Source organism: Candidatus Eisenbacteria bacterium (assembly GCA_020847735.1).
Classification (GTDB): domain Bacteria; phylum Eisenbacteria; class RBG-16-71-46; order RBG-16-71-46; family RBG-16-71-46; genus CAIXRL01.
The window spans coordinates 1-55,627 of the sequence record JADLBL010000001.1 but is presented as its reverse complement, the minus strand read 5'-3'; the positions used below and the strand labels follow the sequence as shown (position 1 = coordinate 55,627).

The window sequence follows — 55,627 nt, the reverse complement described above, 5'->3', positions numbered from 1 at the left end:
CCGGTTCGCGGTCCGCGACCTCGAGCGTCTGCACGCCGATCGAGCCCGTCGAGCCGAGCACCGCCACGTCGCGGACTGCCGCTGCGGGTCCGCCGTTCATGGCACGCGGAAGACGACCACGCGCAGGTACCAGTAGACGAGCGGAGCGCCGAAGTAGAGGCTGTCGAAACGGTCGAGAATGCCGCCGTGGCCGGGGATGAAGTCCGAGGAATCACCGCTCAGCGAATCGCGCTTGAGCAGCGACTCGACGAGATCCCCGACCTGGCCGCAGATCCCGACGAGCGCGCCGACGGCGAGCGCGTCCACGGTGCCGAGCCAGGCGATGCCCGAGGCGCCGTGCATGAAGGTCCGCGAGCCGATCAGCGACGCGGCGAGCGCGAAGACGAATCCGCCGGCCGAGCCCTCGAGCGACTTTCTCGGGGAGATCGCGCCCCACGGGCGGGTGCGACCGAGCCAGCGCCCGACGAGGTAGGCGCCGGTGTCGCAGCTCCAGGTGACGAGAAACGCGAACAGCACGAGCTTCGCGCCATCGCCGTAGTCGAGTCCGGCCCGCCACGGCAGCTCGCGCAGCAGCACGAAGTGCGCCGACAGCCAGCCCACGTAGAGGACGCCGAACACGGTGACCGCCATGCCCTCGACGATGCCGCGTCGCTCCGGGTGGCGCAGCGCGACCGCGAGCAGCAGCAGCAGGACCGCGGTCGCGAGGAAGGCCACGTTCGGCGTGTGCGGGCGATAGACGATCGCCAGCAGCCCCAGCGCGGACGCGAAGCCGAGAAGTGCTTTCGGCCGCAGGCCCTTGGCGCGCATCATCGCGTAGAACTCGTTCAGGCCGATGGCCACCTGCAGCATCACGAAGCCCAGGAAGACGAGGCCGCCGGCGGTCGCGAGCAGGATGAGCAGCGGCACGAACAGCACGCCGCTCGCGACCCGCAGCCGCAGCGACCACGCCGCGGACTTGGCGGGACCGTTCGTCCCCGCCGGGGTTCCGCGCTCGGTCAGCGGCCGGGTCATCGGGGCGCCGGCATCCGCTTCAGTCCGTCCTTCCGAATCGGCGATCGCGGGTCTGGTACTCCGCGACCGCCTCGAACAGGTGACGGCGGCGAAAGTCCGGCCACAACGTCTCGGTGATCCAGAGCTCGGTGTAGGCCAGCTGCCAGAGCAGGAAATTGGAGATGCGCATCTCCCCGCTCGTGCGAATGAGCAGGTCCGGATCGGGCAGGCCGGCCGTGTACAGGTAGCTTCCGAACAGCTCCGCGTCCACTTTCGCCGGTTCGAGGCGATGCGACCGCGCGTCGGCGAGCAGCCGCCGGACGCCGTCCACGATTTCCGCGCGTCCACTGTAGGACAGCGCCAGGTTCAGGAGCATGCCGGTGTTGCTCGCCAGGTGCTCCTGCGTGCGGGCGATCTCCTCCCGGACCGGCGCCGGCAGATCGTGGACGCGGCCGATGACCTGCAGGCGGACGTTGCGCTCGCGCAGCTCGCGACGCTCCGCCTTGAGCGTCTGGCGCAGGATCGTCATCAGCGCGGCGACCTCGCGCGGCGGGCGCTGCCAGTTCTCGACCGAGAACGTGTACAGCGTCAGCACCTCGATGCCGAGGGCCGCGCAACCCCGCACCACTTCGCGCACCGATTCGCGGCCGGCGCGGTGGCCCATCAACCGGGGAACGCCCCGCGCCCTGGCCCAGCGGCCGTTGCCGTCCATGATGATGGCGACGTGCCGCGGCAGGTTGCCGCGATCCATCAACTCCTGCGCGGTGGGCGTACGGTTCGGCAAGCGGGCTCCGCGTCCGGTGCGAGGGACTTCCCCGGGCCGCCGACGCGGTCCGGAGGGCGCCTAGACCTCCATGACCTCTGCGGTCTTCTTCCTGAGCAGCTCGTCGATCAGCCCGACGTAGCGATCCGTCAGCTTCTGCCCATCCGCCTGCAGGTGCTTCGAGTCGTCGCCCGGCAGTTCGCCCTCCTTCTCGGCGTCCTTGATGAGCTTGAGCGCCTCGTGCCGCACCTGGCGAACGTGGACCCGTCCCTCCTCGGCGAACTTCGAGATCAGCTTGACCAGGTCCTTGCGGCGCTCCTCGGTCAGCGTCGGGATCGGGATGCGGATCACCTGGCCGTCGTCCGCCGGGTGGAGTCCGAGGTTCGCCTCGTTGATGCCGTGCGTGATGGCCTTGATGAGGCTCTTGTCGAAGGGCTGCACCATCAGCAGCCTCGGCTCGGGCGCGGTCACGGACCCGACCTGGAGCAATGGCATCGAGGTCCCGTAGGCCACGACCTTGACGGTGTCCAGCAGCGCGGGGCTGGCCTTGCCGGTGCGCACGCCGACGAACTCGTGGCGCACCGACTCCAGCGCCTTCTTCATCCGCTCTTCCGCCTCGACGAGAATCTTGTGTGACATGACGCTCACTCCCCCACCCGGGTGCCGACCGCCTCGCCCCGCACCAGCCGGACCAGATTGCCGCTCTGGCCGACATTGAAGACCACGAGCGGCAGCCGGTTGTCCATGCACAGCGAGATCGCGGTCGAATCCATGACCTTCAATCCGCGATTCAGAATATCCATGTAGCCGATGCTCGCAAACAGGCTCGCGGACGGGTCCTGCATCGGATCGCCCGAGTAGATCCCGTCCACCTTCGTGCCCTTGAGGATGACGTCCGCCCCGACCTCGATCGCGCGCAGCACCGCCGCGGTGTCGGTCGTGAAGTACGGGTTGCCCGTGCCGGCCCCGAACAGGACGATGCGCCCCTTCTCGAGGTGGCGCACGGCGCGCCGGCGGATGTACGGCTCGCAGATCTGGTCCATGCGGATCGCCGACATCACCCGCGTGTACTGCCCGCGCTTCTCGAGCGCGTGCTGGAGCGCCAGGCAGTTGATGACCGTCGCCAGCATCCCCATCTGATCCGCGCCCACCCGGTCCATGCCCCGCGTGCTGCCGGCGAGACCGCGGAAGATGTTGCCGCCCCCGATCACCACGCCGACCTGCACGTCCATCGCGCGCACGTCGCGGATCTCGTCCGCGAGCGCCGCGAGCACCTCGTCCGAGATGCCGTGCCCGGCCTCGCCGGCGAGCAGCTCGCCGCTCAGCTTGAGGAGGATCCGCTGGTAGCGGACGGCCAAGGCTACTCCGCGCCCAGGCGGAAGCGGGCGAAACGGCGGACGACGACGTTCTCGCCCGTCCTGGCCGACGTCTCCTTCACCAGGTCGCCGACCGACTTCTTGTCGTCCTTGATGAACGGCTGCTCGAGCAGGCAGACCTCGGAGTAGAACCGGTCGAGCTTGCCGACCAGGATCTTCTCGATGATGTTCGCCGGCTTGCCCTCGTTCGCGAGCTGCGCGGCGAAGATCTCCTTCTCCTTCTCGACGCGCCCGGCCGGCACTTCCTCGCGCCGGACGTAGTCCGCGTTCGCGGCGGCCACCTGCATCGCCAGGTCCCTGCACAGGCGCAGGAAGTCGTCGGTGCGCGCCACGAAGTCCGTTTCGCAGTTCACTTCGACGAGCACGCCGATGCGCGCGTCGTGCACGTAGGCCTCGATCCGGCCCTGCGAGGCGGCGCGGCCCGAACGCGTCTCGGCCCGGGCGATGCCGGACTTGCGGAGCACCTCCACCGCCTTGTCCAGGTCCCCCGACGTCTCGGTGAGCGCCTTCTTGCATTCCATCATGCCCGCGCCGGTCTTCTCGCGCAGCGTCCTGACCAGTTCCGCCGTGATCGTCATCGAACTCCCCTGTGTTGGAACGCCCGTCCGCGCGCAGCCGCGCGGACGGGCGCGTGGATCCTGTGGAGCACTCGCCGGAGGGCGGCTACGCCCGCGCGGGCGTGGCCACGCTCTCGGTTTCGCCGGCGTCGCCGCCGTACGAAACGGTCTCCTGGTCGGCTCCCTCGAGCGCCATGGAGCGCGCTTCGGCGATCGTGTCGGCGACGAATCCGGTGAACAGCTTGATGGCCCGCAGCGCGTCGTCGTTGCCCGGAATCGGGTAGTGGATCAGCGTCGGGTCGCAGTTCGTGTCCACCACGCCCACGATCGGGATCCCGAGGCGGTTCGCCTCGGCCACCGCGATCTTCTCCTTCTTCGTGTCCACGATGAACACGAGCGACGGCAGGCCCGGCATCTCCTTGATGCCGGCGAACGCGAACTGGAGCCGCTCGCGCTCGCGGGTCAGGCGGGACACTTCCTTCTTCGCGAGCTTCTCGAACGTGCCGTCCGCCGCCATCGCGTCGAGGTCCTTCAGGCGCTTGATGCTCGTGCGGATGGTCTTGAAGTTCGTCAGCATGCCGCCGAGCCAGCGCTCGGTGACGTGGAACTGCCCCGAGCGCTCGGCATCCTCGACGACCATCTGCTTGGCCTGCTTCTTCGTGCCGACGAACAGCACGTGGCCGCCGCCGCGGATGACCTTCTGGATCGCGACGCGCGCGTCCTGGATGCACTTGAGCGTCTTCTGCAGATCGATGATGTAGATGCCGTTCCGCTCCATGAAGATGAACTTCTTCATCTGCGGATTCCATCGCCGCGTCTGATGCCCGAAGTGGACTCCCGCTTCGAGCAGGTCCTTCATCATGATTCCGGCCACCGTGACCTCCTGTGGGGTTTCGCCTCCGCCCCTCGAAATCGGTCGCGCCTTCCCGCCGCTCGCGACGTGCGCGAAGCACCGTGCGGGACCCCGGCGCGTTCGTCGGGGCGTGTGGATTTGGGTCGTGGACTAGCGCTTGCTGAACTGGAACCGCTTGCGGGCGCCCGGCTGGCCGTACTTCTTGCGTTCCTTCATGCGCGAATCGCGCGTCAGGAACCCGTCCCTTCCGAGCTGAGCCTTGAGCGCTTCGTCGCGGCGCACGAGCGCGCGCGCGATCGCCATGCGGATCGCGCCGGCCTGGCCGGTGAGCCCGCCGCCCATCACCCGCGCCGCCACGTCGTACTTGTCGGCCGTGTTCGTCGCCGTGAGCGGAGACAGGGCGATGAGCACGAGCGAGTCGCGCGTCAGGTAGGCCCGCACCTCGCGCCCGTTCACCGTCACCTTGCCCGTGCCCGCGACCAGGCGGACGCGCGCGACCGCTTCCTTCCGCCGGCCCGTCAGGGGCTTGTTCGTCGTTGCCGTCGTCATGCCGCCCCCTAGGCCTCGAGATTCCACGTTTCGGGTTGCTGCGCCGTGTGCGGATGCTCGGCGCCGCCGTACACCTTGAGCTTCTTCACCATCGCGTCGCCGAGCTTCGTCTTGGGCATCATGCCCCGCACGGCCTTCTGCACGACGCGTTCCGGGTGCTTCGCCAGCAGCTCGGTGAGCCGCGTGAACGTGGCGCCGCCCGGATAAAGCGTGTGGTGGAAGTACTTCTTCTTCTCCGGCTTGGTGCCGGTCAGCCGAACCTTGGCCGCGTTGATCACGATGACGTGGTCGCCCGCGTCGACGTGCGGCGTGTAGATCGGCTTGTGCTTGCCCTTGAGCACCATCGCCACCTGCGCTGCCAGTCGGCCGAGCGTCTTGCCCTCGGCGTCCACGAGCAGCCAGCGGCGCTGGATGTCGGCTTCCCGGGCGGAATAGGTCTTCATCCATCCTCCGAATTCCATCTGAGGCGGCCCCGCCGAGCGCGGCACTTTGTCGCCCGAACGGCCCCCCCGGCGCGGGATTGTCCCCGCGTGCGTGACCAAGAAACGCCGGAAACTAGCAGCGCGTCATTCGGGCTGTCAAGAATCGGGCCCGCCGTCCGGCCCGCCGCGACGGGCTCCGCCGGCGACCGCGCGAGGCCTCAGGCGAACTCGGCCAGCAGCAGCCGCAACCGGGCGAGCGGCAGCCCCACCACGGTGCCGTACTCGCCCTCGATGCGGCGCACGAACTGCCCGGCCAGACCCTGGATGCCGTAGGCGCCCGCCTTGTCGAGCGACTCTCCGCTGCGCAGGTAGCGTTCGATCTCCTCGGCGGACAGCTTCTGCAGGTGGACGAGCGTGCACTCGGCCCCGGTGCGCTGCTCGCCGCCACCCACGACCGCGATGCCCGTCCAGACCTCGTGCCGGCGCCCGTGCAGGCGCTCGATCATCGCCCGGGCCTCCTCGCGGTCCGCGGGCTTGCCGAGGCGCTGTCCGCGCAGCACCACGACGGTGTCGGCCCCGATCACCACCGCTTCCGGCCGCTTCGCCGCCACCCGCCTGGCCTTGTCGAGCGCCAGCGCCCGCACGCCGTGCCGCGGTTCGGCGCGCCCGGGCCAGGCCCGGTCCGGGCCGGGGTCCGTGACGGTGAACTCCGCTCCCGCCTGGCGAAGCAGCGCCACGCGGCGCGGCGAGGCGGAGGCCAGCACGAGCGGCGAGCGTCCGCGCCAGAACAGCCCCGCGCCCGCCTTCATTTCGCGTCCGCGCCGGCGGGCGATTCGACCAGCAGCGTCACGGGCCCGTCGTTCACCAGCTCGACCTGCATGTGGGCGCGGAACACGCCGCGCTCCACCCGCACTCCGGCGGACTCGAGCGAGGCGCAGAAGCGCTCGACCAGCGGCGCGGCCTGTTCGGGCCGCGCCGCCGCGAGAAAATCCGGGCGCCGCCCCCTTCGCGTGTCCCCGTAGAGCGTGAACTGCGGAACCACCAGAACCGCGCCGCCGGCCTCGCGGACGTCGAGGTTCATGCGTCCTTCGCCGTCGGCGAACACCCGCAGCCTGGCCACGCGGCCCGCCAGCCAGTCCGCCTGCCCGTCGCGGTCGGCGTGCGTCGCGCCGAGCAGCACCAGCAACCCGCGCCCGATGCGGCCGCTCTCGTCCTGAGCGACGGTCACCCGCGCGTGCGTGACGCGCTGCACCAGCGCCCTCACGAGCGGCCGCCCGCGGCGCGACCACCCGGCCCGCCGAGCAGTCGCTGGCGCCGGTCGACGCGCGTCACGCCGGGCAGGCGCCGGATGGCCGACATGACCTCGTGCAGCCTGGCCAGATTGGGAACTTCGACCACGAACACGCCCCGCACCATCCGGTGCTCGGCCTGCATGCCGGCCGTGCGGATGTTGACGCCGACCGCCGAGATGGCCTTGGCGATGTCGGCCAGCAAGGAAGGGCGGTCGCTGCCCGAGACGACGAGCCGGACCGGGAACAGGTCGCCCGGGCGCGCGTTCCAGTCCACGGCGACGCGGCGCTCGGCGGCGACGCGGTTGCCGAACGTGTTCGGACAGTCCTGCCGGTGCAGCGAGACCCCGCGCCCGATGGTGACGATGCCGATCACCGGATCCCCCGGCACCGGCTGGCAGCAGCGCGCGAAGTTCACCATCAGGTTGTCGATGCCCTCGATGCGGACGCCGCCCGCCGGCTTGCGCCCGATGCCGAGCGCCTCGAGCGGGCCCTTGGCGAGCTTCTCGGCGAAGCCCTCCTTCTCGGGCTGCAGGCGGCGCGTGACCTGCGCGAGCGAAACCTGCCCTTCCCCGAGGCGCGCGTAGAGCGTCTCCATGTCGGCGCAGTCGAGCTCGCGGGCGATCGCCTCGAGCGGCGCCTCCTCGGGCTTGAGACGCAGCCTTCGAAGCTCGCGCTCAAGCATCTCGCGGCCCAGCGCGAGGCTGTCCTCGATGCGCCGCTGGCGGAGCCAGTGGCGGATCTTCGAGCGGGCCTGCGCGGTGCGCGCGATCTTGAGCCAGTCGTCGTGCGGCTTCGCCTGCGGCGAGGTGATGATCTCGACGGTGTCGCCGTTGCGCAGCTCGTAGCGCAGCGGCACCAGTTCGCCGTTCACGCGCGCGCCGGCCGTGTGCTGCCCGACCTCGGTGTGCACGAGGAACGCGAAGTCGAGCGGGGTCGCGCCCTTGGCCAGGCGCTTGAGCTCGCGCCGCGGCGTGTAGACGAACACCTCCTCCTGGTGCAGCGAAGTCCGGAGGAAGTCCATGTAGTCGTCGTCCTCGGACTCGCGCTGCCAGCCCGCCAGCTGGGTCACGAACCCGCCGAGCCGCTCGTCGATCTCCTCGTCCACCCGCCCGCCCTGCTTGTAGATGTAGTGCGCGGCGACGCCGGTCTCGGCCGTGCGGTGCATGTCCCAGGTGCGGATCTGGACCTCGACCATCTCGCCGTTCTCGGTGAGCACGGTCGTGTGCAGCGACTGGTACATGTTGCTCTTCGGGGTCGCGATGTAGTCCTTGAAGCGCTCCGCGACGGGGCTGAACTGGTCGTGAACCACGCCCAGCGCCCGATAGCAGTCGTTGCGCGTGTGCGTGATGATGCGGATCCCGAACAGGTCGTAGATCTCCTCGAGCGAGCGGCCCGCGCGCATCTTGGTGTAGATCGAGTAGAAGTGCTTCGGCCGCCCGTTCACCTCCGCCTTGATTCCGGAAGCGCGCAGCGTCTCGCGCAGGCTTTCCATGAGCCGGTCGAGGAACTCCTCGCGCTGCTTGCGGCGGGCCTGGATACGGGAGGCGAGGTCCTTGTAGACCTCGGGCTCGAGGACCTTGAGGCTGAGGTCCTCGAGTTCGCGCTTGATGCTCGCCATGCCGAGGCGGTGCGCGAGCGGCGCGTAGATGTCGCGCGTCTCCTCGGCGATCCGCCGCGCCTTGTCGGCGCGCAGGAACTCGATGGTGCGCATGTTGTGCAGACGGTCCGCGAGCTTGATGAAGACGACCCGCAGGTCGCGCGACATGGACAGCAGCATCTTGCGGAAGTTCTCCGCCTGCACCTCCTCGCGCTGGTCGAAGTGCATCGCCGACAGCTTGGTCACGCCCTCGACCAGCGCCGCGACCTCCCTGCCCCAGTGCTTCTCGAGGTCGGCGGTGGTGATCGCCGTGTCCTCGACCACGTCGTGCAGCAGCGAGGCGCACACGAGCGTCGTGTCCATGCGCGTCTCGAGCAGGTCGAGCAGGATTCGCGAGACCTCGACCAGGTGCGCCATGTACGGCTCGCCGGACGTGCGCTTCTGATCCCCGTGCGCCATGGCCGCGAAGTCGAAGCACGCTCCGACGCGGTCGCGGTCCACCCGCGGCGCCCGCTCGGCCAGCGCGCTCATCAGGGCCGCTCGCAGCTCGGGATGCGGATGACCGCCGTTCATGCCGGTTCGAACGCGGTCAGGGGAGCCGCAGGCCCTTGAGCTTGAGCTGGATGCGGGACTCGCCGTTCCATTCGTTCTGCGTCGGCACGAACGCGAGGTCCGCGCGGCGGGCCGCGCGCAGCGCCGCCGCGCGATCTCCCATGCCGAACCCGATCGCGTCCAGCTCGCCGAAGCCGTCGCTGGCCCGGAGCCGCACGTGCTTGCCGCCGCCCACGACGCTCACGTCGCGCACCTGCGCGTCCGACAGGCGGAACACCGGTTCCGGGTTGTCCAGGCCGTGCGGGGCCATGCGCTCGAGCCAGCGCACCAGGTTCGCGTCGCACTCGGCGATGCGGAGGTCGCTGTCCACGACGAGCCGCGGCGCCGCGGCGTCGCCGGGCTGGCGCACCCTCACCAGCGCCTCGAAGCGCTCGCGCAGCTCCGGAAGCCGGTCGCGGTGCACCGTGACGCCGGCCGCGAACGCGTGCCCGCCGTGCGCGAGCAGCAGGTCGCCGCAGCCGTCGAGCAACTCGGTCAGGTCGAGGCCCGGCACGCTGCGGCCCGAGCCTTTGCCGCGTTCGCCATCCAGGGCGACGAGCAGCGCCGGGCGGCCGTAGCGCTCGGCGAGGCGCGAGGCGACGATGCCGATGACGCCCGGGTGCCAGGAGTCCGACCACAGCACGATCGAGCGGCAGTCGCTCGGCAACTCGGCCTGCACCCGCCGTTCGGCCTCCTCGAGGGCCGCGCTGTCCTTTGCGCGCCGCTTGAGATTGTCGTCCTCGAGCGCCTCGGCGCACGCCTCCGCTTCCTGCGGCTCGCGCGCGAGCAGCAGCCGCAGGCCCTGCTCGGCGTTGCCCATGCGCCCGGCCGCGTTGATGCGCGGCGCCAGCACGAACGCCACCTGCGTGCTCGTGATGTGCCGGCCGGCCAGTCCCGCCCGCTCGATCAGCGCGCGCAGCCCCAGCCGCTGGTTGCGGTTCAGGCGGTCGAGCCCGGCGTGCGCGAGCACGCGGTTTTCCCCGACCAGCGGGACGACGTCCGCGATCGTGCCCAGCGCGACCACGTCGAGGTCCGCGCTCGCGCGGTCGAGCCCGCCGCGCCCCTGCAGCAGCCGCTCCACGAGCTTGAAGGTCACACCGACTCCCGCGAGCGACTTGAACGGGTAGCCGCAGCCCGGCCTCAGCGGGTTGACGATCGCGTGCGCGGCCGGCAGCTCGTTCGCGGGGGGATGGTGATCGGTGACGACGCAGTCGATCCCCAGCGTGCCCGCGTGCTCGACCGCGCGGCATGCCGTGATGCCGCAGTCCACCGTCACGACGAGCGAGCAGCCGCGCCGCCGCGCTTCGTCGATCGCCTCGTGGGTGAGGCCGTAGCCGTCGCGAACGCGGTCGGGAATCCGGTACGACGAGCGGGCGCCGAGCTCGAGCAGCGTGCGATGGAGCAGGAACGTCGAGGTGATCCCGTCCACGTCGTAATCACCCTGAATCAGGATGAGCTCGTCGTTCGCGATCGCCTCGAGGATCCGCACCGCCGCGCGGTCCAGGTCGAGCATCTCCAGCGGATCGTGCAGGTTCTCGAGCGCCGGCTCGAGGAAGTGGCGCGCGCGGTCCACGTCCACGAACCCGCGGTTGACCAGCGCGTGCGCGACCGGCAGCGGCGCCGACAGGCCGCGGGCGAGCGCCGCCGCGGCATCGGCCGAGCGGCGCGGATGGTCCACCCACTGGGGGGGCGAGACGGCGGAAGGCGGCATCGGGATCCCGGGAGGCGTGTGGAAGGAAAATCGTTCACGCCACTCTAGTCGCAGCCCGTTCGCGGCGGCAAGCACCGCGACAACGAAGCGGCGCGCCCGCCCGGCGACGATGCTTCATCGTCGCTTCGCGTGCGCGCCGTTCAAGGCCGAGCCTCCCGTAAGCCGAATTCTGTCGGATTGCTCCGTGGTGATCATTTGACTGGGGTGGCCGTTGCCGGACCACCTCGATGCGACCGACCCCGGGGTGATGACGAGGCGGGACACACCTCTCCCCCTCTATGCGGTCTTGCTCCAGGCGGGGTTTGCCGAGCCGACGACGTCGCCGCCGTCGCTGGTGAGCTCTTACCTCACCGTTTCACCCTTGCCCGCAGCGGCGGCACCCGAAGGCGCGCCGCCCGTTGGCGGTCTGCTCTCTGTTGCACTTTCCGTGGGCTCTCGCCCCCTGGGAGTTACCCAGCGCCCTGCCCTGTGGAGTTCGGACTTTCCTCACCACCCGACCTCCGCCACCGCCGTAGCGGCCGCTTCGGTGCGCGCGGCGCGATCACCTGGAAGACTCGGACCTATCCCTCCCTTCTGCGATCCAGCGCTTCGTTGACGAGGCCGTCGGCCCGCCCGTTGTCCTCCCGGGCGACCGAGGACCAGCTCACCTTCGCGATCTTCGCGGCCGCCTGCCGCGCCTCGGCGTGCAGGGGACGCAGACCCTCGTTCTTCACCTTGTATTGCCCCGTCATCTGCCGGATGACGAGTTCGGAATCCATGACCACCGCGAGCGGCGAGGCTTGATGGGCGATCGCCGCCCGCAACCCGGCGATGAGGGCGCGGTACTCGGCGACGTTGTTGGTGGCGAGTCCGATGTACTCGCCGCGCGCCTCGACCTCGTGGCCCTCGGAATTGCAGAGCACGAAGCCGTAGGCCGCCGGTCCGGGATTGCCCCGCGAGCCGCCGTCGCATCTCAGCGTCCAGCCGCTTCGCGAGGGAGCGTTCACGGCGCGACGGTAGCGGAGCGGCGGCGGGGGCTCAAGCGCCGGGGGGCTCGAGCCAGCCCGCGCGCTCGAACGCGCGCCACGCGTCCTGCTCGCCGAGGCCGATGAGCTGGCTGGCCTGCCCGGGATCGAAGGTCAGGACCGAGCCCGGCAGGGGGCGCAGCGGTTCGATCACGACGATGCGCGCCGGTCTGCCGTCGCGCGACCAGCCTTCGGGCAGGTCGCGCAGTTCGGTCTGCATGTCGCGCCAGTTCGCCAGCTCGACGAGGCGGCCCGCGAGCGCGAACAGGTCGCCGGTCGGCGGCGCGGAACCCGGCGCCTGGCTGGGGGTCATCAGCACCACGATCACCGCGTCGGCGTCGCTCGCGATCGCGACGTGCAGCGGCTGGTTCGAGAAGCCGCCGGCGTCCACGAAGTCGCGACCGTCGATCCGCTCGGGCTCGAACACGCCGGGTATCGCCGACGAGGCGACCGCCGCGCGCACGACCTCGTCGGGGGTCCGCATGGGAATGACCTCGCCGATCGCGAGATCCACCCGGCGGACGAACGCCTCCGAAGGGTGGGGCCAGTTGATGAAGTGGGTGATCCGGCCGCTGTCCACCGCGAGCGCGCCGATCGCCAGCGCCGTCTCGCCGTTCACCAGCCTTCGTGCGTCCCCTTCGTTCACGAGTCGCTGGATCACCCGTCGTCGGGCGGCGCCGCTCCACAGTCCGCGTCCGCCGGTTTCGGGCATCAGGCCGAACGCCAGGCGCCGCGTCCAGCGCCCGGTGCGGCCCGCGCCGCCCGCCAGCCACAGGAACGCCAGCCCGACGAGCACCACCGCGCTGAAGCGGTGGGGCCAGGGCCAGCCCATGATCCAGACCACCACGTGCGCGAACATCACCCCCAGCAGCACGCGTCCGAGCATCACGCGCTGGCGCGCGGGATCGCTCGTGGCGGCGCCCCGGACCAACCACGACTCGATCTGTCGCGCCGACAGCAGCAACGCCAGGCAGGCGACCGCGGCCACCGCCCAGCCCGCCAGGTCGAGCTTCGTGGACAGCAGGTCCACGTGACCGCTGGCCTTCTTCCAGATCCAGTAGGAGCCCGACAGCTCGCGGGAGCCGACGAACGTGAGCAGCACTTCGAGCAGCGCCAGCGCCAGCCCCAGCGAACCGGCCGCGCGCAGCGCCAGCGTCAGCCAGTGAAGACCGACGTTCGCGCCCCGCAGGCGCAGCCACAGCCGCTCGAGCGGGGCGGTTTCGCGGCCGAGCGCGATCCAGCAGACCGCGTTCATCGCTCCCACCGAGACGCCGGCGACGACCGACGGCACGACCTTCAGCGCCTCGATCACCTTGAGCACGCCGACCTCGTAGGCGCCGAGCGCGCCGCCGCCCGAGAGCACGACCGCGATGCGTCGGAACGGCAGGTTCGCGGCGAGACGCGGCGACGACACGGCTCAGGTTCCCGAGGATTCCGGCGGCAGCATCATCAGACGCCCGCAGCCGTCGCACACCAGCAGCCGCTCCCGCTTACGGGCGTCCTGCTGGGCGTGCGGCGTCAGGTTGCGCGCGCAGCCGCCGCAGGCCCCGGTCGTGATCGCGACCACGGCGCGCCCCCCTCGCGAGGCGCGCAGTCTCTCGTAGCGCGTGCGCGTGGCCGGCTCGAGCGGCCGGCCGGCCTGCTCGCGGCGCGCGTCGAGTTCGGCCAGCCGCTCCGCCAGGCGCGCGTCCTCGGCGGCCAGCCGCGCCAGCTGCTCGCCCGCTTCGCGCTGCGCCTTCTCGAGCAGGCGTTCGAGCGCCGGCTTCTCGAGCGTCAGCCGCTCCTCGGACTCGAGGAGTTCGAGCACCTCCGTTTCGAGGTCGCTCCGCCTGCCCGACACTCCCGCGATCTCGTGATTCACCGCCTCGAACTGCTTCTGATCGGTCACGGCGTCGAGCTGCGAGCGAAACTTCTTCTCCTGCGTCTCGAACGCCGCGATGTCCCGCTCGAGCGCCCGCCGCCGGGCGAGCAGTTCCCCGGCCCGCGCGGTGTTCGCGTCGAGCTTGCGGCGCTCCGCGGCGATCCGGGCCTCCTGCACGCGGCGCAACTCCGGGAGCTTCGCGCGCTCGGCTCCGAGCCGCACGGCCTCCTCGTCGAGGAGATGCAGCGCCCAGTGGTGGAGGAGTTCGTCGGTCACGGTGGCGTTCCGGAAGCCATCGATGGTGGGCGAAGAGGGACTTGAACCCCCGACCCCCTGGTTGTGATCCAGGTGCTCTGCCAGCTGAGCTATTCGCCCATCGATTCGGCCTGCAGGGTGTGGGCCCACCTGGATTCGAACCAGGGTCTTGCCGGTTATGAGCCGGCGGCTCTGGACCGCTGAGCTATGGGCCCAGCGCGCTCTGCCCAGCACCTGCGACGAAAGCCGGGCGTTTGTACACCGGGGCGGTGGGTCGGTCAAGCGCTGCGGCATCCACCGTGCGCCCGCCACGGCGACCGGGGTGAAGCCTGTTTCCAGCGCTTGCGGACCCAGGACGGGAACCGGATGCTGCGCGCGTTCCCCCGAGGTCCACGAGGAGCCCGATGCCCGCAGCCCGCCGGTTCCTGCCGCTCGCCCTCGCCGGTGTGTCCGCGGCGGGACTGCTCGCGTGCGGCGCGTGCGGCCGTTCGCCGAGCGCGCCGCTGCGGCACGTCGCGCTGCGCCGGACGGTGACGATCGAGGTGCGCGACAGCCTCGGCCTCCCCGTCCCCGGCGCCGCATTGTGGCTGACGTCGCAGTTCGATTCGGCGGGCCTCGTGACCGTTCTGCAAGGCGACACTGACGATCAGGGCCGACTCCGGCGCGTGCTGGCCGAAGGCGGCTGGATCGCATGGACCGGCGGCGGCGGCGGCGCGGCGGGCGGGAGCTTCGTCGTCCCGGGAGGCTCGCGCGAGCCGGCCGAGACCCTGCTCGTCCGGCTCGAGCGCCGGGTATCGGCGCGCGCGAGCGGCGTCGCGCTGCTGGCGAACCGCCCGGACCACCGCGGCATTCTCGTCAGCTGTCTGGCGGCGCAACCCGGCGCCGTGACCGACTCGGCCGGCGCGTACACGCTGCTGGACCTGCCGCCGGGACGCTGGAGTGTCACCTGCTCCATGACCGGCTGGAAGTCGGGCATCGCCGAGGTCGTCGTGCCCGCGCCCGGCGCGAGCGTCGTCGTGCCGGCGGTGACGCTGTTCTCCGACCCCTGACCGCCGGCGCCCGGGAACGCGAGCGCGGCGCCGGGATCGCTCCCCGCGCCGCGTGCCGCGACACGACGCGCGCCGCTACAGCAGCTCGGTGTAGGCCTTGAGCCGCCGGCTGCGGGTGGGATGCCGCAGCTTGCGCAGCGCCTTCGCCTCGATCTGCCGGATGCGCTCGCGCGTGACGTTGAAGAACGCGCCGACCTCCTCGAGCGTGCGCTGCGCGCCGTCGTCCGTCAGGCCGAAGCGCAGGCGGATGACCTTGGCTTCGCGCGGTGTCAGCGTCTTGAGGACCTCGCTCACCTCGTCGCGCAGCATCGCGCTCGCCGCCGAGTGGGCCGGGCTCACGACGCTCGTGTCCTCGATGAAGTCGCCGAGGTTGCTGTCGTCGTCCTCGCCGATCGGACGGTCGAGCGAGATGGGCTCCTGGGCCGCCTTGATGATGGCCTTGACCTTGTCCACCGGCAGCTCGAGACGCTCCGCGATCTCCTCGGGGGTGGGCTCCCGGCCCAGCTCCTGGACGAGCCGGCGCGAGACGCGCACGACGCGGTTGATGTGCTCGATCATGTGCACCGGCACGCGAATCGTGCGCGCCTGGTCGGCGATCGCCCGGGTGATCGCCTGGCGGATCCACCACGTCGCGTAGGTCGAGAACTTGTACCCCTTCGTGTAGTCGAACTTGTCCACCGCGCGCATCAGGCCCGAGTTGCCCTCCTGGATCAGGTCCAGGAACTCGAGGCCGCGGTTCGTGTAGCGCTTGGCGATCGAGATCACGAGGCGCACGTTCGCCTCGATCATCTCCTTCTTCGCCTGGGCCGTCGCGCGTTCGCCGTCGCGGATCTGGCGCGAGATGTCGAGCAGGTGCTCGCGCGACATCAGCGCTTCGTCCTCGAGCGCCTTGATGTTCCTGCGCACCAGCTTGAGCTCGTTCTGGAACTCGGCGATCTGGGCGGGCTGCAGGTTCGAGTCGCGCTTGACCGCGCGCAGCTCCTTCGGCCCCTTCTTGAGCCGCCGGGCGTAGGTATTCATGTCCTCGAGCCCGTGACCGAAGCGCTTCTCGAGCTCCTCGACGCGCTCGTCGAACTGGGTGGCGCGCTCGGTCAGCGCCTTCACCGGCGCCGCGAGTCCCTCGACCATGCGCGAGTTCATGGACAGCTTGTGGATCTCCTGCTGCAGCTCGGCCTCGACCTTCGCGAACGTCCCGCGGTAGTTCGAGCGCTGCCGGTCGGTCATCCGCTCGTCCTGGCGCGCGAGGTTGTCGTTGTAGCGCTTCTGCAGGACGAACACCCGCTCGAGGATCTTCACGGCGCGGGCGCGTTCCTTGTTCAACGCCTGCTCGGTCGCCGCCGCTTCGTCCACCTTGATGAAGTCCTCGATCTTGAGCTGGCCTTCCTTGAGCCGCTTGGCGAGCTTGCGGATCTCGGTCAGGCTCGGCTCGGCGCGGAACAGGGCCGACACCACCTGGCGTTCGCCGGCCTCGATGCGGCGCGCGATCTCGACCTCGCCCTCGCGGGTCAGCAGCGGCACGCGGCCCATCTCACGCAGGTACATCCGCACGGGATCGTCGTAGCGGACCGGCTGCGGCGCGGTCGCCTTGGTCGAAGGCGAAGGCTTCTTGTCCTCGAGCTTGCGCAGCTTCTTGGCGCGCTCGTGGGCCTCTTCCTCGCTCGCGAAGACCTCGATGTGCATCTGGTTGAGCATGGAGTGGATCTCCTCCATCTGCTCGACCTGCTTCTCGGGGTCGAGGTCGTCGTCGAGCAGCCAGACGATCTGGTCCTCGGTGACGTACCCCTGCCGCAACGCGAGCGACTTGATCTCGTCGAGGCGCTTGCGCTGAACGGCCTTTTCCTTTTCCTTGATCAGCTTCCGGTTCACCGTCGCAGCCGGCATGTGTTCCGCACTCCTATTGCTTGAGCTCCCTGATCTGCTGGGCAATTCGATGGACGTCCTCGAGCAACCGCACCTGCTCCCCGCCCTGCGCCTTCGCCAGGGCCGACTGCATCCGGCGCCGCTCCCGTTCGAGCGCGCGCACCTTCACCGCACGAACCGCTCCTTCGGCCTCCGCGCCCCAGTCGAACTCCGCCGGCGCCGCCGCCAGCAGTTCGCGCGCGAGTTCGCCCGCGTCACCCTCCAGGGACGCGACGTCCTCGTCCCGCCAGATCGCGGTCGCCAGCGCGCGCGCCGAAGGGTCCGCGAACTCCTCCGCCGACAGCAGTTCACGCGCCCACTCGCGATGCGACCCGGCGTGCAGGAGCGCCTGCAAGGCCTTCCTTTCGAGATCGTGTTCGGTCCTGCGCTGCGCCCGGACCGCCGAGGCGATCGGGGCGTCGCTCGACTGCCCGCTCCGCGCGAGCTGCGCGGCGCGCGCGAGCACGCCTTCGGAAAGCCCGAAGACCTGGCTCGCCCTTTCCACCAGCAACCGGAATCGAATGGTGTCCTGAATGCCCACGAGCAGCCGAACGACCAGCTGCAGCGCCCGCTCGCGGGGATCTCCCCCGCCGCCGCGCCGCAGGATGTGCCGCTGGACGAACTCGATCGCATCGTAGGCGGAATCGCGCACTCTACACCAACCCGCCTCCCCTTCGCGACGCACCAGCGTGTCCGGGTCGTCGCCCGCGGGGAGGTCCACCACCGCCACATCGAGCCCCTCGGCCAGCAGCACCCCCAGCGAACGAAGCATGGCGTCCTGGCCGGCCGAGTCTCCGTCGTAGGTGAGGGCCACGCCGCGAGCCAGCCGGCGAAGCTGCCGGGCATGGTCCGGCGTGAGCGCGGTCCCCGACGTGGCGACGGTATTTCGGATGCCGGATTGATGCATGGCGATGGCGTCGAAGTAGCCTTCGACCACGACGATTTCTCCGTCGGGCTTCACCTGCTTTCGGGCTTGGTCAAGTCCGAACAGGAACTGGCCCTTGTGGTAGACGGCCGACTCGGGTGAGTTGAGGTACTTCGGCTGCTCCTCTCCCATGGTCCGGGCGCCGAAGCCGATCACGGCGCCCCCAGGGGAGATCAGCGGAACCATCAGCCGGTTCCGGAACCAGTCGTACAGCGACCGTGCCCCTTCCCGGCGCCCGGCCAGACGGGCCTCGAGCAGGACCTCGTCCGGGAAGCGGCCCTTGAGCCGGGACACGAGGTTTTCCCATCCCGCGGGAGCGAACCCGAGCCGGAACTCCCGTTGCAGATCGCGCGAGATGCCGCGGCGCTCCAGGTAGGCGCGCGCCGGAGCGCCGCCGGAGGGATCGCCGAGCCAGGCCTCGTAGGCGCTCGCGGCGCTGTCGAGCGCTTCCAGAAGCGGGGCCCGCCGGCCCCGCTCGCCCACACGCCGTTCGGGCACCGGGATGCCGGCGCGCCGGCTCAGGAGTTCGACCGCCTCCAGGAAGCCGACCTTCTCGGTCTCCTGGACGAAGCGGAACACGTCGCCGCCCGCCTTGCAGCTGAAGCAGTGGTAGAACTGCCGCTCGGCATTGACCGAGAACGAGGGTGACTTCTCCTGGTGAAACGGGCACAGGCCCATCCAGTTCCGCCCGACGCGCCGCAGCGGAAGGGCCTGGCCGACGATCTCGACGATGTCGCTGGCCGCACGGACCCGCTCGACCCAGTCGTCACCCATGCGCCCACCGCCACTCACCTGAGCCTCGCCACGGTGACACCCCGGCCGCCTTCGCGTCCCTCGCCCATGCGCTGCGATTCGACCTGCGGATGGCTCTTCAGGTGACGCTCGACGGCCGCGCGCAGGACGCCCCGGCCGATGCCGTGGATGATGCGCAGCTCGTGAAAGCTCGCGAGCGCGGCCCGGTCCAGCGCCTGGTCCACCTCGCGCAGCGCGTCGTCGGGCTCCATGCCGCGCAGGTCCACCTCCAGCCGGGGGACTTCCGGAGCCGAATCGTACGAGGCACCGGCGGGGCGCGTCGGCGCCGCGTGTTCCGCCGACGGGGCGAGCAGTTTCGAGACGTGCGACTGAATGCTCCAGCTGCCGCGCCGCAGCGTCAGCCGGCCGTCGGCGTCCGGAAGGCTTTCGATCTCGGCTTCGATCCCGAGGTCGGCGACGCGCACGCGTTTTCCGACGGCGATCTCGCCCGCCGGCGCGCCCGCCGGAGGCGCGGCCGCCGGCGCGACGCGGCTCGCCAGCTCGGCCGTCTCGCGCTCGATCGCCTCGAGCCGGCCGCGCGCCTCCTGCGCCGCGACCGCCGACTTCTCGGCCCTGCGCGCTTCGCGCTGCAGGTCCTGCCACAGCTCGCGCGCGCGGGCGAGCAACGCCTCGCTCTCGCCGGTCAGCCGGCGGCGCATGCCGGCCAGCTCGCGGCGGGCGTCCTCGGCCGCGCGGCGGTGCGCGGCCGCGGCGTCGTCCGCCTCGCGCCGGGCGGTCGCGAGCGCGGCCCGCTCCTCGCCCGTGGCGACGAGCGCGTCGCCGAGCTCCGAGAGCAGTCGTTCGAGCGCGCGCGACTCGTCGGAGGTGAGCGCCGCGGCGCGCTCGAGCACCGCGGGTTCGAACCCGAGGCGCGCCGCCACCGCCAGCGCGTGACTCGCACCGGGCACGCCGGCCCGGAAGCGGTAGCGGGGCGTCAGCGTGGCGAGGTCGAACTCGAGCGAGCCGTTGACGACGCCCGCCACTTCGCCCGCCACGCGCTTCAGGCTTCCCAGGTGGGTCGTCAGCACGCCCCACGCCCCGCGCGCCGCGAAGTGTTCGACCAGCGCGCGACCGAGCGCGGCGCCCTCCTCCGGATCCGTGCCCGCGCCGAGTTCGTCCGCGAGCAGCAGGCTGCGGGGCCCCGCGACTTCGGCCATCCGCCGCAGCCGGCGAAGGTGCGCCGCGAACGTGGACAGTCCCTGGTCCACGGACTGTCCGTCGCCCAGGTCCACGATCAGATGGTCCATCGGCGGCACCCGGCTCCCCTCCTCCGCCGGCACGGGCAGCGCGGCGTGGGCCATCGCCACCGCAAGGCCGACGGTCTTGAGAAGGACCGTCTTGCCGCCCATGTTCGGCCCGCTCACCAGCAGCAGCCGGCCCGGTGGTTCCAGCACGAGGTCGAGGGGGACGACGTCGTCGCGCCGCTCGCCCATGGCCAGCAGGGGGTGCCGGGCGCGCACCAGTCGAAGGCTTCCTTCCGCGACCGGGACGACCGTCGCGCCGAACTCTCCCGCCCAGCGGGCGCGGGCCCGCAGTGCGTCGAGGTCGGCGAGCACGGCTTCGGTCTCGAGCAGCGCGTCGCCCGCGCCGGCCACCGCGCCGGCCAGTTCGCGGAGGATGCGCAGCGCCTCCTCCTGCGCGGTCGCGCGCAGCTCGAGCAGGTGATTGTTGCCGTCGCAGGCCTCGAGCGGCTCGACGAACAGCGACTGCCCGCTGTTCGAGGTGTCGTGCACGATGCCGCGCCGGCGCGCGAAGCCGGCCGCCGGGATGCAGGCCACGAATCGGTCCGCGAAACGGGTGACGTAGCTGCCCTCGCCGAAACCGGCGGCCCAGCGCTCCAGCTGCGCGTGCAGCCGGCGTTCGCCGTCCAGCACTCCCGCGCGGGCGCGCCGGAGGGCGGGCGAAGCTTCGTCGCGAACCGTGCCGTCGGGCGCGAGCGAGCGCGCCAGTTCGACGCGCAGCGGCTCAAGCTCCGGCAGTCGATCGGCGAGGTCGGACAGCTCGCGGAACCGCTCGCGAAGCCCCGCGTCCTGCCAGGCCTCGCGCGTCTCGCGCGCGGCGGCGAGCCAGCCCTCAATCGTCACCATCGCGGCGCCGTCCAGGTCCACCCGGGATTCCGGATCGAGCCAGGTCGTGACGGAGCCGCGCCCGACCGCGCACCAGGCGCCGGGCTCGCGCGTCCGCCGCAGCGCTTCATCGAGCCGCCGCGCCTCGCGGGCGAGCACCCCCCGATCGTCCGGCGGGCTCCAGGCGAGGAGCGCGCCGCGCGCGCGATCGCATTCGGCGCGCTGCGCGATCGCCGCGCAGACGCGTTCGAACTCGAGACGTATCAGCGATTCGCGATCCACTCCGTCCTGCACTTTGCGCCGCCGCTCGAGCGCAGCGGGCGGCGGGTCCCCGCGCCCGGGCCATGCCCGCGCGCGTTCAGCGCGCCGGCTTCGCCTCCGCCGGCGGCCTGCGTCCGCCCAGGCGGCCGTCCGCCGCGGCGAACCTTCCGTGAAGCCATGCGCCGCCGGGCAGGCGTGAAGCGGAACTCGTCACCGCCAGCCCGGCTCGCACCATCGGCCGCGCGTACGCCGCGCGCCCGGCGACGCCCGCCGTGGCGGCGAACAGCGATGGCTGAAGCAGGAGCAGGATCACCACCGCGGCGATCGCCACTCCCATCGCGGCCCCGATGAGACCGCCGCTCAGCCGGTCGAGCCAGCCGAAGGGTCCCTCGTGCGCCGCTTTCGCGATCGTGTCTCCCCACCACTGGAAGACCGCCGCGACGGCGAGGCCCGCGAGACCGGCGACGAGCCAGCGCAGGACGAAATAAAGGGCCACCGGATGCGCCCCGGACCAGTGGTGGCCGATCCATCCCCCCACCAGCACTCCGGCCCACACGCCGAAGCCCATCCCGAGAAAAGCGAAAACCTGCGCGATGGTGCCGCGCAGGAGTCCGCGAACCGCGAGAACTCCCAGCTGGAGGATCAACAGCCAGTCCAGCCAGGTCATTCCGTTCAGGTCGTTCAGTGCGCCTAGTTCTCCTGAGCCCTGCGCGCCGTGTTCTTCCGCTTGGCGGCGTTCAGCTTGCGCTTGCGTCGCTCGCTGGGCTTCTCGAAGTGCTGATGCCGACGCAGGTCGGCCATGATGCCGGCCTTCTCACACTTCTTCTTGAACCGACGCAGGGCGCTCTCGAAGGACTCGCCTTCCTTCACCCTGATTCCAGGCAATAACTTCCCCCCTCTCGCGTCTGACGATCTTCCTTTGCGGAGAGAAAGAGAGATGTGGGTGGGCCGTGTGGCCCGACGCAGGAACTGGCACGAAACGCGGAGCGGAGTCTATGGCCGTGTCCCGAGGGGCGTCAAGGTCCCGCGACCTCGAGGAGCGCCGGGAGGGCGGCCGCGACCACGGCCGCCATCGCCACGGCCGCGGTCTCGGTCCTGAGCCTCGAAGCCGCCAGTCGCGTCGGCACGAACCCCTTGTCCACCAACTGTTTGATTTCCCCGGCCGAGAATCCGCTCGAGGGGCCGATGGCCGCCGCGACCCGCAGCAGGCCGGTCGACGGAGGCGCCGCGAAACGGGAGCCTGCGACGTCCGCGAGGTAGGCGGCATCCAGCACGCCGGCTGCGGCCATCGTCTCGTCGAGTCGGGCGGGCGGTGCGATCACCAGCCGGTAGGCGGACCGGGACTGGCGCAGGGCCGCGGTCGCGAGTCGCTCCCATCGTTCCGTCCGTCGCGTGAGGCGCTCCCAGCCGCCGCGTTCGCCGTCCACGGGCCGCAGGGTCGCCACGCCCAGTTCGGCGAGCTTCTCGACCAGCCAGTCGGCGCGATCGCCCTCCGGCGCGCCGCACCACACTTCGAGCCGGCCCCGGCGCTCGACCTGCCGCAGCGCGCTCCGCTCGACACGCAGCTCGGGGTCCAGGGTGACGACCCGCAGCTCGGCGAGCGTGCCCTCGCCGTCGCTCGCCGTCACGCGCTCGCCGGCGCGCACGCGCACCACGCGGCGCAGGTAGTGCGCCTCGTCGCCGGCGATCCCGAACTCGCCACCCGCCGCGCGCAGACCCGGCAGGTGCACGAACGACGGAGCGCCGTCAGCTTCCGAACGCATCCCGCACCCGCTCGAACAGCGAGCGGGCCGCCCGCGGCGGCTTGAGTCCCTCGCTGCGGCGCAGCTCTTCGAGCAGCTTCTTCTCCGCGGCGGCGAGCCGCGAAGGCACCCAGACGCGCAACCGCACCTGCAGGTCCCCGCGGCCGCCGCGCAGCCCGGGAAGCCCCTTGCCGCGCACGCGCACCACCTGCCCGCTGGCGGTGCCGGCGCTCACGTCGAGCGCGTGCACGCCGCCGCCCAGCAGCGGGACCTCGATCCTTCCGCCGAGCGCGAGGGTCGGGAAGCCGACGGGCATCTCGAGCAGCAGGTCGCTGTCGTGGCGCGCGAAGACGTCGTGCTCCTTCTCCTCGATCAGCACGACCAGGTCGCCCGCCGGGCCCCCGCGCAGGCCGGCGTCGCCGAGTCCGCGCAGCGGGATGTAGTTCCCGTTCGCGACCCCGGCCGGGACCTTGACCGAGACCGTCTCGGTCTCGCTCACCCGGCCCTCCCCGCCGCACGCGCGGCAGGGTTCGCTGACGATGCTGCCCTCGCCGTGACAACGCGGGCAGGCCGAGACGTTCACGAACTGGCCGAACACGGTCTGCTGCACGCGCCGGACCTGCCCGCGGCCGTGGCATTGCGAGCACTGCTTCTCGCCCTTGCCGCCCCGGCCCGCGCAGGTCCCGCACTTCTTGAGGTGCTTGACGCGAATCTTCTTCTCGACGCCCTCGGCGATCTCCTCGAGCGTCAGCGGCAATCGCACCTGCAGGTCGTCGCCGCGGCTCTGGCCGTGAGCGCCCGGCCGCCCGCCGCCGAAGAGGTCCTCGAGACCGCCCTCGCCGGCACCGAAGTCGCGCATGAACGCCCGCAGCGCGTCCGCAAGGTCGAAACCGCTGAACTCGGCGCCCATGCCCGGAGCGCCACCCGCGCCTCCGGCCGCCGCGTGGCCGAACTGATCGTAGCGCGCCCGCTTCTGCGCATCGCGCAGCACCTCGTACGCCTCGGTCGCCTCCTTGAACTTCGCCTCGGCGTCCTTGTCGCCCGGATTGCGGTCCGGATGATGCTGCATGGCGACCTTGCGGTACGCCTTCTTGATTTCCTCCTCCGAGGCGCCGCGCGCGACCCCTAGCACCTCGTAGTAATCGCGCCGGGCCACGCGTCAGCCCCGCGCCCGCGCGACGAGCACCCGGGCGGCGCGCAGCGTGCGCTCGCCGCGGCGCCAGCCTTTCAGCACCTCGCCGGCCACCTGCCCGGGCTCGAATCCCTCGGGCGCTTCGATCTCGGCGAGGGCCTCGTGGCGGTTGGGATCGAAGGGCCTGCCGACGGCCTCGATCGCGAAGGTGTTCCAGCGCGCGAGCGTGTCGCGCATCCGCTGCGCCGTCAGGGCGACGCCCTGCACCCACGCGGCCGCCTGCTCGGCGGGGGTCACGGCCCCGAGCGCGCGCTCGAGGTCGTCGAGCAGTTCGACCAGTTCGAGCAGGAACCGGTTTTCCGCGGAAGCGATCGCCTCGTCGCGCTCGCGGGCGGCGCGGCGGCGGACGTTCTGCATCTCGGCTTCGGCCCGCAGCCAGCGGTCGCGGAACTCGGCCGCTTCCGCCGCGGGCGGGCCGGCTTCGGGCGCCGGCGACTCCGGGGTCGCCGGCGGAGCGATGGCTTCGGTGGAGGGCGGGGTCGTGTCGGGGCCCTCGCCCGCGAACGTCTCGCGGACGTCGTCGATCATGGGGAGCGGATTCCTTTCGTCGGGTCCGGCCTTCAGGCCGAGAGGAGGTCGGCGACGCGTGATCCCACGCGGTCCACCACGGCGAGCGTCAGCCCGTAATCCATGCGCAGGGGCCCGAGCACTCCGACCGCGCCGGTGATGGAGCCCGGAAGCGGAAAGCTCACGAGGCTGCAGCCGGCCAGGGCGGCCGGTCCGTCGAGCCCGACGCGCACCGCGACCTGGCCCTGCGCGCCGCTGACCAGCAGGCGCCGCAGCGGATCGCCGGTCTCGACCGCGAGCAGGACCGGGCCGAGATCCTGGGCGTTCGCGAACTCGGGCTGCTCGGCGATGTGGCTCGCGCCCGAGCTGAGCAGTTGCGTCTCGACGGGGCGCGTCCAACTCGCCGCCGCCGCGCGAACCAGGATGCGCACGGCCGTGTGTCGCGCCAGCTCGGGGTCGTGCGCGAAGCGTTCCCGAACCTCGCCGAGCGAGCGTCCGAGCAGCCGCTCGCGCAGCACCCGCGCGACCAGCGCCAGCGAGGCGTCGTCGAGCGGCGAGTCGAGATCGAGCACCAGCGAACGCGATCGCCCGCCCAGCCCGAGCACCAGCAGCGTGCGCCGCTCGCCGAGCGGCTCGAGGTCCACCGAGGCCAGCCGCTCGTCGTCGAGCGAATGCGCCAGCGCGAGTCCCATCTGGCGAGTCAGCGTGGCCAGCAGGCGCGACGCTTCGTGCAGCAGCCGCTCGACGTCGCGCGTGGACTCGCCCAGATGGCGATCGATCAGCGTTCCGACGGCGTCGGGCAACCCGGACGGAGTGAGCAGCGCGCGGACGTAGTGCTCGTAGCCGCGTGCCGAAGGCACCCTCGCGGCCCCGGCGCGCGCGCGCTCGACCAGCCCGAGTTCCTCGAGTTCGGTGAGCGTGACGCGAACGGCCGCGGGCGAGATCGCCAGCCGGCCCCAGCGCGCGATGCGCTCCGAGCCGACCGGCCCGGCGGCGCGGCCGTGCAGCTCCACGAGCGCCGTGAGCACCGCGCCCTGCCGGGCCTCGAGATCGAGCTGGCCCGGGTGCGAGCGTCCGGGAAAAGTGGCATCAAACATGGGCGTGACTCTAGGGAAGCTGGGAAGCATGTCAACCGCGCCCGGCGCGTGCGGCCAGCCAGGCGATGGTGTCGTCGGCGACGAAGCGGTGGCCGGCCGGCACCCGCCAGCCGGTGGCCGTGCGTTCCAGCCTGCCCTCGCGTTCACCCGCTTCGATGGCCGGACCGTATCGGCGCCGCACAAGTTGCCAATCCCTTGACCCGTAGGCGTCGGGCTCGAGGCCGCGCCCGAGTCGCAGCGCCAGCATGACGATCTCGTCCGCGACCGCCTCGGGCGGACACGACTCCCGGCCGTCCTCGGGAGAATCGCCCGCGAGCACCGAGTCCGCCCAGGCCGAAGTCGAAAACCGGTTTCCCCAGCGTTCGCCGCGCCACAGGCCGTGCGCCGACGGACCGAGCGCGAGGTAATCCCGGCGAAGCCAGTAGACGAGGTTGTGCCGGGCTTCGGCGCCCGGACGGCTGACGTTCGAGGTTTCGTAGAAGCGCAGTCCGGCCGCGGCCGACCGTTCGAGGAACAGCGCGTGCAGGTCGGCCTGCAGGTCGTCGTCGGCCACCGCGATCCGCCCCGCGAGCACCTCGTCGCTCAGCGGGTTGCCCGCCTCGACGATGAAGGCGTAGGCGGAGAGGTGCTCGGGCCCGAGTTCGAGCGCGCGCTCGAGCGTGCGCGCGAAGGCCGACGCGCCGTGTCCGGGGAACCCGAACATGAGGTCGAGCGACAGCCGCTCGAACCCGTGCGCGCGCGCGAGGGCCACCGCCTCGGCGGGCCGCGCGTCGTCGTGAATGCGCCCGAGCAGCGCCAGCTCGCCGGGATCGAAACTCTGCACGCCGAGCGACAGACGGTTCACGCCCGCCGAGGCCCAGGCGTCGAGCAGACCGGCGCGCACGCTCTCGGGGTTCGCCTCCAGGGTCACCTCGGCGCCCGGTGCGAGCGTGAAGTGCGCCCGCAGGATCGCGGCCAGGCGCCCGAACTGGCGTGCCGAGAGGGCGGACGGCGTTCCGCCCCCGAAGAACAGCGACGTGAACGCGTGCCCGGCGGCGAGCGGCGCGCGCAGCTCCGCCTCGCGCTCGATCGCGGCGAACCATTTCTCGACCCCCGCGCCCGAGAACGCGGCGGTCGAGAAATGGCAGTACGAGCAGCGCACGGCGCAGAAGGGCACGTGCACGTACAGCCCGAGCCGCGCCTCGTCGCGGGCGCGGCGTTGCGGACCGGCGTCGCTCAGCGAATCGGGCGGAACATCCGGTTGAAGCGGGTGTCCAGCAGGTAGTTCCACCACGAGTTTCCGCCGGTCGAATAGTAGATGAACATCGCGCGACCCTGGACCAGGTCCATCGGCACCTCGCCCCAGAAGCGGCTGTCGAAGGAGTTGTCGCGGTTGTCGCCCATCATGAACAGCTCGCCCGGCTCGACCGTTCGGGGCGGCATGTTGTCGCGCGGTCCCATGGAGGCGGGCAGCGTGTCGGGCGAGATGTGCGACGCGTACGGCTCGTCGAGCGGCCTGCCGTTCACGTACACGACCTTGTCGCGCACCTCGACGGTCTCGCCCTCGGTGGCGATGCAGCGCTTGATGTAATCCTTCGTCGGGTCGGGCGGGAACTGGAAGACGATCACGTCCCCGCGCCTCGGCTTGCGCAGGCCGGGAAGGCGCACGTGCGTGAACGGAATCTTGGGTCCGAACTCGAACTTGTTGACGAACAGGAAGTCGCCGACCAGCAGCGTCTTGACCATGGATTCCGACGGAATGCGGAACGCCTGGATGACGAACGCCCTCAGCACGAACGTGAGCGCGACCGCCCACAGGATCGCTTCCACGTATTCCTGAAGCTGCGACTTCGCCTGCTTCGCCCTGGCCATCGGTCTCCCTTCGCCCTCAGCTCCGGTCCACTCGCAGCACCGCGAGGAACGCTTCCTGCGGCACCTCGACGGTGCCGATCTGCTTCATGCGCCGCTTGCCTTCCTTCTGCTTCTCGAGCAGCTTGCGCTTGCGCGAAATGTCGCCACCGTAGCATTTCGCGATGACGTTCTTGCGCATCGCCCCGAGCGTTTCGCGGGCGATGATCTTGCCGCCGATGGCGGCCTGGATCGCCACCTGGAACATCTGCCGCGGGATCAGTTCCTTGAGCTTCTCGCACAGCGAACTGCCGTAGGTGTAGGCCTTGTCCCTGTGGACGATCGCCGACAGCGCGTCCACGGGCTCGCCGTTCAGCAGGATGTCGAGCTTGACCACGTCGGACGCCTGATGCCCGGCGAACTCGTAGTCCAGCGACGCGTAACCCCGCGAGACCGACTTCAGCCGGTCGTAGAAGTCGAGCACGATCTCGCCGAGCGGCAGGCGGTAGGCGATCCGCACCCGCTTCTCCTCGAGATGCACCATGTCCACGAACGCCCCGCGCCGCTCCTGACAGAGCTTCATGACGTTGCCGAGGTAGTCGGTCGGGGTGACCACGTGCGCGAGCACCAGCGGCTCCTCGATCGTCTCGATGTTCTGCACCGGCGGCATGTTGGCCGGGTTGTCGATCTTCAGGAACTCCCCGTCGGTGAGCAGGATGTGGTACTCGACGCTCGGGGTCGTCGCGATGAGGTCGATCTGGAACTCGCGCCGCAGTCGTTCCTGGATGATCTCGAGGTGCAGCAGTCCCAGGAAGCCGACGCGAAACCCGAACCCGAGGGCCACCGAGGTCTCCGGCTCGTACATCAGGGAGGCGTCGTTGAGCCGCAGCCTGGCGAGCGCTTCCTTGAGCGCCTCGTACTGCTCGGCGTCGATCGGGTAGAGCCCCGAGAAGACCATGGACTTGGTCTCGCGGAAGCCCGCCAGCGGCTCGGTCGCCTCCTGCGAGGCGAGACCGATGGTGTCGCCCACCCGTGCGTCGGCGACGGACTTGACCCCGGCCACCACGTAGCCGACCTGCCCGGCGTGCAGCTCGGCGGCGGGTTCGAGCCGGAGCCGCAGGCGGCCGACCTCCGTCACCTCGTGCTCCTTGCCGGTGGACAGGAAGCGGATGTGGTCGCCCGCGCGCACGCTGCCGTCCACCAGGCGGACGAGGCACACGACGCCGCGGTACTGGTCGAACTTCGAGTCGAAGATGAGCGCGCGCAGCGGCGCGTCGGGGTCGCCCGCGGGAGCGGGCACGTCGGAGATCACGCGCTCGAGCAGTTCGGCGACGCCGTGACCGGTCTTGGCGCTGATTCGGCACACCTGTTCGGCCGGGACTCCGGCGACGTGCTCGATCTCGAGCGCCACGTCGTCCGGACGGGCGGCCGGCAGATCGATCTTGTTGATCGCCCCGACGATCGCGAGGTGCTGGTCGCGGGCGAGAAAGTAGTTCGACAGCGTCTGCGCCTCGATTCCCTGGGAGGCGTCCACGACGAGAATCGCGCCCTCGCAGGCCGCCAGGCTGCGCGAGACCTCGTACGTGAAGTCCACGTGCCCGGGCGTGTCGATCAGGTTCAGCTCGTACTTCCGGCCGTCGCGGGCGACGTACTCCATGGCGATCGCGTGCGACTTGATCGTGATCCCCTTCTCGCGTTCGAGATCCATGTCGTCGAGCACCTGCGCCTTCATCTGCTGCGGCGTCAGCGTGTGCGTGATCTCGAGCAGCCGGTCCGCCAGCGTGCTCTTGCCGTGGTCGATGTGGGCCACGATGCAGAAGTTGCGGATGTCGCGTGTGCGCGGATCGTTCAAAAGTGCCATCTCAGCGCGAGACTCGAACGCCCGCCGCGCGCCGGGCCGCCTCCTTCCGGCGCGGGGGTGCCGGAGGGCAGCGGCTCGGGGAGCGCCGGGTCGTGCTTGAACTCGAGGTCGAAGTTGCGGAAGTGGGCGTCCACGTACGCGTCCACCAGCGCATACGCGAGCAGGCCGCCAAGCAGCCACTGGCGGCCGACGTAGGTGTCGAGCCGGGCATTGTAGCGGTTCGCGGCGGCCGCGTAACGCGCCTCGTCCTGCGCGAGCCGTGCCGATTCGACCTCCGAGAGCAGCCCGTCGAGATCCCGCTGGTCGCGCAGAATGGACGAGATCAGCCAGGTCTCCGTGCCGGCCACCCCGGCGGCCTTGAGCCAGGCGCGGTTGTGCACCTGTCCCCAGCCCGGAATCAGCAGCGAGCGCAACATGACGAAGCGCGGCTGTTCCGTCCACGAGCCGGCGGCCGCCGCGGGCCGGGAGACCGTGTCGGGCGCGACGCCCTGAGCCGCGGCCGGCCGCGCGAACGCGAGGGCGGTCAGCACCGCCATGCCGGCAACGAACAAGAGTGGCGGGAACGCGTGGGAATCGAACCCACCTCGGACGCAAGCGCCCGACCGCAGGATTTGAAGTCCTCGGGGACCACCAGATCCCATTCGTTCCCGTTTCACACCACGACCCGAGCGCCGTCGTCGAGGCGCACGGCCGTCGCCTCGCGCGCGATCGCCTCGCCGGCCGCCACGTGCCACAGGCGACGACGGCGAAGCGCCGACTCGAAGGCCGCCGCCCGGCGCGCGGGCATCGCCACGAGCAGGCCGCCGGACGTCTGCGGATCGTACAACGCCTTCAGAAGATCGTCCGGCACCGCTCCCGGCGCGATCCGGGCCCGGTAGAAATCCCGGTTGCGGGCGAGGCCTCCGGGTTGCACGTCGGCCGCGAGGAACTCGCGCACGCGCGGCAGCAGCCAGTCGGCCGTCGGCCGCAGCAGCAGCGTCACGCCGCTGGCGTCCGCCATCTGCGAGGCATGGCCGAGCAGGCTGAACCCGGTCACGTCGGTCGCGGCGCGCGAACCGAAGGCGACCGCCTGCTCGGCGGCGGCGCGATTGAGCGTCGCCATCTGCCGTGTGACGCGCCGCAGCAGCGGCGCTTCGAGCAGCCCGCGCTTGAGAGCGGTCGTCAGCACGCCGGTGCCCAGCGGCTTCGTCAGGTAGAGCCGGTCCCCGCGGCGGACTCCGCTGTTGAGCAGCAGCCGGCGGCGCTTCGCGACGCCCGTCACCGCGTATCCGAACTTCAGCTCCGGATCCCGCAGGCTGTGCCCGCCGACGACGCTCGCCCCCGCCTCGTGAACCTTGTCGAGCCCGCCCTGCAGGATCGCGGCAACCACTTCGGAGTCCACTCCGTGGTCCGGCACGCACAGCAGCGCGAGCGCGGTGAGCGGCTGGCCGCCCATCGCCCAGATGTCGGACAGGGCGTTCGCGGCCGCCACCTGCCCGAAGTCGTACGGGTCGTCCACGATCGGGGTGAAGAAATCCACCGTCTGGACCAGCACCTCCCCCCGGCCGTGCGCGAAGATTCCCGCGTCGTCCAGGGTGGACGCGTCCACCAGCACGCGGCGGTCGCGCCGGGGTTGCTTCAGCCGGCCCAGCGCCAGGCGAAGGTCGCCGGGACCGAGCTTCGCAGCACATCCGGCGGCGGCCACCGTCGCGGTGAGCCGCGCGTCCGGGACTTCGATCCGCGTCACAGGCTCCTCGTGGGTCGTCGCGCGGAACGCGCGCCCGACTCCGTCACAGGTCGCGGCTCACGGCCACCACGTCGATCTCGATCCGCGCGCCCTTCGGCAGGCCGGCGGCCGCGATGGTGGTCCGCGCCGGCCGCGAGGCGCCGAACGCCGCGGCGTACACCTCGTTCATGACCGCGAACTCCTGCATGTCCGCCAGGTACACCGTGGTCCGGACCACGTCCGCGAGCGTCAGGCCCGCGCCCTCGAGCACGGCCGACAGGTTCTGCAGGACGCGTGTCGCCTGCTCGCGAACGCCCCCCGCGACCAGTTCTCCCGAGGCCGGATCGAGCCCGATCTGGCCCGAGGTGAAGACCATCCGGCCGCCGCCGTGCAACCGCACGACCTGCGCCTGGCTGTAGGGGCCGATGGCCTTCGGTGCGTTCGCGACGTTCAGCGGGGCGTTCAAGGGCGGATCCTCCCGCGTCACTCAACGGTGACGCTCTTGGCCAGGTTGCGCGGCTGGTCCACGTCGCAGCCGCGCGCGACCGCGACGTGATACGCGAGCAGCTGGAGCGGCACGACCGAGAGAATGGGCTGCAGCATCGGGATGCTGCTCGGCACGTACAGCACGTGGTCCGCGCGCGTCGCGACGTCCTCGTCGCCCTCGGTCGCGATCGCGATGATGCGCCCCTTGCGCGCCCGCACCTCCATCATGTTGCTGACGACCTTCTCGTAGGCGCTGTCCCGCGTGCAGATGAAGACCACCGGCATGTGCTCGTCAATGAGGGCGATCGGCCCGTGCTTCATTTCGGCCGCCGGATAGCCCTCGGCGTGGATGTAGGAGATCTCCTTCAGCTTGAGCGCGCCCTCGAGCGCGACCGGGAAGTTGAAGCCCCGGCCGAGGTAGATGAAGTTGTTGTGCTTCACGTACTGCGAGGCGATGCGCCGCACCGCGTCGTCGGTCGCGAGCACGCGTTCGAGCTTCGCGGGCAGGGCGGCCAGTTCGCGCGCGACCTCGAGCCCGTAATCGCGCGACAGGCCCCGGTGCCGCCCGAGCGCCAGCGTCAGCAGGGCCAGCACGGTGACCTGGCTGGTGAACGCCTTGGTCGAGGCCACGCCGATCTCGGGGCCGGCGTGAATGTAGACGCCGCCGTCGGACTCGCGGGCGATGGTCGAACCCACCACGTTCACGATGCCCAGCGCCCGCGCGCCCTTGCGCCGCGCCTCCCGCATCGCCGCCAGCGTGTCGATCGTCTCGCCCGACTGCGAGATCACGAGCACCAGCGTGCCCTCGTCCACGATCGGGTTCCGGTAGCGGAACTCGGACGCGTACTCGACCTCGACCGGAACCCGGGCGAACTCCTCGAGCATGTACTCGCCGATCAGTCCCGCGTGCCACGAGGTGCCGCATCCGAGAATGATGATGCGCCGGATCTCGCGCAGTTGTTCGGGGGTCATGTTGAGCCCGCCGAGACGCGCGAGCCCTTCCTCGACGTTGAGCCGTCCGCGCATCGCGTTCCGCACCGCGTCGGGCTGCTCCATGATCTCCTTCAGCATGAAGTGATCGAAACCGCCCTTCTCGATCTGGCTCAGGTCCCAGTCCACGTCGTGAACGGCCTTCTCGACCCGCTCGTTCGCGATCGTCGTGGTGTGGAAGCCGTCGGGGGTCAGCACGGCCATCTCGCCGTCGTCCAGGTAGATGACCTGGCGCGTGTGCTCGACGATCGCGGCGACGTCGGACGCGAGGTAGTACTCGCCGTCGGCGATGCCCAGCACCATCGGGCTGCCGTGACGCGCCCCCACCACGGTGCCGGGCTCGCTCGAGCACATCACCGCGATGCCGTACGTGCCCTCGACGTCGCGCAGCGCCGCCCCGACCGCGCGCTCCAGCTTGAGCCCGCGACGGACGTGCTTCTCGATCAGGTGCGCGAGGACTTCGGTGTCGGTCTGGGTCGCGAACGTGTGGCCTTCCGCCTCGAGCGCGGCCTTGAGCGTCGCGTAGTTCTCGATGATGCCGTTGTGGACGAGCGCGACCGTGCACTGCTCGTCGGTGTGCGGATGGGCGTTCACGTCGTTCGGCTCGCCGTGCGTCGCCCAGCGGGTGTGCGCGATGCCGAACGTGCCCGCGGGAGCGCCCTGCTTGAGCCGGCTCTCGAGCGCACGGATCTTGCCGGCCGACTTGACGACGCACAGCTCCGACGGGGTCTGCACGGCGACACCCGCCGAATCGTAGCCGCGGTACTCGAGCCGCTTGATGCCCTCGATCAGGACGGGAAGGCAGTCCCGGCTGCCGACGTACCCGACGATTCCACACATGATCCCGATCCTCCGAGGGTCAGCCCGCCAGGGCCTGTCGCGCGAGACCGATCAGCGTCCGAGTCGCGTCCGTGGACGGCGTTTCCGCAATCACCCGCACGACGGGCTCGGTGCCCGACGGCCGGACGTGCACCCATTCCGCTCCTCGCGCGAAACGCAGGCCGTCGGTCTCGTCCACCGACCAGCCCGCGAAGGCGTCGCGCAGCCGGACGCCGGCGCGGTCCCACGGCTCGTCCGGCCGCTTCAGCTTGTCCTTCACCATCACGTAGCGCGGCAGCGAGTCGGCGAGCGAACGGATCGTCGCCCCACCGCTCATCGCCTGCGCGAGCAGCGCCATCGCCACCAGCCCGTCCCTACCATGATGAGCAGCCGGCAGGATCATGCCGCCGTTTCCCTCTCCCCCGGCGATGGCACCGCGGGCGTGCATGGCGGCAACCACGTGCGCTTCCCCCACGGGCGTGCGATGGAGCTCCACGCCGGCCTCGTCGCAAACGGCGTCCAGCATACGGGACGTCGAAAGGTTTGTCACAACCGGACCGCGCTCGCGCGCGAGCACGACGCGTGTGCCGATCGCGACCGTGTACTCCTCGCCGAGCGGGACGCCCGCCGCGTCCACGAATGCCGCCCGGTCCGCGTCCGGATCGAGTGCGATGCCGAGATCGGCGTGCTCCTCGCGCACCCTTCGCCCGAGCGCGCCGAGGTGCTCCGGCAGGGGCTCGAGCTCGCGCGTGAACGCCCCGTTGGGCTCGCAGTCGAGCTCCACGACGCTGGCGCCGAGCCGCTCGAGCAGCGCCGGGACGGCGACGCCGCCGACGCTCGCGCAGCCGTCCACCACCACCCGCAGCGCGCGCGCGCGGATCGCCGCCACGTCCACGCAGCCGAGCCCGAGCACGCGCTCGAGGTGCCAGCCGAGCGCGCCGGGCTCCGCACGCACCTCGCCGAGCCGGTCCCAGGCCAGCCACAGGTCGCGGTCGGCCTCGTAGCGCTCGCGCACGAGTCGTCCTTCCCCGGGCCCCAGGAACTCGCCGCGCGCGGACAGGAACTTGAGCGCGTTCCAGGGCGCCGGGTTGTGGCTCGCGGTCAGGATCACGCCGCCGGCCGCGCGCAGGTGCTCGACCGCCAGCTGCGTCGCGGGCGTCGTCGCCAGCCCGAGGTCCACGACGTCGCGGCCCGCCGCGCTCAGTCCCGCGCTGACGGCGCTGAGCACCATGGGCCCGCTGGTGCGCGCGTCACGGCCGACGACCACCGGCCCGTCGCCGAGCGAGCGGGCGAACGCCGCCGCGAAGCGGCTCAGCACCGGTGGGGTCAGCGTTTCGCCGACCACGCCACGCACACCGGCGACACTGATCATGAGCGACGACGGCAGACGGCCTCCGTTCGACGATGGCGCAGCGATCAAGACGACGGGCCAGTGTCCGGCACCGCGAGGCGCCCGGCACCGGCCCGCTTCGCCCGGAACGGCCGTGCAGGGGGCCGAACGGGCGGGACGATTCGAGATCCCGAACGAGTAATGGAGCTGGTGACCGGAATCGAACCGGTGACCCCGTCATTACGAGTGACGTGCTCTACCAGCTGAGCTACACCAGCTCCCCAGCGCTCCGGCGGGACCGCGCGTGGCCGGCCGCACCGGACCATGGTGCCACCCCCCAGAATCGAACTGGGGACACCGTGATTTTCAGTCACGTGCTCTACCAACTGAGCTAGGGTGGCGAAGTCGTACCGAGAACCACCGCAGGTGGTTTCGGGGCACGGATTTCTAGCATGGGCCTCGCGAAGGCGTCAAACCCCGGCGGCGCCGGAATCGTCCCCGGAACGGCGCCGATCGCCGCGCAGCGAGCGGCGTCCGCGCCGGCGCCGCCGGTCCTCGTTCCCGGCCACCGGAAGCGTGAACGAGAAGACCGTGTTCCACTCGCTTTCGCCCCTCACGCGCACCTCTCCGCCATGCTCGCGCACGATCTGCTGTGCCATTCCCAGGCCGACTGCCGCGCCGGCGACGGGCCCGGTCGCGAACGGCACGAACAATTGCTCGAGCAGATCGCCTCCCTGGCGCTGGCCGTCGAACGCCACCTCGACCAGCACGTGTCCCTGCGCGCGGCGCGACTCCACCTGGATGCGCCCGCCGGCCGGCACGCACTCGAGCGCGTAGGCGAGGATGTTCCCGATCACGCGGCGGATCCGCGAGGCGTCGAGCAGCAGCGCCGGCAGGTCCGGCGCGAGCTTCTTCAGAAGCCTCACGCGCCGGCGCACCAGCATCTCGCCGCTTTGCCGCAGCGCTTCCTGCACCACCGTGTTCAGAGCCTGCATGCGCAGGCGCGGTCGCTCCGGTTCGCTCCAGCGCAGCAACTCGGCCAGCATCGCCTCGAGCCGCTCCGTCTCGCGCACCACGATCTCGAGGAACTCGTGCTGCGGCTCGCCGCCCTCCAGACCGCGGTGCGCACGGCGCGCGAACGCGGCGATCGTGGCGAGCGGGTTGCGCGCTTCCTGCGCGACGCGCGCCGCGAGATCGCCCACGCCGGCGAGGCGGTCCTGATCGAGCAGCCGGGCGGCCTGTTCACGACCCGTCGTGCGCGCGCGATCCAGTTCGGCGATCGCCGCCGAGTGTGCGAGCAGCAGCCCGGCCTGCGCCGCCAGCGTCGCGAGGAACTCGAGGTCGTGCGCCGAAAAGCCGTTCGGCACGCCCTCGCCTTCGTGCGAGTCCCACACGGCGAGGACCCCGAGACCGCGCGCGTAGGCCGAGATCGGCACGACCGCCCAGGCGCCGACCTCGGCCGCGACCGCGTCCGGCACGCCCCGCGCTTCCCCGGGCTTCGCGCCCGAGCGCCGCTGGCCGCCCGCCAGCGCCTCGCCGGCCGCCTCCTGCCAGCCCAGTGCCTGGCGTTCGCGGCTCGAGGCGCTGCCGTGCGAGACCTCGAGCTTCGGCGTGGCGGCATCGCTGGCGAGAAAGACGGCGGAGCCGCGCACGCTGACGCCTTCGGCGGCGAACCGGGCCAGCAGGTGCAATGCCTCGGCCACGTTGATGGACGCCACGCACGCCGCGGCGAACTCGCCCAGCAGCGCGGCCTGGCGCGACCTCGTCCTCGCGACCGCCAGGCGTCGCTGCGCGGCGAAGGCGGACTCGGCGAGCGAACCCAGTGCCGCGGCGACGGCGGCGGCGGCTTCGTCGGTGTCGTGCTCCGCCGGCTCGAACACGAGCAGACCGACGTTCGCCGATTCGACGCGCAGGCGGACCGCGGCGACGCGGGGCGCTTCGCACCAGGGGGCGCCCGGCTGATCGCCTCCGGCTCCGAGCGCTCCGTCGGCTCCGCGCCAGGCCGCTGAAAGCGCACCTTCGAGATGCTCGGGCCGCTCCGACCAGGCGCGCAGCCGGCGCTCTCCCGACGCATCGGCGGGCGCCGCGCGACGGGCGCGGCCGAGCGCCTGCGCCAGCGGCTCCGCATCGGGCACCGCGGCGTCCTGGCGGGCGCCGACGAGCGATTCGTGCGCCGGCGTCCAGCGCAGCCACCAGGCCCGTGACGCTGCCGCCCCCTGCGGGTGCACGGCGAGCGCCAGCAGGACGCGTTCGAGCGCCTCCGCATCGGCCTCGCAGTCGAACAACGGCGCGAGCGCCGGAAGCAGCGGGAAGCGGCCGGCTCCGGTCCGCTCGGACGGGGATGCATCCCTGCGATTCATGGGCTCCCAGAGGGTCGGTGGGACGGCGCGACGCGATCCCGGAGACGGGAAGGCGCCCGCGGCTTCCCGCGGGCCGCCGCCACCGGGGTTATCGGCGAACGCCCCCGGCCGCTTGACCGCGCCCTGCGCGCTTCCTACCGTCCGCCGCGGTCCGATTTCACCCCCACCCACCACGGAGGCTTCCGGTGGACGCACCGCAGCCGCAGCCCCAACCCCTCGAGATCGGCCTCGGCGAACGCGAGGCCGAGGGCATCTACGCGAACCTCGTCTTCATCACCCACTCGCAGGCCGAGGTCATCCTCGACTTCGCGCGTGCCCTGCCCGGCCTGCCGAAGGCCCGCGTGTTCTCGCGCATCATCATGACGCCGCAGCACGCCAAGGGACTGCTCGGGGCGCTCGAGCAGAACCTGCGGAACTACGAGAACAACTTCGGACCCATCAAGCTGCCGGGCGAACCGAGCAAGGGCAAGGAACTGGGGTTCACGAGCTGACGCCTCCGCCCGCCGGCTCGCCGAGTTGCGCGCGCAACTCCGCGTCCACCACCGGCGCCACGCCCAGCAGGTCGCGCAGCATCGCCGGCGGGCGCACGAGCTTCGCCTCGCGGGTCGTGAAGCAGTGCGAGGTCCAGCCGATCGCGCACACCGCGCCGTCCTCGCCGCGCACACGGTAGCCGAACCGCATGCTCGCGCGGTCATGGTCGAGCAGGCCGGTCTCGAGGGTGACGCGCTCGTCGTATCGCGCGCCGTGAAAGTAGCGGCAGTGCGCCTCGAGCACCGGCATCAGCACGCCCAGGCCGTCCTCGACCTCGCGGTAGCTGCGCCCGAGCGAGCGCATCATCTCGGCGCGACCGATCTCGAACCAGCGCAGGTAGTTTCCGTAGTAGACCCAGCCCATCTGGTCGGTGTCGCCGTAACGCACGCGGATCTCGAAACGATGCATGTCAGCTCCCGGAGGGCGTGGGCGGTGGAGTCTTCCAGCGGCGGTGGAGCCAGAACCAGTGTTCCGGCGCGGCGCGCACTTCGCGTTCGAGCCGTGCCGCGTGCCAGGCGGTGAGCGCGCGCACGTGCGCCTCGTCCGGCGGGCCGGCGCTCGCGTGCGGCGGGTCCACGTCGAGGCGATGCCGTCCGTCGGCGCGCCGGCGGATCGTTCCGAAGACGATCGGCGCGCCGGTCTGGAGCGACAGCCTCGCGGGCCCCTCGGGGGTGCTCGCGAGGCGGCCGAAGAAGGGCACGAACACGCCGTGACGACGGGCATCCTGATCGGCGAGCAGCGCCACCCAGCGGCCGGCGCGCAGCGCCTTGAAGACGTGCTTCACGCCGCCGCCGAGCGGAATGATTCCGACGCCGGCGCGCGAGCGCAGGTCGTTGACCAGCGCTTCGACCTTCGGGTTCGAGAGCGGCTTGACCACGAAGTCCACGGGGTTGAGCCGCGCGAGGTGCGCGCCGAGCAGCTCGAAGTTGCCGAAGTGCCCGGTCAGCAGCAGCGCGCCGCGGCCGCGCAGGGCCTCGAGGTGCCCGAGGCCGTGCGCTTCGGCGACGGCGTCCGCGCGCGCGCGCGCCAGTTCGGGCAGCCGCGCATACTCGGCGGCGATCCGGCCCACTTCGCGCCAGTGCGCGGCGAGGATGGCGGCGCGCTCCTGCGCGGTTCGCTCCGGAAAGGCGAGCGCCAGGTTCGACTCCGCGACGCGCCGGCGCAGTCCGAGCGCGCGCGCGAGCCCGCCCGCGGCCGCTCCCACGGCCGTGCCCCCCGGCCAGGGCAGCGCCCGGCTGGCGCCGAACAAGCCCCTCACCAGCAGCGCCTCGAGCGCGTGCGTCTTCACGGGCGCGCGATCCAGCGCTGGCCGGGGCGGGCCCGCGCAATTCCGGCCCACTCGAGGCGCAGCAGTTCGGCGAGCGCCGCCTGCGGCTCCATCCGGGCGCGCGCCGCGAGATCGTCGAGCGTGCGGGGCGTGCCGTCGAGCGCCGCCGCGAGCCGCGCGGCCGGGTCCGCCGCCTGCGCCGGCTGGCCGACCGCGCGAAGGGCCGCGAGCACGTCGCCCGCGTCGGCGCACGGCCGCGCGCCGGTGCGCAGCAGCGCGAGCGTTCCCCGCGAGGTCGGCCGGTCCGCGTCGCCGGGCACGGCCAGCACCGTCCGCCCCAGCGCGCGCGCCGCGGCGGCGGTCGTCAACGCGCCGCTGCGCTCGGCGGCTTCGCTGACCACCAGAACTTCCGCGAGCGCGGCGATCAGGCGGTTGCGACGCACGAACGCCCCGGGACCGAAAGGCGGACCGGCGGCGAACTCGCTGAGCAGCGTCCCGCGCCGCGCGACGTCGGCGGCCAGCGTCGCGTGATGTTCCGGCGTCACCCGGTCGAGCCCCGAGGGCAGGACCGCGATCGTGGCGCCGGCGCCGCTCAGCGCGCCCTGATGCGCCGCGGCGTCGATGCCGCGCGCGAGGCCGCTCACGACCGTGAGGCCGAGCGCCGCGAGGTCCGCGGCGAGCCGGCGCGAGAGCTCGGTGCCGTAAGGCGAGGCGGCGCGCGAGCCGACGATCGCGACGCAGCGTTCCCGCGCCGGCACCGGCGCGCCGCTCAGCCAGACGCGCGCGGGAGCATCGCGAAGGTCGAGCAGCGCGTCCGGATAGCCCGGTTCGCCTCGCATGACGCTTCTCGCCGGCGCGGGCGGAAGCCGGGGCGACGGCGGTGGTTCGGCCACCGCCGCGGCCTTCATGCCGACGGCTTCGGGTCCGCTCCCGCAGGTTCCAGCGGCCGCCGCGGCGGTGGCCCTGTGAGGACCTCCCATTCGACTCCCTCTTCGCTCGCGCGCACGAGTTCGCTGTCGTCGCGCAGGTTTTCGGGGTCCTCGTTGTCCATCAGGTCGTCGTTCTTCACCAGCCGTTCGAGCCGCTCGTGCAGCGGACGATCGAGCGCGGCGAGCCGCTCGAACCGCGCGTGCCGCTGCTCGGGCGCCATGCGGCGCAGCTCCCACGCGATCCGCGCCGAGCCGTTGCGATGCGCGAGATCGCACAACGACGCGCCCGCCGCCTGCGAGACGCTGGAGACAGAGTCTCCCAGGAGCCGCAGCAGCCCTGCGGCCGCGGGCGCGTAGCCGAGCCGGCCGAGCACGCGCGCGGAACTGACGCGCGAGTACCACAGACCCTGCTCGAGCAGCGGCAGCAGCGCCTCCCCGGCCCGCTCCCCGAGCCGCAGCAGGGCGCTCTCCGCCAGCTCGCGCAGGTACCACGACTCGTCGCACAGGCACTCGACGAGCAGCGACATCGCCTCCTCGTCGCGGCGCTGCTCGAGCGAGCGCACGTAGTCGCGCTTGCCCGCGAGGCCGCGCGCGTTCATCGCGTCGTAGGTGCGTCCGCCCGGTCCGTACTTGTCATCCGCCATCGGGATCCTCGGTCGTCTCCTTCGCCGCGGCCGCGGCGATCTCCTTCCACAGGCCTTCGAGCAGTTCGCGCAGCCCTTCTCCGCTGTGGGCACTCGTGAGGTGCGCGCCCGGCAGGCCCAGCCTCGCGGGCGCCTGCGCGCGATCCTCCGGGGACAGCACATCCGACTTGGTCAGCACGACGAGCCGCGGTTTCTCGGCGAGCGCCGCGCTGTACTGATGAATCTCCCGCTCGAGCATCTCCAGGGTCGCGAGCGGCTCCGGAGCGCCGACGTCGAGCAGGAACGCCAGCACCCGCGTGCGCTCCACGTGACGCAGGAACTGGTGTCCGAGTCCGCGGCCCGCGCTCGCGCCCTCGATGAGCCCCGGCAGGTCCGCCACCACGAAACTGCGCTCGAGGTCGAGCGCCGCGATCCCGAGATTGGGCTCGAGCGTGGTGAACGGATAGTCGGCGATCTTCGGACGCGCGCGCGAGACGCGCGACAGCAACGTGGACTTGCCCGCGTTGGGAAGTCCGACCAGCCCCACGTCGGCGATGAGCTTGAGCTCGAGTTCGAGCATGCGCTCGCCGCCCTGCTCTCCGGGATCGGCGCGACGTGGCGCCTGGTGGGTCGGGGTTGCGAAGCGGGTATTGCCGCGACCGCCGCGCCCTCCGCGGGCGGCCACCCAACGTTCGCCGCGGCGGACCAGGTCGGCCAGCACCTCGCCGCTGTCGGCGTCCTTCACCACCGTGCCCGCCGGCACCCGGATCACCAGATCGTCGCCGTCGCGGCCCGTCCGGTTGTTGCCCGAGCCCGCGCGACCGGCGTCGGCACGGTATCGGGGGGCCTCACGGCAGTCAAGGAGCGTGCGCACGTGCGGGTCCACCTCGAGCACGACGCTTCCGCCGTGGCCGCCGTCCCCGCCGTCGGGCCCGCCCTTGGGGACGTACTTCTCGCGCCGGAAGCTGATGCAACCGGCGCCCCCCTTGCCGGCGATGGCGTGGATGCGGGCGTGGTCCACGAGCACGTCAGGTCCTCCCGGTGGCGCGCGCGCGCGCCAGCAGTCCGCCCGCGCGCACCAGCGCGAGCGCGTCGGAATCGAGATCGTGCACGACCCCGAACGACAGGCCGCGCGTGAGGTGGCGCACGGTGACGCGCGGCCCCGCTTCGAGCAACTCGCCGAGCGTCGGCAACTCCAACTCGTCGCCCTTCGCGACGTTCGCGACATCCGACGCGCGCATCCAGCGCAGCGGCACGACGCCGCACAGCACGAGGGCGCGCGCGTGCGCCGGCGCGAACGAGCCCGCGATCACCGCGCGGACGCCGAGCGCCGCCGTCGCCCGCGCGGCCTCCTCGGAAGGCTCGCCGGTTCCGTACTCGCCGGCGGCGACCGCGAAACCGCCGCCGGCCGCGAGCCCGTGCGAAGCGGCGTCGGGGTCGAGTCCGCGTCCCCAGCTCTCGGCGAGCGCGCGGGCGTCGCCGCGCAGCGCGCGGACGCGCGGTCCCCACGGCAGCAGTTCGCCGCACGCGACACGACCCGCCGCGCTCGCCAGCACCTCTCCGCGCAGACCGCCGGAAAGCGGAGGCAGGGGCGACGGCACCCGGTGCGCCGCTCCGTGCTCGACCGGCGGCGGCTCGTCGGGCGGCGCCAGCAGCTCGGCCGGATCGAGCGCCGCCGAGCCGGGGACCGCGACCGTGCGCGCGATGCGCTGCGCCGGTGCGGCCCAGCGCGCGACGAGCGCGGCGACGGAGGTCGCCACCGCACCGCCGGCGAGCGCGTCCTCGTCGGCGCAGGCGAGCGCCCCCTCGGGCAGCGGCGTGCTCGCTTCGGGGTCGCCCGAGTCGAGCAGCACGACCCCCGCGCGCTCGAGCCGCCCGAGCGTGCCGTCCGCCTCCAGCGCCGCGCGCGCCGCCCGCCCACCCGTCACGACCTGCACGCGCGCCCCGGCGGTCAGGGCCGTGCCCGCCAGCGCGTCGGCGAGTGAGCGCAGGTCGTCGTCCTCGGCCAGCGGCCCGATGCGCGCGACGATCTCCTGCACGCTCGTCGCGGCGGCCGCCGAGCCCAGGTCCAGTTCGACCGTCCGATCGAATCCCACGCCCGCGTCCGCGAAGCGCCGCCAGTCCGCCTCGCGTCCCTGCGCCGCGAGGTGCCCGCGCGTCGCGTCGTCGCAGGGGAAGACGCTGGCGAGGACCCCGAGACGCCGCGGGGCCAGCGAGGCCATCGCGATCCGCTCGGTCATCGGGAGCGCCGCGAGGCCTTCGCCGAAGTATTCCAGCACGACGTCGCGGGCATCGCGCCCGAGGGCGATCGCGAGACGGGCCAGCGCCTCGGCGCCGCCGGTGCCCGGAGGCAGCGAGCCCGTGACGTGCACGCCGAGGACCCTTGGCCTCGGGCGCGCGAGCGGCCGGCCCGCGAGCGCGGCGGCGCACTCGAGCGGCGTCGTCGGGAGCGCCAGCATGCCGAACGCGCCGGCGCCCGCGGCTCCCGGCGCGCTTGAGGCGAGCACCGCGCCCGGGGCCGCGAAGCGTCGGCGATGCAGCGCCGCGGCGGGCGCGGCTCCGGGGCGCGCGAACCACATGCCGTAGGCGGCCGCCGCGGTGCGCAGGAAGTTCTGGTCGTCGAGCGCGTCCGGTCCGCGGGCCTCCCGCCCCGGAGCCACCACGGCCACGGCGCAGCGCACCGCCGGCTCGCCGAGCGCTTCGAAGGCGAGCAGAGAGACGACTCCGCCCTCCTCGTCGAGCACGACGTGCCCTGGCGAGACGCTCACGAGCTGGTCCGGTCCGCTCCAGAGCGCCCCGTTCGACTCGTACAGGAACGCGGTCAGGTGTTCGGCCACGCGCCGGACCTCAGTCGCTCTTGCCCGGGCCTTCCGAGGGCTTTTTCGGCTCGGCCGGCGTGGGGGATTCCGACTTCGCCTTCTCCCGGTAGGCGGAGCTGCGGTGATCGGTGGCGTAGAAGCCCGAACCCTTGAACAGCAGCCCTGCTCCTCCGCCGGGAACGCGCTTCGCCGGCGCGCCGCACTCCGGGCAGACTCGCGGCGAGTCGTCGGTCATGGAATGAAAGACTTCGAACACGTGCCCGTGGTCGCAGCGATAATCGTAGGTCGGCACTTCCCGCTCCTTCCGCTCTCAGGCGTGTCCGGCGGCCAGCGCGCACGCCACCGTCGCCGTATCCACGACCTCGTCGCTGCTGCAACCGCGCGACAGGTCGTTCGCCTGCTTCGCCAGTCCCTGCAGCATCGGCCCGATCGCGGCCGCTCCGCCGAGGCGCTGCGCCAGCTTGTATCCGATGTTGCCCGCGTCGAGGTCCGGAAAGACGAGCACGTTCGCGTGGCCCGCCACGATCGAGTCCGGCGCCTTCCGGCGGCCGACCTCCGGAACGAGCGCGGCGTCGAGCTGCAGTTCGCCATCCACGTGCAGGTCCGGTCGCGCTTCGCGGGCGAGCCGCGTGGCCTCGCGCACCTTGTCCGCGCGGGGGTGACGCGCGCTGCCGCGCGTCGAAAAGCTCAGCATCGCGACGTGCGGCACTTCCTGCACGAGCCGCTGGTGATTGTCGGCCGCGAGGATCGCGATCTCGGCGAGCTGCTCGGCCGTCGGCTCCGGCACGACCGCGCAATCGGCGAAGGTCAGCACGCGCTCGGAGGCCCCCGGCGCGCCGCCCGCGGCCGGAAACACCATGAGGAAGAACGAGGAGACCGTCTTCACGTTCGCGCGCAGGCCGATCAGCCAGAACGCCGCGCGCAGGACGTCGGCGGTCGGGCGCGAAGCGCCGGCGACGAAGCAGTCGGCGAGCCCCTCGCGCACGCGCGCCGCCGCCTGGAAGACCGGGTCGGCCGCGTGGCGGTCCCGATCCGGGGCCGCGAGCCGCCCGCCGCGCGCGGCCTCCAGCGCCGCGCGCGTCCGCTCGAACGCCTCGGCGGAGCGCGGGTCGAGCAGTTCGATCGCGTTCAGGCTCACGTCCGCACGGCGCGCGGTGGCGCGTGCTTCCTCGGGCGGGCCGATCAGACTCACCTTCGCGATCCCGTCCCGGGCCAGCCGGGTGGCGGCGACGACGATGCGCTCGTCCCCGGCCTCGGCCAGCGCGAGCCGCCGCGGCCTGGCCTTCGCGAGCCTGCGAATCCGCTCCATGGCGCCGGCCACGCCGCTATTCCTTTCCGCGCCTGCCGGCGCGGCGACCGAAGCGAACGTGCAACCGGCGCTCGACGGTCGCCGGCACGAGCCCCTTCACCCGGCCGCCGTGCCGGGCGACTTCCTTCACGAGCGTCGAGTTGAGGTAGGTGTATTCCTGGTCCGGCATGAGGAAGACGATCTCGAGTCCCGGCTGCAGCCGGCGGTTCATGAGCGCCATCTGGAACTCGAACTCGAAATCGCTCACCGCCCTCAGCCCGCGAATGATCGTCTGTGCTCCGACCTGCCGCGCGCAGTCCACGACGAGGCCGGCGAAGTGCATGACCGAAACGTTCTTCAGGCGCTGCACGGAGTCGCGGATCATGTCCACCCGCTCCTCGGGCGTGAACAGGGACGTCTTCGACGGGTTGTGCGCGACCGCGAGGACGACACGGTCGAAGAGCCGCGCCCCGCGCGCGGTCAGGTCGAGGTGACCGTTGGTGAACGGGTCGAAGCTGCCCGGAAAGAGCGCCACGCGTTCGTGCTTCATGGTCGTTCGGCCTCCGGCGGGGGTGTGTCTTCCGCCTCGTAGAGATTCACCGTCGTCTCGCCGTAACGTCGCTCGCGCACCAGCACGAGCGCTCCGTTCCGCGAGGGTACGTCATCCTTCTGGTGCCTTTCGACCACGACGCGCGCGCCCCGGGCGAGCACGCCCGGCGCTCCGAGCGCCGCCAGCAGGGCCCGGGCCTCCCCGCCACCGTAGGGCGGATCGGCGAGCACCAGGTGCGCCGCGGCCAGCGCGGGGGCCAGCCGCGCGAGCGCTCCGGGCAGGCGCAGCGGCCAGACGCGGGAGCGCTCGAGCAGCCCGAGCGTGCCCAGGTTCCGCCCGAGCACCTCGCGCGGGGCGCGCGCGGCCTCGACGAAGTCGGCGAACGCGGCCCCCCTCGAGAGCGCCTCGATGCCGAGCGCGCCGCTTCCCGCGAACAGGTCCACGACGCGGGCGCCGCCGAGTTCTCCGAGCGACATGAACAGCGCCTCACGCACGCGATCGGAGGTCGGCCGCGTTCCCAGGCCGCGCGGCGCCTCCAGCCTGCGCCCACCCAACTCCCCCGCGATCACTCTCATGTCCGGCCGCGCAGGATGCGGGCGAGGCGCCAAAGTGTCAAGACTCACGGCGCTGCTTCACCCTGCCCTGCAAAGAGTTGCGCGTGCGGCTGGAAGCGGCGTGTGAGCCGCTCACCTCAGCGCACGTCCACCGTCTCGTAGCCCGCGGGCGCGACGATCCGGAAGTAGGCCGGGCCCCGCCCGCGCGCGAAGCGCCAGCCCGAGAGCCGGTAGCGCAGTGTGCCGTCGCCGGAGGCGATCTCGAGTTCGCCGGGAAGTCCCCGGCCGTCGAGCCGCACGAGCGCGCTGTCGGCCACGCCGGCGCGGGTCCGCTGAACGAGCGCGAACCGCCGGGGCGCGAGCGGGCGCTCGGTCACCTGCGACGTGTCGCCGAGCAGCGCGCGCCACCAGCGCAGCGCCGGCGCTCCCTGTTGCGCTCCGAAGCGAAGCAATTGCCGCGTCGCGGGCTGCAGCCACTCGCTGCCGTCGTCGCGGGCCACGAGCCGCTCTCCCGTTCCGGCGAGGTCGAGGCGCACGCGATCCGGCGCCTCGAGCGTCAGGGTTCCGGTGACCGTGCGCGGCGGCATCCCCGGCAGCGCGGACGTCGTCCAGTGCAGCGTCACCTGCGCGCTGCGCCCCATGGACAGCTCGCGTGACAGCGCCGCGGAGGACTCGAGCCGGGCCGCCCGGGAGACTCCCGCGTTCGCGCACGTCGCGGCGAGCGCAATCGCCAGCAGGCCGGGGGCGCGGTTCATCGTGCGCCCTTTCGGCGCTCGAGCCAGTCGCGCAGGCCGTCCCAGTCCAGCCGTCTCGCGCCGTCGGGAATGCGGAGCGCGAACCAGCCGTCGTCCGCCCGCTCGGCGACGTGGACGGCGTCCACCCCGAGGCGCACGCGCGCCCAGCCCGTGCCGTCGCCGATCTCCAGCTGGCCGGGCCACTCCGTTCCGGCCACCCGTTCCCAGCCGGAGTAGCGCACCGACACGCTTCCCGATTCGCCCGCCAGTCGAACCCGCGCCGGCCGGGAGTCGCGGTCGATCAGCAGCTCGAGCGAATCACTCCCTTCGCGCCACTTCAGCCGCAGCCCCGCGCTCTCCGGCGAGGCTTCGCGCCACGCCTCACGCGGCGGGTTCCAGGTCGCGCCGAACGAACGCGCCAGCAGTCCGACGGGCGGCGCGATGCCGAGCGACTCCCGCGCGCCGGCGAGCGCGAGCGCGGTGCGCTCCGACGGCAGCCAGGCGATCACCGAGTCGCCCTGCGCGCACACGTCCACCGCGGTTCCGAACAGCGCCCCGACCCGCAGGCGTGCCCGGTCGGGAGCGGCCAGCGCGAGCGTCGCCGGCAGCCCCGGCAGCCGGCCGGTCGCGCGGCCGTCCACCCGCACGAGCAGGTCCGCGGTCAGCGCCTGCAGCGCCTGCTCGCGACGCACGCGGCTCTCGTCGTAACGGGCGGCCATGTCGTCCACCGCCGGAACCGGACGCACCGGCGGCGCGCAGGAGCCGAGCAGGCCGGCCAGCGGCGCGGCTGCTGCGAGCGCCAGCGCCGCGAACGCCCGGCGTCGGACGCGCTCGCCCCTCACGGCCGGGTCGCCAGCGCGCGAGCGACCGCGTCGGCGACCTGCGCGGCATCGAGGCCGTCGGTCCCGATGCGGAGGTCCGCCACTTCGGCGTAGCGGGCCGCCCTCTGCTCGAGCAACTCGCGCAGCCGCCGCTCGGGATCGCCGCCGGCGAGCAGCGGCCGCTGGCGTGCGGGATCGGCGTTCCCGGCGCTCACCCGGCGCGCGGCCTCGCCCGGCGTGACCTCGAGCCAGACCACCGTGCACCGCTCCCGCAGCAGCCGGCGGTGGGCCTCGTCGGTCACCAGGCCTCCGCCGCAGGCGATGACCCGGACGCCCTGGTCCAGCACCCGGGCGAGCAACTCGCCCTCGCGGCGCCGGAACCAGGCCTCGCCGGAGCTCTCGAACAGCTCGGCGATCGCGCGGCCCTCGATCGCCTCGATCATGGCGTCGAGGTCCGCCACCGACGCGCCGAGACGTTCGCCGAGCAGCGCGGCGACGGCGCTCTTGCCCGCACCCATCATGCCGACCAGCGCGACGGGGCGCCGACTCGGCCAGCTCACCGGGAGTCCCTCATGCGGGCGGAAGCTAGCACAGCATGCACGTGCGCCGCCGCCTCCCGAAGGAGACGGCGGCGCGGTGCGCGGGAGATCGCGGGGTCAGTTCGAAGCGAGATTCGTGACGATGCGCGGCGTCACGAAGATGATCAGCTCGCGGTTCTGGCGCACGGTGCTGTGCGAGCTGAACAGGAAGCTGACGAGCGGGATGTCCTTCAGGAACGGCACGCCACGGGTCACGGTGGACTCGTTGGTGCGGATCAGGCCGCCGATGACCGCGGTCTGCCCGTCGTCCACCATCACGCGCGTGTCGGCCTCGCTCGTGTTGATGATGATGCCGCCCTGCACGGTGGACTGCGTCGAGAGGTCGCTGACCTCCGGGTGCAGGTCCATGACGATCTTCTTGTCCTGCGTCAGATGCGGCGTGACCTTGAGCTGGATGCCGATCGTCTGCAGCTGCGAGACCGGGTTGCCGGCGACGTCCTGCACGATGAGCGGAATCTTCTGGCCGACGATGATCTTGGCCTCGCGGTTGTCCACCGTCGTGATGCGCGGGTTCGAGATGATGTTGGCCTTGCGCTTCTCCTCGAGGCTCTGCAGCTGCGCCTCGATCGAAGCCCAGTCCTTGAAGATGCCGAACGTGATCTTGTTCGCCGCCTCGACGCCGGTGTTGTGCTCGGCGCCCACCTGCAGCGAGTAGTCGTCGTTGTGCAGCGGGCCGCCGCCCTGCAGCTTCTTGCCGCCGCTTCCGTCGTCCACGCCCGCCCAGAACTCGGGCTTCTGCGGGGCGATGTTCCACTCGACGCCCAGGTTGCGGAGCGCCGAAGCGTCCACGTCCACCAGCTTGGCGGTGATCTCGATCTGCGGCGTCGTCGAGTCCAGCTCGAGCGCCATCTTCACGACCGCGTCGAGGTTCGAGGTCAGGTCGGTGACGATCAGCGAGTTGGTGCGCTTCTCGACCTGGATGCTGCCGCGCTTCGAGAGCGCCGGCGCCAGCGGCGTCGTCATCTCGTTCGCGTTGGCGTAGTTGAGCTTGACGATGCGGGTTTCGAGCGGCACCAGTTCGAGCGTGCGGGCGTTGGCCGTCTCGCGCTCCACCTTCTCGGTGTTGAGCTTGCCGGATTCGTCCACGCGCACCACGGAGCCGTCCTCGACGAAATCGAGGCCGTTCGCGCGCAGCACCGCCTTGAGGGCGTCCTGCCACGCGACGTTCCGCAGCTGGATGGTCACCGTCGCCTTGACGTTCTGCGAGACGACGATGTTGCGACCGCTGAACTCGGAGATGGCACGCAGCACCGTCCGCAGATCCGCCCCCGTGACGTCGAGGTTGAATCCGCCGGAGCTGGTCCGCGTCAGTCCGACCTGGGACGAGGCGCTGGACTGCGCCCCGGCCGGCTCAACGCCCGTGGCCAGCACCAGGCCGGCCGCCAGGAGGAGGCCGATCACGACCCTGTTAGCGTGCATTCTGATCTCCCTTCCGCACCAGTGGGATCTCCACCGACTGTGACTGATTGTCCGACGTGATGGTCACGACGATCGCATCGCGCTTGAGGCTCTCGACGTAGCCGTTCTGCACCTTGTCACCCTTGCGAAGCACGAAGCTGTTGCCGCGCACGTCCTCGACGAGCGCGAACTGGTCGGTGGCGCCCCAGACGATGCCCACGACCCGGATGCCACCGGGATCCGGGGGCGCGTCGCCGCCGACGTCGGCGCCGACGAATCCGCCGTCCACGAGCGACTGGAACGGGTCGCGACGACCGAGCGCGTTGTACTGGTAGGTCAGGTGGTCGTCGATGTGCGCGAGGCCCGAGCCGGGCGCCTGCGACGGCTGCGGGACCGCCGTGACGACCGGAGCGCCGGCGCCGTCACCGGACGCCGCGCGGGCGGAGGTGCCGGGACGGACCGTCGCCGGGGCGTCGGCGGCCGCCGGCGAACCCTGCCGGGACTTCGCCGTCGCGGCGGGAGCCGGTGTCGTCGCCGCGGGAGCGGGCGTGGTCACCGCCGGCGCCGGGGCGGGCTGCGCCACGGGCTGAACGACGGCCGCCACGGGTTCGTCCTGCGGCGAGAACAGGCCCTTCACGTAGTTCCAGCCGAGACCCACGCCGGCGAGAACGAGGGCGACGACGGCCAGGACGATCCGGCGCACGATCGCGCTCTTCACGTTCCCGCCCGCCTGCGCGAGAAAGTTAGGACTTCCGGCCATTGGTCTCCCCCTTCTTCCCGTCCTTCGCGACGGGCGCGGGCTGCGTCGAAGCGGTGTTCAGGCTGTAGGCCGAGGCGGTGAAATCCGCCAGGGTCGTGCCCGCGCCCTGCTTCGTGACGCTGGTCAGTTTCAGGTTCGACACCGTGACGATCCGGCGCAGGTTCGCGAGTTCGGCCAGGAACGCGCCGACGTCGTGATAGTTGCCCTGCACCGAGATCTGCACCGGCAGTTCCGTGTGGTACTCCTGCGGACGGGTGCCGCCGGGGCGGAAGAGCACGAAGCTCACGCCGGTCTGCTGGCCGGCGAGCGTGATCTTGCGCAGCAGCGTGGACAGCTGCCGGTCCGTCGGCAGCAGCTCCGACGCCAGCTCCCAGCGCTGGTGCAGCTGCTCGTACTCGGCCTCGAAGCGCGGCAGGTCGGCGACCGACGCGCGGGCGCGCGCCAGCTCGGACGACTTGCGCTCGTAGTCGCTCTTGAGCGCCGAGAGCTTCTCGTTCGAGTTCATGAACCCGAACGGCACCAGGTGCGTGAAGTAGAAGACCCCGAGCGCGCCGCCCGCGATGAGGATCGCGAGCAGGAGCTTCTGCAGGGCCGGACTCTTGAGATCCATGCTGGCCATGTTCGCGTCCCCCTAGTTGGCGCTCTCGTCCGGCGTCACCTGGCAGGTGAGACGGAACTTGACCACGTCCTTGCCCGTCGCGGTGCCGTGCTCGGCGACGCCCAGTTCGACATTCGCGAACAGGGGCGAGCGCTCGAGGCGCGACATGAAGTCCGACACGACGAGGTTCGAATAAGTGACCCCCTCCAGGCTGAGGGAACCGCCCGCATCCTGCGTGGTTCCGGTCAGCCAGAGGTGGTCGGGAACGCACCGCGCGAGCTCATCCATGAGTCGAACGCTCTCGGTGCGGCCCTTTTCCAGCCGGTTGATGATGCCCATGCGCAGGTCCAGCTCGGCGCGCTCCTTGGCCAGCTGGTTGACGCGGGCGATCTGCGGCGCCAGCGCGCGCGACTCGGCGTCCACCTGGTCAATGGACGTCTGCAGCGCCGTGATGCGGGTGCCCTGCGACATCGTGGTGCCGGCGATGACGAGCGCCGCGAGGCCGGCCACGGCGCCCGGAAGCACCATGTCGCCGATCTTGAGATCGATCGCGACGGCCTTTCGCTGGCCCTTCTCTTCGCGCGGCAGGAGATTGACGCGAATCATTTCTTGTCCCCCTGTCGGCGCAGCGCGAGTCCGATCCCGACCGTGAGAAGCGGCGCCACCTTCATCACGTCCTGGCCCGCGAACAGCGCCGGATCGAAAGCCACGCGCTGCAGCGGGTTCACGATGTCCGTCGAAACGCCGAACCGGCGGCTGAGGAACTCCGGCACGCCCGGCGTGAGCGCGCTGCCGCCGCACAGCAGGATGCGGCTGATGTTGCCCGCCTCGCCCGCCGTCCGCAGGTAGGCCTGCGCGCGTTCGAGAGCGGTCGCGACGCCTTCGCAGGCCTGTTCGATGACCGGCGCGACCTCGAGCCCCGAGCCGGACTCGCCCCGCACCGCTGCGGCAGCCTCCGACTGGCTGAGGTTGAACTTGCGCTGCACGGCCTCGACGAACGTGTTGCCGCCCACCTGGAGGTCCTTGGTGAAGTAGGGCACGCCCGCCTGCACGATGTTGATGTTGGTCATCTCCGACCCGACGTTGAGGATCGCGACGACCTCTTCCGGCGCGAAGTCGTAGTTGGCCTCGATCGCGTTCTGGGCCGCGAACGAGTCCACGTCCACGATGCTGGGCGCCAGGCCCGCCTCGCGGATCAGGTCGCTGAAGGACATCACCATGTCCTTCTTGGCCGCCACGAGCAGCACCTGCATCTGCTTGGGGTCGGCCGGCGAGTCGCCGAGGATCTCGAAGTCGAGCGACACGTCGTTGATGTCGTACGGGACGTGCTGCTCGGCCTCCCAGTAGATCGCCTGCTGCGCGTCGTCCGCGGACAGCTTGTTCATGACGATCTTCTTGACGATGACGGCGCGTCCGCTGACGGCGGCGACGACGTTCTTGGACCGGATCCCGCGGGACTCGAGCAGATTCGAGATCGCGTCCGTGACGAGCTGGCGGTCCATGATTTCGCCGTCGACGATCGCCTCGGCCAGGGGCTGCGAGACGCCCCAGTTCACGAGCCGATACGCCTTGTTCGACTGGGCTTCGAGTTCGACCACCTTGACGCTGTGGCTCCCGATGTCCAGCCCGACGAGCGACTGCTTCTTGCCGAAGAGCATGGGTCTCACTCCCTGAATGCGGTGCGGGTCCCGGCCGGCCTGCTCGACGGTTCGATCACCGATGCAGCCGCCTTCGACCTGGAGAGCGTGGGAAGGAGATCCGCCCCGCTCCACCTGCCACCTGTTCTTTCGACCAACCCCGGGGTTTCCTGAAGTGCGTTCTTCACGGCGCGTTGCGTTTCGTCCCCTGCCCCGCCGGGGCGGACTCCCGGAGGAGGACCACCGGGGTGGACAGCCTCGAACGGACCAAGTCGTTGCGGCCGGCCGCCATGGCGTCGTGGATCCGCGCCATTTCCCGCTCCGCGAGCTCGCGCAGGTAGGCGTTCGGACTGGTTTCGCGAACCTGCTGCCAGAGCGCGTAGGCGACGGCGGGGCTGCCGGAGTTCTGCCGGCAGAAGGCGGCGAAGCGGCGGGCGACGTCGCGCCGCCCGGGCAGCAGCGCGGCCAGCTCGAAGTACTCCGCGGCGCGCCCCAGGTCCCGGCCGTTCGGCTTCACGTAGTAGAGGAAGCCCAGTTCGAACGCGAGGCGGCCGCTGCGGGGGTTGCGGTCGAGACCCTTGAGCATCAGGGCCTCGGCGAACGGGAAGTTGCGCCCCTCCTGAGCCAGCGCGAACGCTCCGAAGACGTAGGCGCTCTCGAACCCGGGCGCGAGCGTCGTGAGGATGTCGAAGACGTGGTAGAGATGATCGAAGCGGTTGTCGGTTCGGCGGTGCTGGCCGTAGTACTGGATCGCCCGGATCCAGGCGAGGTCGGCCGCCGTCTCCTCGTGGCCGAGCGTCGCGGGACGCACGTGCTGTCCCGAGGGGTAGTAGGCGAGCTCCTCGAGCGGCGAGACCCGCGGCAACGCGGTCCACGACCAGTTCGCCAGCTGGAACACCGCCGCGCCGAGCGCGAGCGCCAGCGCCCACGCCACCGCCTGCCTCACCCGCAGCGGCTGCGGGGCCCGAGCGAGGGCGCTCACTTGAAGTCCCGCGATTCGAACGCCGCCGCCGCCAGCGCCATCATGCAGGCGCAGTAGAGCAGCGCGTAGCCCGTGGCGACCCCCAGGTGCAGCACGGAGGTCGCCTCGCCCGACGCGGCCAGCGAACGCATGTTGAAGAGCGACAGGTTCGGCACCAGGTTCGCGCACGCCTCGAACAGCCCTCGCATGCCGGCCGGGGCGTCGGCGGCGAAGCGCCGCAGGTCGTCCGACCACTGCCCGACCACGAACAGGCCGAGCGTGTAGAGCGACGAGAGCACCGGGGTCGAGAGCGCCGAGAACATCACGGCGATCGAGGTCACCACCGTCAGTTCCAGTCCGGCGAGGTAGACGGCTTCGGCGATGGACAGCGCGGCGCCCGCGTGTCCGAGCGCCGCGAGCAGCGTCCACAGCGCGAGACCGAGCACGGCGGCGACCGTCCACAGCGCGGCCGAGAGGCCGGCCCACTTGCCGACCAGGTAGACCGGCCGCGCGATCGGCCGGGACAGCAGGTTGAAGATCGTGCGGCGCTCGATTTCCTTGGCCACCAGGCTCGTGCCGACCATGAGCACGACGAGCAGGCCGAGGAAGGTGATCGAGGAAAGCCCGAGGTCGATCGTGACGCGGGTGCCTTCGCCCATGGCGAGCGGGCGCGCGATCAGCGTCACCAGCAGCAGGGCGACGCCCGCCGCGATCACGCCGGCGAGCACGCGGTCGCGGATCGCCTCGAGATAAGTGCTGCGGGCGATGAGCGTGACGTTCATGCGCTCCTCCGGCCGTCGCCGGCGCGCAGGGCCGAGCCTTCGGCCGCGGCCATGAACAGCTCCTCGAGCGAGGCGCGCAGCGGCGTCACCGCGCGAATGGCGGCGCGCGACTGGACGAGATGGGCGATCACCGCCTGCAGGAGCGCCCCGTCGCCGACGGTGAACACGGACTCGCCCGGGCGTTCCACGCGTGAGACCCGGCCCGCCCAGGCGGCGGGCAGCTCCAGCACCGGCGCGCCCTCGACCCGGACTTCCACCGGATGCCGGCCGTCGTCCATCAGGTCGCCGACGCCGGCCACGCGCTCGAGCCGGCCCTTGAGGACGATGGCCACGCGGTCGCAGAGCATTTCCACGTCGGGCAAGATGTGCGACGAGAACAGGACGGTGACGCCCCGTTCGCGCTGCTCGAGGATCAGATCCCGCACGTCCCTGCGGCCGAACGGATCGAGGCCGCTCATCGGCTCGTCGAGGATCACGAGCCGCGGCGCGTGGACGAGCGCGGCGGCGAGCCCGAGGCGCTGAAGCATGCCCTTGGAATACTTGCGCAGCCCGAGTCGGAGCCGGTCGCCCAGCCCGACGCGCCCGAACCAGTGGCGGGCCGCCCGCGTCGCCTCGTGCGCGGACAGTCCCGAGAGCCGGGCCGCGAACTCGAGGTACTCGACGCCCGTCAGGTGATCGAAGAAGTAGGGCTGCTCGGGCAGGAAGCCGAGCGATCGCCGGCTCTCGACGCGGTGGATGGGAACCCCCATCAGCCAGGCACGACCGCCCGACGGCTTGAGCAGCCCGGTCAGGATCTTGAGCGTGGTCGTCTTGCCGGCGCCATTGGGACCCAGATAGCCGAACACCTCGCCGCGGCGAACCTCGAGACTGAGGCGGTCCAGGCCGACCGACGAGCGAAGCGACCAGTTGGCCCGGTAGACCTTCGACATCTCCTCGATCCGCACCGCCGCGGCGTCCGGTCCGGACGCCGCCGCGAAGGACGATCGGTCACCGGCTGGCCGGCCCGGCCGGTCGGCGACCGAACTCTGCCCGGGTCCGGGTTCGTTCGCGTTCGTGCTCATGCGCTCCAATCCCTTGCGGCATGGGTGATTCTGTCCGTGCGGGCACTGCGGGGGTGAACCGCCCGGGGCCAACTGCAACGGATGTGCCGCGATTCACCCGGCTGCGCAGAGGAGGCCGGGTCGGGGGGCCGGCCGGGCACCGGGACCGTGGGAACCCGGTCCGTACTCCGGCGGCGCGAACAGGGCCGCGCGAAGCGTCAGCGGCCGTTCGAGAGGATGATCTGGGCGAAGTCGGCGTTCTTGCCGTGGCCGACGATCTGGTAGCACCAGCTGGCCGAGTCGCCGTAGGCGATGATGCCGGGCTTGCCCGAGGTCGCGAGCGGAATCGTCCAACTGCCCTGGTATTCGTAGGCGTTGCCGTCGCCGACCGTGCGGTCGAACGGGTTCTTGAACAGCGTCGCGTTCACCGGCAGGCGCGCGGCGATGTCCGCCACCGCCGAGGGATAGACGCCGTCGTTCAACACCGAGTAGTCCTCGGCCGCGAGCTGGAAGGTGTGCATGTTGCTCTTGGTCGCGCCTTCCTTGGCCCGGTCCTGCATCGAGATGAAGTTCGGAATCGCGATCGCGGCGAGGACGCCGATGATCACGACCACGATCATCAGCTCGATCAGCGTGAACCCCCGTTCGCCGTTTCGCATCTGGTTTCACCTCGGATTGGGAGCCTGCCGGCCCGTCTGGGCCGGCGAGCGGCTCGTGTCTGCTCGTTGTGGACCGGAGTCCGGATTCGGATGCGCGGGGGCGGCGAGCGCCCCCGCGCCCCGTGCGACTACTGACCGCTGGTGAGGATCAGCGACAGGTGAGCGCCGTAGCCCTCGCCCGCGATCGCGTACTTGATGCTCGAGGAGTCCGCGTACGCGACGATGCCGTCCTTGCCGGTCGTGACCAGCGTCGGCGAGTACGTCGCCACGTCTTCCCAGGCGTTGGCCGTGCCGACCGAACGGTCGAACGGGTTCTTGAAGTTCGCGCCCGCCGCCGGCAGCATCGCC

At 71.6% G+C, this 55,627-nt stretch carries 59 protein-coding genes, 5 tRNA genes and 1 other RNA gene (1 of these 65 cut by a window edge); 2 read left to right on the top strand and 63 right to left on the bottom strand.

Annotation, left to right across the window (positions count from 1 at the left end; all coding sequences use genetic code 11):
* The 19 genes from IT347_00325 to IT347_00235 all read right to left on the bottom strand — a co-directional run.
* On the bottom strand, nt 1-100 hold the start of the coding sequence (locus IT347_00325; protein MCC6348022.1) for a 1-deoxy-D-xylulose-5-phosphate reductoisomerase. The gene continues 1,079 nt to the left of window position 1, outside the view; the window shows 100 of its 1,179 coding nt (coding positions 1-100); the start codon lies at nt 98-100; its stop codon lies off the left edge, out of view.
* Nucleotides 97-1,011, bottom strand: a complete 915-nt coding sequence (locus IT347_00320; protein MCC6348021.1) for a phosphatidate cytidylyltransferase — start codon at nt 1,009-1,011, stop codon at nt 97-99. The genes IT347_00325 and IT347_00320 overlap by 4 nt, the downstream gene beginning before the upstream one ends.
* Nucleotides 1,012-1,030: 19 nt before the next feature.
* Entirely contained in the window at nt 1,031-1,741 is a 711-nt protein-coding gene (locus IT347_00315; protein MCC6348020.1) for an isoprenyl transferase, read from the bottom strand.
* 93 nt (nt 1,742-1,834) lie between these two features.
* Nucleotides 1,835-2,392, bottom strand: coding sequence for a ribosome recycling factor (gene frr / locus IT347_00310; GenBank protein MCC6348019.1), 558 nt, complete (start codon nt 2,390-2,392; stop codon nt 1,835-1,837).
* 5 nt (nt 2,393-2,397) lie between these two features.
* Nucleotides 2,398-3,111 carry a UMP kinase gene (locus tag IT347_00305; protein MCC6348018.1) on the bottom strand — a complete coding sequence of 238 codons (714 nt, stop codon included), beginning with the start codon at nt 3,109-3,111 and terminating at the stop codon, nt 2,398-2,400.
* Between the two features lie 2 nt (nt 3,112-3,113).
* Nucleotides 3,114-3,707: a translation elongation factor Ts gene (tsf, locus tag IT347_00300; protein MCC6348017.1), complete on the bottom strand. Its 594-nt coding sequence runs from the start codon at nt 3,705-3,707 to the stop codon at nt 3,114-3,116.
* 85 nt (nt 3,708-3,792) lie between these two features.
* Nucleotides 3,793-4,560 (bottom strand): 30S ribosomal protein S2, encoded by a 768-nt coding sequence (gene rpsB / locus IT347_00295; protein MCC6348016.1) that lies wholly within the window; start codon nt 4,558-4,560, stop codon nt 3,793-3,795.
* Between the two features lie 129 nt (nt 4,561-4,689).
* Nucleotides 4,690-5,088 carry a 30S ribosomal protein S9 gene (gene rpsI / locus IT347_00290; protein ID MCC6348015.1) on the bottom strand — a complete coding sequence of 133 codons (399 nt, stop codon included), beginning with the start codon at nt 5,086-5,088 and terminating at the stop codon, nt 4,690-4,692.
* Nucleotides 5,089-5,096: 8 nt separating this feature from the next.
* On the bottom strand, nt 5,097-5,531 hold the full coding sequence (rplM, locus tag IT347_00285; GenBank protein MCC6348014.1) for a 50S ribosomal protein L13: 435 nt from the start codon (nt 5,529-5,531) through the stop codon (nt 5,097-5,099).
* A gap of 197 nt (nt 5,532-5,728) precedes the next feature.
* Nucleotides 5,729-6,319, bottom strand: a complete 591-nt coding sequence (gene maf, locus IT347_00280; protein MCC6348013.1) for a septum formation protein Maf — start codon at nt 6,317-6,319, stop codon at nt 5,729-5,731.
* On the bottom strand, nt 6,316-6,774 hold the full coding sequence (locus tag IT347_00275) for a D-tyrosyl-tRNA(Tyr) deacylase (protein MCC6348012.1): 459 nt from the start codon (nt 6,772-6,774) through the stop codon (nt 6,316-6,318). The genes maf and IT347_00275 overlap by 4 nt, the downstream gene beginning before the upstream one ends.
* Nucleotides 6,771-8,972, bottom strand: a complete 2,202-nt coding sequence (locus tag IT347_00270) for a bifunctional (p)ppGpp synthetase/guanosine-3',5'-bis(diphosphate) 3'-pyrophosphohydrolase (GenBank protein ID MCC6348011.1) — start codon at nt 8,970-8,972, stop codon at nt 6,771-6,773. The genes IT347_00275 and IT347_00270 overlap by 4 nt, the downstream gene beginning before the upstream one ends.
* A gap of 16 nt (nt 8,973-8,988) precedes the next feature.
* Complete coding sequence (gene recJ / locus IT347_00265; protein MCC6348010.1) at nt 8,989-10,701, bottom strand: single-stranded-DNA-specific exonuclease RecJ; 1,713 nt, start codon at nt 10,699-10,701, stop codon at nt 8,989-8,991.
* A 143-nt stretch (nt 10,702-10,844) separates the two neighbouring features.
* Nucleotides 10,845-11,258: RNase P RNA component class A (gene rnpB / locus IT347_00260), an RNA gene on the bottom strand.
* Nucleotides 11,259-11,261: 3 nt separating this feature from the next.
* Entirely contained in the window at nt 11,262-11,687 is a 426-nt protein-coding gene (locus IT347_00255) for a ribonuclease HI family protein (protein ID MCC6348009.1), read from the bottom strand.
* A 31-nt stretch (nt 11,688-11,718) separates the two neighbouring features.
* Complete coding sequence (locus IT347_00250) at nt 11,719-13,119, bottom strand: patatin-like phospholipase family protein (protein MCC6348008.1); 1,401 nt, start codon at nt 13,117-13,119, stop codon at nt 11,719-11,721.
* Between the two features lie 3 nt (nt 13,120-13,122).
* Nucleotides 13,123-13,842 (bottom strand): hypothetical protein, encoded by a 720-nt coding sequence (locus IT347_00245; GenBank protein ID MCC6348007.1) that lies wholly within the window; start codon nt 13,840-13,842, stop codon nt 13,123-13,125.
* Nucleotides 13,843-13,865: 23 nt separating this feature from the next.
* Nucleotides 13,866-13,941 (bottom strand) — tRNA-Val (locus IT347_00240).
* Between the two features lie 21 nt (nt 13,942-13,962).
* Nucleotides 13,963-14,036: transfer RNA gene (locus IT347_00235), tRNA-Ile, on the bottom strand.
* Nucleotides 14,037-14,225: 189 nt separating this feature from the next.
* Between IT347_00235 and IT347_00230 the strand changes: the two genes are divergently transcribed.
* Nucleotides 14,226-14,870: a hypothetical protein gene (locus IT347_00230; GenBank protein MCC6348006.1), complete on the top strand. Its 645-nt coding sequence runs from the start codon at nt 14,226-14,228 to the stop codon at nt 14,868-14,870.
* A gap of 75 nt (nt 14,871-14,945) precedes the next feature.
* On the opposite strand, the gene rpoD is transcribed toward IT347_00230, so the two are convergent.
* From rpoD to IT347_00125, 21 genes are all read right to left on the bottom strand, one after another.
* Entirely contained in the window at nt 14,946-16,751 is a 1,806-nt protein-coding gene (rpoD, locus tag IT347_00225; GenBank protein MCC6348005.1) for an RNA polymerase sigma factor RpoD, read from the bottom strand.
* A gap of 13 nt (nt 16,752-16,764) precedes the next feature.
* Nucleotides 16,765-18,468, bottom strand: a complete 1,704-nt coding sequence (dnaG, locus tag IT347_00220; protein MCC6348004.1) for a DNA primase — start codon at nt 18,466-18,468, stop codon at nt 16,765-16,767.
* Nucleotides 18,469-18,482: 14 nt separating this feature from the next.
* Nucleotides 18,483-20,834 carry a Smr/MutS family protein gene (locus tag IT347_00215; protein ID MCC6348003.1) on the bottom strand — a complete coding sequence of 784 codons (2,352 nt, stop codon included), beginning with the start codon at nt 20,832-20,834 and terminating at the stop codon, nt 18,483-18,485.
* Nucleotides 20,835-20,910: 76 nt separating this feature from the next.
* Nucleotides 20,911-21,480 carry a CvpA family protein gene (locus IT347_00210; GenBank protein ID MCC6348002.1) on the bottom strand — a complete coding sequence of 190 codons (570 nt, stop codon included), beginning with the start codon at nt 21,478-21,480 and terminating at the stop codon, nt 20,911-20,913.
* A gap of 23 nt (nt 21,481-21,503) precedes the next feature.
* On the bottom strand, nt 21,504-21,698 hold the full coding sequence (gene rpsU, locus IT347_00205; protein ID MCC6348001.1) for a 30S ribosomal protein S21: 195 nt from the start codon (nt 21,696-21,698) through the stop codon (nt 21,504-21,506).
* A gap of 131 nt (nt 21,699-21,829) precedes the next feature.
* Entirely contained in the window at nt 21,830-22,576 is a 747-nt protein-coding gene (locus IT347_00200) for an RsmE family RNA methyltransferase (protein MCC6348000.1), read from the bottom strand.
* The gene (dnaJ, locus tag IT347_00195; protein ID MCC6347999.1) at nt 22,560-23,711 is read right to left on the bottom strand and encodes a molecular chaperone DnaJ; all 1,152 of its coding nucleotides are present in this window, start codon (nt 23,709-23,711) and stop codon (nt 22,560-22,562) included. Before dnaJ ends, IT347_00200 begins: the two co-directional genes overlap by 17 nt.
* Before the next feature lie 3 nt (nt 23,712-23,714).
* On the bottom strand, nt 23,715-24,275 hold the full coding sequence (grpE, locus tag IT347_00190; protein MCC6347998.1) for a nucleotide exchange factor GrpE: 561 nt from the start codon (nt 24,273-24,275) through the stop codon (nt 23,715-23,717).
* A gap of 32 nt (nt 24,276-24,307) precedes the next feature.
* Nucleotides 24,308-25,351, bottom strand: coding sequence for a hypothetical protein (locus IT347_00185; protein ID MCC6347997.1), 1,044 nt, complete (start codon nt 25,349-25,351; stop codon nt 24,308-24,310).
* Between the two features lie 31 nt (nt 25,352-25,382).
* Entirely contained in the window at nt 25,383-26,621 is a 1,239-nt protein-coding gene (hemW, locus tag IT347_00180; protein MCC6347996.1) for a radical SAM family heme chaperone HemW, read from the bottom strand.
* Nucleotides 26,567-27,202, bottom strand: a complete 636-nt coding sequence (gene lepB / locus IT347_00175) for a signal peptidase I (protein MCC6347995.1) — start codon at nt 27,200-27,202, stop codon at nt 26,567-26,569. Before lepB ends, hemW begins: the two co-directional genes overlap by 55 nt.
* A gap of 16 nt (nt 27,203-27,218) precedes the next feature.
* Nucleotides 27,219-29,039 carry an elongation factor 4 gene (gene lepA, locus IT347_00170; GenBank protein ID MCC6347994.1) on the bottom strand — a complete coding sequence of 607 codons (1,821 nt, stop codon included), beginning with the start codon at nt 29,037-29,039 and terminating at the stop codon, nt 27,219-27,221.
* Nucleotides 29,027-29,575, bottom strand: a complete 549-nt coding sequence (locus IT347_00165) for a hypothetical protein (GenBank protein ID MCC6347993.1) — start codon at nt 29,573-29,575, stop codon at nt 29,027-29,029. The genes lepA and IT347_00165 overlap by 13 nt, the downstream gene beginning before the upstream one ends.
* Before the next feature lie 18 nt (nt 29,576-29,593).
* Nucleotides 29,594-29,688: transfer RNA gene (locus IT347_00160), tRNA-Sec, on the bottom strand.
* Nucleotides 29,689-29,691: 3 nt separating this feature from the next.
* Complete coding sequence (gene selD, locus IT347_00155; GenBank protein ID MCC6347992.1) at nt 29,692-30,756, bottom strand: selenide, water dikinase SelD; 1,065 nt, start codon at nt 30,754-30,756, stop codon at nt 29,692-29,694.
* Nucleotides 30,757-30,808: 52 nt separating this feature from the next.
* A complete protein-coding gene (locus tag IT347_00150) occupies nt 30,809-31,210 on the bottom strand; it encodes a hypothetical protein (GenBank protein MCC6347991.1) in 402 nt (133 codons plus the stop codon).
* Between the two features lie 17 nt (nt 31,211-31,227).
* Nucleotides 31,228-33,060: a glutamine--fructose-6-phosphate transaminase (isomerizing) gene (gene glmS, locus IT347_00145; GenBank protein MCC6347990.1), complete on the bottom strand. Its 1,833-nt coding sequence runs from the start codon at nt 33,058-33,060 to the stop codon at nt 31,228-31,230.
* A gap of 19 nt (nt 33,061-33,079) precedes the next feature.
* Nucleotides 33,080-34,411, bottom strand: a complete 1,332-nt coding sequence (glmM, locus tag IT347_00140) for a phosphoglucosamine mutase (GenBank protein MCC6347989.1) — start codon at nt 34,409-34,411, stop codon at nt 33,080-33,082.
* Between the two features lie 160 nt (nt 34,412-34,571).
* Nucleotides 34,572-34,647 (bottom strand) — tRNA-Thr (locus tag IT347_00135).
* 47 nt (nt 34,648-34,694) lie between these two features.
* Nucleotides 34,695-34,770: transfer RNA gene (locus tag IT347_00130), tRNA-Phe, on the bottom strand.
* 69 nt (nt 34,771-34,839) lie between these two features.
* Nucleotides 34,840-36,729 (bottom strand): hypothetical protein, encoded by a 1,890-nt coding sequence (locus tag IT347_00125; protein ID MCC6347988.1) that lies wholly within the window; start codon nt 36,727-36,729, stop codon nt 34,840-34,842.
* Between the two features lie 185 nt (nt 36,730-36,914).
* Between IT347_00125 and IT347_00120 the strand changes: the two genes are divergently transcribed.
* Nucleotides 36,915-37,220, top strand: a complete 306-nt coding sequence (locus IT347_00120; protein ID MCC6347987.1) for a DUF3467 domain-containing protein — start codon at nt 36,915-36,917, stop codon at nt 37,218-37,220.
* On the opposite strand, the gene IT347_00115 is transcribed toward IT347_00120, so the two are convergent.
* From IT347_00115 to IT347_00005, 23 genes are all read right to left on the bottom strand, one after another.
* Complete coding sequence (locus IT347_00115) at nt 37,210-37,668, bottom strand: acyl-CoA thioesterase (protein MCC6347986.1); 459 nt, start codon at nt 37,666-37,668, stop codon at nt 37,210-37,212. The two genes, IT347_00120 and IT347_00115, sit on opposite strands and share 11 nt — an antisense overlap.
* Before the next feature lies 1 nt (nt 37,669).
* Nucleotides 37,670-38,548: a lysophospholipid acyltransferase family protein gene (locus IT347_00110; protein ID MCC6347985.1), complete on the bottom strand. Its 879-nt coding sequence runs from the start codon at nt 38,546-38,548 to the stop codon at nt 37,670-37,672.
* Nucleotides 38,545-39,366, bottom strand: a complete 822-nt coding sequence (gene dprA, locus IT347_00105) for a DNA-protecting protein DprA (protein MCC6347984.1) — start codon at nt 39,364-39,366, stop codon at nt 38,545-38,547. The genes IT347_00110 and dprA overlap by 4 nt, the downstream gene beginning before the upstream one ends.
* Nucleotides 39,367-39,431: 65 nt before the next feature.
* Entirely contained in the window at nt 39,432-40,100 is a 669-nt protein-coding gene (locus tag IT347_00100; protein MCC6347983.1) for a hypothetical protein, read from the bottom strand.
* Nucleotides 40,090-41,106, bottom strand: a complete 1,017-nt coding sequence (gene obgE / locus IT347_00095) for a GTPase ObgE (GenBank protein ID MCC6347982.1) — start codon at nt 41,104-41,106, stop codon at nt 40,090-40,092. Before obgE ends, IT347_00100 begins: the two co-directional genes overlap by 11 nt.
* 1 nt (nt 41,107) lies before the next feature.
* On the bottom strand, nt 41,108-42,916 hold the full coding sequence (locus IT347_00090) for a hypothetical protein (GenBank protein MCC6347981.1): 1,809 nt from the start codon (nt 42,914-42,916) through the stop codon (nt 41,108-41,110).
* Nucleotides 42,917-42,926: 10 nt separating this feature from the next.
* The gene (locus tag IT347_00085) at nt 42,927-43,190 is read right to left on the bottom strand and encodes a zinc ribbon domain-containing protein (GenBank protein MCC6347980.1); all 264 of its coding nucleotides are present in this window, start codon (nt 43,188-43,190) and stop codon (nt 42,927-42,929) included.
* Nucleotides 43,191-43,208: 18 nt separating this feature from the next.
* A complete protein-coding gene (locus tag IT347_00080; protein MCC6347979.1) occupies nt 43,209-44,207 on the bottom strand; it encodes a phosphotransacetylase in 999 nt (332 codons plus the stop codon).
* Between the two features lie 16 nt (nt 44,208-44,223).
* Nucleotides 44,224-44,736 carry a pantetheine-phosphate adenylyltransferase gene (coaD, locus tag IT347_00075; protein ID MCC6347978.1) on the bottom strand — a complete coding sequence of 171 codons (513 nt, stop codon included), beginning with the start codon at nt 44,734-44,736 and terminating at the stop codon, nt 44,224-44,226.
* Complete coding sequence (rsmD, locus tag IT347_00070) at nt 44,733-45,311, bottom strand: 16S rRNA (guanine(966)-N(2))-methyltransferase RsmD (GenBank protein ID MCC6347977.1); 579 nt, start codon at nt 45,309-45,311, stop codon at nt 44,733-44,735. Before rsmD ends, coaD begins: the two co-directional genes overlap by 4 nt.
* A 116-nt stretch (nt 45,312-45,427) precedes the next feature.
* Nucleotides 45,428-46,045 carry a hypothetical protein gene (locus IT347_00065; GenBank protein MCC6347976.1) on the bottom strand — a complete coding sequence of 206 codons (618 nt, stop codon included), beginning with the start codon at nt 46,043-46,045 and terminating at the stop codon, nt 45,428-45,430.
* Nucleotides 46,042-46,866 (bottom strand): hypothetical protein, encoded by an 825-nt coding sequence (locus tag IT347_00060; GenBank protein MCC6347975.1) that lies wholly within the window; start codon nt 46,864-46,866, stop codon nt 46,042-46,044. The genes IT347_00065 and IT347_00060 overlap by 4 nt, the downstream gene beginning before the upstream one ends.
* Entirely contained in the window at nt 46,863-47,405 is a 543-nt protein-coding gene (locus tag IT347_00055) for a shikimate kinase (protein ID MCC6347974.1), read from the bottom strand. The genes IT347_00060 and IT347_00055 overlap by 4 nt, the downstream gene beginning before the upstream one ends.
* A 96-nt stretch (nt 47,406-47,501) precedes the next feature.
* On the bottom strand, nt 47,502-48,863 hold the full coding sequence (gene pilQ, locus IT347_00050; GenBank protein MCC6347973.1) for a type IV pilus secretin PilQ: 1,362 nt from the start codon (nt 48,861-48,863) through the stop codon (nt 47,502-47,504).
* Complete coding sequence (locus IT347_00045) at nt 48,853-49,602, bottom strand: hypothetical protein (GenBank protein ID MCC6347972.1); 750 nt, start codon at nt 49,600-49,602, stop codon at nt 48,853-48,855. Before IT347_00045 ends, pilQ begins: the two co-directional genes overlap by 11 nt.
* Entirely contained in the window at nt 49,586-50,221 is a 636-nt protein-coding gene (gene pilO / locus IT347_00040) for a type 4a pilus biogenesis protein PilO (protein ID MCC6347971.1), read from the bottom strand. The genes IT347_00045 and pilO overlap by 17 nt, the downstream gene beginning before the upstream one ends.
* A 12-nt stretch (nt 50,222-50,233) precedes the next feature.
* A complete protein-coding gene (locus IT347_00035; protein ID MCC6347970.1) occupies nt 50,234-50,806 on the bottom strand; it encodes a PilN domain-containing protein in 573 nt (190 codons plus the stop codon).
* Nucleotides 50,803-51,858, bottom strand: a complete 1,056-nt coding sequence (gene pilM / locus IT347_00030) for a type IV pilus assembly protein PilM (GenBank protein ID MCC6347969.1) — start codon at nt 51,856-51,858, stop codon at nt 50,803-50,805. The genes IT347_00035 and pilM overlap by 4 nt, the downstream gene beginning before the upstream one ends.
* A 163-nt stretch (nt 51,859-52,021) precedes the next feature.
* Nucleotides 52,022-52,819, bottom strand: a complete 798-nt coding sequence (locus IT347_00025; protein ID MCC6347968.1) for a hypothetical protein — start codon at nt 52,817-52,819, stop codon at nt 52,022-52,024.
* Nucleotides 52,816-53,580 (bottom strand): ABC transporter permease subunit, encoded by a 765-nt coding sequence (locus IT347_00020; protein MCC6347967.1) that lies wholly within the window; start codon nt 53,578-53,580, stop codon nt 52,816-52,818. Before IT347_00020 ends, IT347_00025 begins: the two co-directional genes overlap by 4 nt.
* Complete coding sequence (locus tag IT347_00015) at nt 53,577-54,641, bottom strand: ABC transporter ATP-binding protein (GenBank protein ID MCC6347966.1); 1,065 nt, start codon at nt 54,639-54,641, stop codon at nt 53,577-53,579. Before IT347_00015 ends, IT347_00020 begins: the two co-directional genes overlap by 4 nt.
* Before the next feature lie 197 nt (nt 54,642-54,838).
* On the bottom strand, nt 54,839-55,279 hold the full coding sequence (locus IT347_00010) for a type II secretion system protein (GenBank protein ID MCC6347965.1): 441 nt from the start codon (nt 55,277-55,279) through the stop codon (nt 54,839-54,841).
* A 128-nt stretch (nt 55,280-55,407) separates the two neighbouring features.
* Nucleotides 55,408-55,627: hypothetical protein (locus IT347_00005; GenBank protein MCC6347964.1), on the bottom strand; the 220-nt coding region annotated here is incomplete at its 5' end.

Excerpts from the sequence above, each read along its gene's own strand:
- IT347_00320 (MCC6348021.1), bottom strand. The coding sequence starts at position 1,011 with ATGACCCGGCCGCTGACCGAGCGCGGAACCCCGGCGGGGACGAACGGT.
- IT347_00315 (MCC6348020.1), bottom strand. The coding sequence starts at position 1,741 with ATGGATCGCGGCAACCTGCCGCGGCACGTCGCCATCATCATGGACGGC.
- frr (MCC6348019.1), bottom strand. The coding sequence starts at position 2,392 with ATGTCACACAAGATTCTCGTCGAGGCGGAAGAGCGGATGAAGAAGGCG.
- tsf (MCC6348017.1), bottom strand. The coding sequence starts at position 3,707 with ATGACGATCACGGCGGAACTGGTCAGGACGCTGCGCGAGAAGACCGGC.
- rpsI (MCC6348015.1), bottom strand. The coding sequence starts at position 5,088 with ATGACGACGGCAACGACGAACAAGCCCCTGACGGGCCGGCGGAAGGAA.
- rplM (MCC6348014.1), bottom strand. The coding sequence starts at position 5,531 with ATGAAGACCTATTCCGCCCGGGAAGCCGACATCCAGCGCCGCTGGCTG.
- maf (MCC6348013.1), bottom strand. The coding sequence starts at position 6,319 with ATGAAGGCGGGCGCGGGGCTGTTCTGGCGCGGACGCTCGCCGCTCGTG.
- IT347_00270 (MCC6348011.1), bottom strand. The coding sequence starts at position 8,972 with ATGAACGGCGGTCATCCGCATCCCGAGCTGCGAGCGGCCCTGATGAGC.
- recJ (MCC6348010.1), bottom strand. The coding sequence starts at position 10,701 with ATGCCGCCTTCCGCCGTCTCGCCCCCCCAGTGGGTGGACCATCCGCGC.
- IT347_00230 (MCC6348006.1), top strand. The coding sequence starts at position 14,226 with ATGCCCGCAGCCCGCCGGTTCCTGCCGCTCGCCCTCGCCGGTGTGTCC.
- rpoD (MCC6348005.1), bottom strand. The coding sequence starts at position 16,751 with ATGCCGGCTGCGACGGTGAACCGGAAGCTGATCAAGGAAAAGGAAAAG.
- dnaG (MCC6348004.1), bottom strand. The coding sequence starts at position 18,468 with ATGGGTGACGACTGGGTCGAGCGGGTCCGTGCGGCCAGCGACATCGTC.
- IT347_00210 (MCC6348002.1), bottom strand. The coding sequence starts at position 21,480 with ATGACCTGGCTGGACTGGCTGTTGATCCTCCAGCTGGGAGTTCTCGCG.
- IT347_00200 (MCC6348000.1), bottom strand. The coding sequence starts at position 22,576 with ATGCGTTCGGAAGCTGACGGCGCTCCGTCGTTCGTGCACCTGCCGGGT.
- grpE (MCC6347998.1), bottom strand. The coding sequence starts at position 24,275 with ATGATCGACGACGTCCGCGAGACGTTCGCGGGCGAGGGCCCCGACACG.
- IT347_00185 (MCC6347997.1), bottom strand. The coding sequence starts at position 25,351 with ATGTTTGATGCCACTTTTCCCGGACGCTCGCACCCGGGCCAGCTCGAT.
- lepB (MCC6347995.1), bottom strand. The coding sequence starts at position 27,202 with ATGGCCAGGGCGAAGCAGGCGAAGTCGCAGCTTCAGGAATACGTGGAA.
- lepA (MCC6347994.1), bottom strand. The coding sequence starts at position 29,039 with ATGGCACTTTTGAACGATCCGCGCACACGCGACATCCGCAACTTCTGC.
- IT347_00165 (MCC6347993.1), bottom strand. The coding sequence starts at position 29,575 with ATGGCGGTGCTGACCGCCCTCGCGTTCGCGCGGCCGGCCGCGGCTCAG.
- glmS (MCC6347990.1), bottom strand. The coding sequence starts at position 33,060 with ATGTGTGGAATCGTCGGGTACGTCGGCAGCCGGGACTGCCTTCCCGTC.
- glmM (MCC6347989.1), bottom strand. The coding sequence starts at position 34,411 with ATGATCAGTGTCGCCGGTGTGCGTGGCGTGGTCGGCGAAACGCTGACC.
- IT347_00125 (MCC6347988.1), bottom strand. The coding sequence starts at position 36,729 with ATGAATCGCAGGGATGCATCCCCGTCCGAGCGGACCGGAGCCGGCCGC.
- IT347_00115 (MCC6347986.1), bottom strand. The coding sequence starts at position 37,668 with ATGCATCGTTTCGAGATCCGCGTGCGTTACGGCGACACCGACCAGATG.
- dprA (MCC6347984.1), bottom strand. The coding sequence starts at position 39,366 with ATGCGAGGCGAACCGGGCTATCCGGACGCGCTGCTCGACCTTCGCGAT.
- IT347_00100 (MCC6347983.1), bottom strand. The coding sequence starts at position 40,100 with ATGGCGGATGACAAGTACGGACCGGGCGGACGCACCTACGACGCGATG.
- IT347_00080 (MCC6347979.1), bottom strand. The coding sequence starts at position 44,207 with ATGGAGCGGATTCGCAGGCTCGCGAAGGCCAGGCCGCGGCGGCTCGCG.
- coaD (MCC6347978.1), bottom strand. The coding sequence starts at position 44,736 with ATGAAGCACGAACGCGTGGCGCTCTTTCCGGGCAGCTTCGACCCGTTC.
- rsmD (MCC6347977.1), bottom strand. The coding sequence starts at position 45,311 with ATGAGAGTGATCGCGGGGGAGTTGGGTGGGCGCAGGCTGGAGGCGCCG.
- IT347_00065 (MCC6347976.1), bottom strand. The coding sequence starts at position 46,045 with ATGAACCGCGCCCCCGGCCTGCTGGCGATTGCGCTCGCCGCGACGTGC.
- pilQ (MCC6347973.1), bottom strand. The coding sequence starts at position 48,863 with ATGCACGCTAACAGGGTCGTGATCGGCCTCCTCCTGGCGGCCGGCCTG.
- IT347_00045 (MCC6347972.1), bottom strand. The coding sequence starts at position 49,602 with ATGGCCGGAAGTCCTAACTTTCTCGCGCAGGCGGGCGGGAACGTGAAG.
- pilO (MCC6347971.1), bottom strand. The coding sequence starts at position 50,221 with ATGGCCAGCATGGATCTCAAGAGTCCGGCCCTGCAGAAGCTCCTGCTC.
- IT347_00035 (MCC6347970.1), bottom strand. The coding sequence starts at position 50,806 with ATGATTCGCGTCAATCTCCTGCCGCGCGAAGAGAAGGGCCAGCGAAAG.
- pilM (MCC6347969.1), bottom strand. The coding sequence starts at position 51,858 with ATGCTCTTCGGCAAGAAGCAGTCGCTCGTCGGGCTGGACATCGGGAGC.
- IT347_00020 (MCC6347967.1), bottom strand. The coding sequence starts at position 53,580 with ATGAACGTCACGCTCATCGCCCGCAGCACTTATCTCGAGGCGATCCGC.
- IT347_00015 (MCC6347966.1), bottom strand. The coding sequence starts at position 54,641 with ATGAGCACGAACGCGAACGAACCCGGACCCGGGCAGAGTTCGGTCGCC.
- IT347_00010 (MCC6347965.1), bottom strand. The coding sequence starts at position 55,279 with ATGCGAAACGGCGAACGGGGGTTCACGCTGATCGAGCTGATGATCGTG.